The 55,920-nt window shown below is 67.4% G+C and carries 56 protein-coding genes and 1 riboswitch (1 of these 57 only partly in view); of the genes, 22 read left to right on the top strand and 34 right to left on the bottom strand.

What is annotated here, in order from left to right; translation table 11 throughout:
• Window positions 1–88: riboswitch (cobalamin riboswitch) on the top strand (it extends 130 nt beyond the left edge of the window).
• 137 nt (window positions 89–225) lie between these two features.
• Window positions 226–2,514, top strand: a complete 2,289-nt coding sequence (gene metE / locus B8W69_RS22500; RefSeq protein WP_085291976.1) for a 5-methyltetrahydropteroyltriglutamate--homocysteine S-methyltransferase — start codon at window positions 226–228, stop codon at window positions 2,512–2,514.
• A 50-nt stretch (window positions 2,515–2,564) separates the two neighbouring features.
• Here the strand turns inward: metE and B8W69_RS22495 are convergent, their stop codons facing one another.
• Window positions 2,565–4,316 (bottom strand): DUF3556 domain-containing protein, encoded by a 1,752-nt coding sequence (locus tag B8W69_RS22495; RefSeq protein WP_085291975.1) that lies wholly within the window; start codon window positions 4,314–4,316, stop codon window positions 2,565–2,567.
• A gap of 125 nt (window positions 4,317–4,441) precedes the next feature.
• Here B8W69_RS22495 and B8W69_RS22490 point away from each other — a divergent pair, with 125 nt between their 5' ends.
• The 3 genes from B8W69_RS22490 to B8W69_RS22480 all read left to right on the top strand — a co-directional run bounded on the left by B8W69_RS22490 (window position 4,442) and on the right by B8W69_RS22480 (window position 7,627).
• Entirely contained in the window at window positions 4,442–4,663 is a 222-nt protein-coding gene (locus B8W69_RS22490; protein WP_085291974.1) for a hypothetical protein, read from the top strand.
• A gap of 159 nt (window positions 4,664–4,822) precedes the next feature.
• The gene (locus B8W69_RS22485) at window positions 4,823–6,187 is read left to right on the top strand and encodes a flavin monoamine oxidase family protein (protein ID WP_085292017.1); all 1,365 of its coding nucleotides are present in this window, start codon (window positions 4,823–4,825) and stop codon (window positions 6,185–6,187) included.
• Window positions 6,188–6,265: 78 nt separating this feature from the next.
• The gene (locus B8W69_RS22480; protein WP_085291973.1) at window positions 6,266–7,627 is read left to right on the top strand and encodes an HNH endonuclease signature motif containing protein; all 1,362 of its coding nucleotides are present in this window, start codon (window positions 6,266–6,268) and stop codon (window positions 7,625–7,627) included.
• On the opposite strand, the gene B8W69_RS22475 is transcribed toward B8W69_RS22480, so the two are convergent.
• The gene (locus tag B8W69_RS22475; RefSeq protein ID WP_085291972.1) at window positions 7,628–8,149 is read right to left on the bottom strand and encodes a DoxX family protein; all 522 of its coding nucleotides are present in this window, start codon (window positions 8,147–8,149) and stop codon (window positions 7,628–7,630) included.
• A 220-nt stretch (window positions 8,150–8,369) separates the two neighbouring features.
• On the opposite strand from B8W69_RS22475, the gene B8W69_RS22470 reads away from it, so the two are divergent.
• The gene (locus tag B8W69_RS22470; RefSeq protein WP_085291971.1) at window positions 8,370–9,944 is read left to right on the top strand and encodes a pyruvate, phosphate dikinase; all 1,575 of its coding nucleotides are present in this window, start codon (window positions 8,370–8,372) and stop codon (window positions 9,942–9,944) included.
• The gene (locus B8W69_RS22465) at window positions 9,941–10,555 is read left to right on the top strand and encodes a MarR family transcriptional regulator (protein ID WP_085291970.1); all 615 of its coding nucleotides are present in this window, start codon (window positions 9,941–9,943) and stop codon (window positions 10,553–10,555) included. The genes B8W69_RS22470 and B8W69_RS22465 overlap by 4 nt, the downstream gene beginning before the upstream one ends.
• Window positions 10,556–10,569: 14 nt before the next feature.
• Here B8W69_RS22465 and B8W69_RS22460 read toward each other — a convergent pair whose 3' ends face one another.
• From B8W69_RS22460 to B8W69_RS22450, 3 genes are all read right to left on the bottom strand, one after another.
• On the bottom strand, window positions 10,570–11,811 hold the full coding sequence (locus B8W69_RS22460; RefSeq protein WP_245843340.1) for a WS/DGAT domain-containing protein: 1,242 nt from the start codon (window positions 11,809–11,811) through the stop codon (window positions 10,570–10,572).
• A 16-nt stretch (window positions 11,812–11,827) separates the two neighbouring features.
• Window positions 11,828–12,736, bottom strand: a complete 909-nt coding sequence (locus B8W69_RS22455; protein WP_085292016.1) for an alpha/beta fold hydrolase — start codon at window positions 12,734–12,736, stop codon at window positions 11,828–11,830.
• A gap of 108 nt (window positions 12,737–12,844) precedes the next feature.
• Window positions 12,845–13,321, bottom strand: a complete 477-nt coding sequence (locus B8W69_RS22450; RefSeq protein ID WP_085291968.1) for a VOC family protein — start codon at window positions 13,319–13,321, stop codon at window positions 12,845–12,847.
• Between the two features lie 122 nt (window positions 13,322–13,443).
• On the opposite strand from B8W69_RS22450, the gene B8W69_RS22445 reads away from it, so the two are divergent.
• Window positions 13,444–14,307: an alpha/beta fold hydrolase gene (locus tag B8W69_RS22445; RefSeq protein WP_085291967.1), complete on the top strand. Its 864-nt coding sequence runs from the start codon at window positions 13,444–13,446 to the stop codon at window positions 14,305–14,307.
• Window positions 14,308–14,320: 13 nt separating this feature from the next.
• Here B8W69_RS22445 and gnd read toward each other — a convergent pair whose 3' ends face one another.
• Both gnd and B8W69_RS22435 read right to left on the bottom strand, forming a co-directional pair.
• Window positions 14,321–15,343, bottom strand: a complete 1,023-nt coding sequence (gene gnd, locus B8W69_RS22440; protein WP_085291966.1) for a phosphogluconate dehydrogenase (NAD(+)-dependent, decarboxylating) — start codon at window positions 15,341–15,343, stop codon at window positions 14,321–14,323.
• Between the two features lie 14 nt (window positions 15,344–15,357).
• Window positions 15,358–16,767, bottom strand: coding sequence for a glucose-6-phosphate dehydrogenase (locus B8W69_RS22435; protein WP_085291965.1), 1,410 nt, complete (start codon window positions 16,765–16,767; stop codon window positions 15,358–15,360).
• A gap of 118 nt (window positions 16,768–16,885) precedes the next feature.
• On the opposite strand from B8W69_RS22435, the gene B8W69_RS22430 reads away from it, so the two are divergent.
• On the top strand, window positions 16,886–17,719 hold the full coding sequence (locus tag B8W69_RS22430; RefSeq protein ID WP_085291964.1) for an adenylate/guanylate cyclase domain-containing protein: 834 nt from the start codon (window positions 16,886–16,888) through the stop codon (window positions 17,717–17,719).
• Here B8W69_RS22430 and B8W69_RS22425 read toward each other — a convergent pair.
• Window positions 17,671–17,880, bottom strand: coding sequence for a hypothetical protein (locus tag B8W69_RS22425; protein ID WP_085291963.1), 210 nt, complete (start codon window positions 17,878–17,880; stop codon window positions 17,671–17,673). The two genes, B8W69_RS22430 and B8W69_RS22425, sit on opposite strands and share 49 nt — an antisense overlap.
• Before the next feature lie 155 nt (window positions 17,881–18,035).
• On the opposite strand from B8W69_RS22425, the gene B8W69_RS22420 reads away from it, so the two are divergent.
• Window positions 18,036–18,716, top strand: a complete 681-nt coding sequence (locus tag B8W69_RS22420) for a guanylate cyclase (protein WP_085292015.1) — start codon at window positions 18,036–18,038, stop codon at window positions 18,714–18,716.
• Between the two features lie 7 nt (window positions 18,717–18,723).
• Here the strand turns inward: B8W69_RS22420 and B8W69_RS22415 are convergent, their stop codons facing one another.
• The 6 genes from B8W69_RS22415 to B8W69_RS22390 all read right to left on the bottom strand — a co-directional run bounded on the left by B8W69_RS22415 (window position 18,724) and on the right by B8W69_RS22390 (window position 22,659).
• The gene (locus B8W69_RS22415) at window positions 18,724–19,047 is read right to left on the bottom strand and encodes a putative quinol monooxygenase (protein WP_085291962.1); all 324 of its coding nucleotides are present in this window, start codon (window positions 19,045–19,047) and stop codon (window positions 18,724–18,726) included.
• Window positions 19,048–19,408: 361 nt separating this feature from the next.
• On the bottom strand, window positions 19,409–19,903 hold the full coding sequence (locus B8W69_RS22410; protein ID WP_085291961.1) for a glycoside hydrolase: 495 nt from the start codon (window positions 19,901–19,903) through the stop codon (window positions 19,409–19,411).
• 331 nt (window positions 19,904–20,234) lie between these two features.
• Entirely contained in the window at window positions 20,235–20,612 is a 378-nt protein-coding gene (locus B8W69_RS31080; RefSeq protein WP_085291960.1) for an Mtp family mycobacterial-type pilin, read from the bottom strand.
• Window positions 20,613–20,675: 63 nt separating this feature from the next.
• Window positions 20,676–21,074 (bottom strand): VOC family protein, encoded by a 399-nt coding sequence (locus B8W69_RS22400; protein WP_085291959.1) that lies wholly within the window; start codon window positions 21,072–21,074, stop codon window positions 20,676–20,678.
• Window positions 21,075–21,366: 292 nt separating this feature from the next.
• Window positions 21,367–21,747, bottom strand: coding sequence for a WhiB family transcriptional regulator (locus tag B8W69_RS22395; protein WP_085291958.1), 381 nt, complete (start codon window positions 21,745–21,747; stop codon window positions 21,367–21,369).
• Between the two features lie 270 nt (window positions 21,748–22,017).
• Window positions 22,018–22,659, bottom strand: a complete 642-nt coding sequence (locus B8W69_RS22390; protein ID WP_085291957.1) for a TIGR03085 family metal-binding protein — start codon at window positions 22,657–22,659, stop codon at window positions 22,018–22,020.
• Between the two features lie 200 nt (window positions 22,660–22,859).
• On the opposite strand from B8W69_RS22390, the gene B8W69_RS22385 reads away from it, so the two are divergent.
• Entirely contained in the window at window positions 22,860–23,522 is a 663-nt protein-coding gene (locus tag B8W69_RS22385) for a class I SAM-dependent methyltransferase (RefSeq protein WP_085291956.1), read from the top strand.
• A 94-nt stretch (window positions 23,523–23,616) separates the two neighbouring features.
• Here B8W69_RS22385 and B8W69_RS22380 read toward each other — a convergent pair whose 3' ends face one another.
• Both B8W69_RS22380 and ychF read right to left on the bottom strand, forming a co-directional pair.
• Window positions 23,617–24,075: an SRPBCC domain-containing protein gene (locus tag B8W69_RS22380; protein WP_245843337.1), complete on the bottom strand. Its 459-nt coding sequence runs from the start codon at window positions 24,073–24,075 to the stop codon at window positions 23,617–23,619.
• Between the two features lie 59 nt (window positions 24,076–24,134).
• Window positions 24,135–25,235: a redox-regulated ATPase YchF gene (gene ychF, locus B8W69_RS22375; protein WP_085291954.1), complete on the bottom strand. Its 1,101-nt coding sequence runs from the start codon at window positions 25,233–25,235 to the stop codon at window positions 24,135–24,137.
• 142 nt (window positions 25,236–25,377) lie between these two features.
• Between ychF and B8W69_RS22370 the strand changes: the two genes are divergently transcribed.
• Window positions 25,378–26,589 carry a DUF6542 domain-containing protein gene (locus B8W69_RS22370; protein ID WP_181447462.1) on the top strand — a complete coding sequence of 404 codons (1,212 nt, stop codon included), beginning with the start codon at window positions 25,378–25,380 and terminating at the stop codon, window positions 26,587–26,589.
• 20 nt (window positions 26,590–26,609) lie between these two features.
• Here the strand turns inward: B8W69_RS22370 and B8W69_RS22365 are convergent, their stop codons facing one another.
• A complete protein-coding gene (locus tag B8W69_RS22365) occupies window positions 26,610–27,620 on the bottom strand; it encodes a 4-hydroxy-3-methylbut-2-enyl diphosphate reductase (protein ID WP_085291953.1) in 1,011 nt (336 codons plus the stop codon).
• A gap of 89 nt (window positions 27,621–27,709) precedes the next feature.
• Between B8W69_RS22365 and B8W69_RS22360 the strand changes: the two genes are divergently transcribed.
• From B8W69_RS22360 to B8W69_RS22345, 4 genes are all read left to right on the top strand, one after another.
• Window positions 27,710–28,309 (top strand): lipid droplet-associated protein, encoded by a 600-nt coding sequence (locus B8W69_RS22360; protein WP_085291952.1) that lies wholly within the window; start codon window positions 27,710–27,712, stop codon window positions 28,307–28,309.
• Window positions 28,306–29,550: an exodeoxyribonuclease VII large subunit gene (gene xseA, locus B8W69_RS22355; RefSeq protein WP_085291951.1), complete on the top strand. Its 1,245-nt coding sequence runs from the start codon at window positions 28,306–28,308 to the stop codon at window positions 29,548–29,550. The genes B8W69_RS22360 and xseA overlap by 4 nt, the downstream gene beginning before the upstream one ends.
• Window positions 29,540–29,809, top strand: a complete 270-nt coding sequence (locus B8W69_RS22350; RefSeq protein WP_085291950.1) for an exodeoxyribonuclease VII small subunit — start codon at window positions 29,540–29,542, stop codon at window positions 29,807–29,809. The genes xseA and B8W69_RS22350 overlap by 11 nt, the downstream gene beginning before the upstream one ends.
• Window positions 29,810–29,870: 61 nt before the next feature.
• On the top strand, window positions 29,871–30,971 hold the full coding sequence (locus B8W69_RS22345) for a 3-beta-hydroxysteroid dehydrogenase (protein WP_085291949.1): 1,101 nt from the start codon (window positions 29,871–29,873) through the stop codon (window positions 30,969–30,971).
• Here the strand turns inward: B8W69_RS22345 and B8W69_RS22340 are convergent.
• The 3 genes from B8W69_RS22340 to B8W69_RS22330 are packed head-to-tail and all read right to left on the bottom strand — an operon-like array spanning window position 30,968 to window position 34,066.
• Window positions 30,968–32,512, bottom strand: coding sequence for a carboxylesterase/lipase family protein (locus tag B8W69_RS22340; RefSeq protein ID WP_085291948.1), 1,545 nt, complete (start codon window positions 32,510–32,512; stop codon window positions 30,968–30,970). The genes B8W69_RS22345 and B8W69_RS22340 overlap by 4 nt on opposite strands.
• 25 nt (window positions 32,513–32,537) lie before the next feature.
• The gene (locus tag B8W69_RS22335; RefSeq protein WP_085291947.1) at window positions 32,538–33,335 is read right to left on the bottom strand and encodes a dienelactone hydrolase family protein; all 798 of its coding nucleotides are present in this window, start codon (window positions 33,333–33,335) and stop codon (window positions 32,538–32,540) included.
• Between the two features lie 32 nt (window positions 33,336–33,367).
• On the bottom strand, window positions 33,368–34,066 hold the full coding sequence (locus B8W69_RS22330) for a DUF4245 domain-containing protein (RefSeq protein WP_085291946.1): 699 nt from the start codon (window positions 34,064–34,066) through the stop codon (window positions 33,368–33,370).
• A 54-nt stretch (window positions 34,067–34,120) separates the two neighbouring features.
• Here B8W69_RS22330 and glpX point away from each other — a divergent pair, with 54 nt between their 5' ends.
• From glpX to B8W69_RS22315, 3 genes are read left to right on the top strand one after another with little or no spacing between them, the layout of a single operon-like run.
• Window positions 34,121–35,200 (top strand): class II fructose-bisphosphatase, encoded by a 1,080-nt coding sequence (gene glpX, locus B8W69_RS22325; protein ID WP_085291945.1) that lies wholly within the window; start codon window positions 34,121–34,123, stop codon window positions 35,198–35,200.
• Between the two features lie 30 nt (window positions 35,201–35,230).
• Window positions 35,231–36,646 (top strand): class II fumarate hydratase, encoded by a 1,416-nt coding sequence (locus B8W69_RS22320; protein WP_085291944.1) that lies wholly within the window; start codon window positions 35,231–35,233, stop codon window positions 36,644–36,646.
• Between the two features lie 53 nt (window positions 36,647–36,699).
• On the top strand, window positions 36,700–37,695 hold the full coding sequence (locus B8W69_RS22315; protein WP_085291943.1) for a flagellar basal body-associated FliL family protein: 996 nt from the start codon (window positions 36,700–36,702) through the stop codon (window positions 37,693–37,695).
• Window positions 37,696–37,711: 16 nt separating this feature from the next.
• On the opposite strand, the gene B8W69_RS22310 is transcribed toward B8W69_RS22315, so the two are convergent.
• The 5 genes from B8W69_RS22310 to glyA form a co-directional block, all read right to left on the bottom strand.
• Window positions 37,712–39,154, bottom strand: a complete 1,443-nt coding sequence (locus B8W69_RS22310) for an adenylate/guanylate cyclase domain-containing protein (RefSeq protein WP_085291942.1) — start codon at window positions 39,152–39,154, stop codon at window positions 37,712–37,714.
• Window positions 39,155–39,304: 150 nt separating this feature from the next.
• Complete coding sequence (locus tag B8W69_RS22305) at window positions 39,305–40,180, bottom strand: polysaccharide deacetylase family protein (protein WP_085291941.1); 876 nt, start codon at window positions 40,178–40,180, stop codon at window positions 39,305–39,307.
• A gap of 55 nt (window positions 40,181–40,235) precedes the next feature.
• Window positions 40,236–41,537 carry an RNA 5'-3' helicase PhoH2 gene (phoH2, locus tag B8W69_RS22300; RefSeq protein WP_007776610.1) on the bottom strand — a complete coding sequence of 434 codons (1,302 nt, stop codon included), beginning with the start codon at window positions 41,535–41,537 and terminating at the stop codon, window positions 40,236–40,238.
• A gap of 251 nt (window positions 41,538–41,788) precedes the next feature.
• Window positions 41,789–42,616, bottom strand: a complete 828-nt coding sequence (locus tag B8W69_RS22295) for an acyl-ACP desaturase (protein ID WP_085292013.1) — start codon at window positions 42,614–42,616, stop codon at window positions 41,789–41,791.
• Window positions 42,617–42,724: 108 nt separating this feature from the next.
• Window positions 42,725–44,005, bottom strand: a complete 1,281-nt coding sequence (gene glyA / locus B8W69_RS22290) for a serine hydroxymethyltransferase (protein WP_085291940.1) — start codon at window positions 44,003–44,005, stop codon at window positions 42,725–42,727.
• A gap of 116 nt (window positions 44,006–44,121) precedes the next feature.
• On the opposite strand from glyA, the gene coaA reads away from it, so the two are divergent.
• Window positions 44,122–45,060, top strand: coding sequence for a type I pantothenate kinase (gene coaA / locus B8W69_RS22285; protein WP_044487112.1), 939 nt, complete (start codon window positions 44,122–44,124; stop codon window positions 45,058–45,060).
• Between the two features lie 36 nt (window positions 45,061–45,096).
• Here coaA and B8W69_RS22280 read toward each other — a convergent pair whose 3' ends face one another.
• The 3 genes from B8W69_RS22280 to B8W69_RS22270 form a co-directional block, all read right to left on the bottom strand.
• Complete coding sequence (locus tag B8W69_RS22280; protein WP_085291939.1) at window positions 45,097–45,519, bottom strand: hypothetical protein; 423 nt, start codon at window positions 45,517–45,519, stop codon at window positions 45,097–45,099.
• Window positions 45,520–45,769: 250 nt separating this feature from the next.
• A complete protein-coding gene (locus B8W69_RS22275) occupies window positions 45,770–47,140 on the bottom strand; it encodes a hypothetical protein (protein ID WP_085291938.1) in 1,371 nt (456 codons plus the stop codon).
• Window positions 47,141–47,187: 47 nt separating this feature from the next.
• Complete coding sequence (locus B8W69_RS22270; RefSeq protein WP_064882012.1) at window positions 47,188–47,976, bottom strand: (2Z,6E)-farnesyl diphosphate synthase; 789 nt, start codon at window positions 47,974–47,976, stop codon at window positions 47,188–47,190.
• 169 nt (window positions 47,977–48,145) lie between these two features.
• Between B8W69_RS22270 and trhA the strand changes: the two genes are divergently transcribed.
• Window positions 48,146–48,919, top strand: coding sequence for a PAQR family membrane homeostasis protein TrhA (trhA, locus tag B8W69_RS22265; RefSeq protein ID WP_085291937.1), 774 nt, complete (start codon window positions 48,146–48,148; stop codon window positions 48,917–48,919).
• On the opposite strand, the gene B8W69_RS22260 is transcribed toward trhA, so the two are convergent.
• The 4 genes from B8W69_RS22260 to mca form a co-directional block, all read right to left on the bottom strand.
• On the bottom strand, window positions 48,916–49,299 hold the full coding sequence (locus B8W69_RS22260; RefSeq protein ID WP_085291936.1) for a nuclear transport factor 2 family protein: 384 nt from the start codon (window positions 49,297–49,299) through the stop codon (window positions 48,916–48,918). The two genes, trhA and B8W69_RS22260, sit on opposite strands and share 4 nt — an antisense overlap.
• 301 nt (window positions 49,300–49,600) lie before the next feature.
• Complete coding sequence (locus B8W69_RS22255; RefSeq protein ID WP_085291935.1) at window positions 49,601–51,619, bottom strand: thioredoxin domain-containing protein; 2,019 nt, start codon at window positions 51,617–51,619, stop codon at window positions 49,601–49,603.
• Entirely contained in the window at window positions 51,606–51,917 is a 312-nt protein-coding gene (locus tag B8W69_RS22250) for a hypothetical protein (protein ID WP_085291934.1), read from the bottom strand. The genes B8W69_RS22255 and B8W69_RS22250 overlap by 14 nt, the downstream gene beginning before the upstream one ends.
• The gene (mca, locus tag B8W69_RS22245; RefSeq protein ID WP_085291933.1) at window positions 51,914–52,786 is read right to left on the bottom strand and encodes a mycothiol conjugate amidase Mca; all 873 of its coding nucleotides are present in this window, start codon (window positions 52,784–52,786) and stop codon (window positions 51,914–51,916) included. Before mca ends, B8W69_RS22250 begins: the two co-directional genes overlap by 4 nt.
• A gap of 122 nt (window positions 52,787–52,908) precedes the next feature.
• Between mca and B8W69_RS22240 the strand changes: the two genes are divergently transcribed.
• On the top strand, window positions 52,909–53,343 hold the full coding sequence (locus B8W69_RS22240) for a DUF4307 domain-containing protein (protein WP_085291932.1): 435 nt from the start codon (window positions 52,909–52,911) through the stop codon (window positions 53,341–53,343).
• Between the two features lie 220 nt (window positions 53,344–53,563).
• The gene (greA, locus tag B8W69_RS22235) at window positions 53,564–54,058 is read left to right on the top strand and encodes a transcription elongation factor GreA (RefSeq protein WP_064953998.1); all 495 of its coding nucleotides are present in this window, start codon (window positions 53,564–53,566) and stop codon (window positions 54,056–54,058) included.
• Window positions 54,059–54,145: 87 nt separating this feature from the next.
• Here the strand turns inward: greA and B8W69_RS22230 are convergent, their stop codons facing one another.
• Together B8W69_RS22230 and B8W69_RS22225 are read right to left on the bottom strand one after the other, a co-directional pair.
• The gene (locus tag B8W69_RS22230) at window positions 54,146–55,324 is read right to left on the bottom strand and encodes a cystathionine gamma-synthase (protein WP_085291931.1); all 1,179 of its coding nucleotides are present in this window, start codon (window positions 55,322–55,324) and stop codon (window positions 54,146–54,148) included.
• Between the two features lie 11 nt (window positions 55,325–55,335).
• The coding region (locus B8W69_RS22225; protein ID WP_181447461.1) for an Rv1078 family RDD domain-containing protein at window positions 55,336–55,920 on the bottom strand (585 nt) is incomplete at its 5' end.

Raw genomic sequence — 55,920 nt, 5'->3', positions numbered from 1 at the left:
CACTACGACTGGGAAGCGACGGCCACTAGGAGCACCACCGAAGTGCGCGCCTGCGAGTCCGGAGACCTGCCAGCTGTGCCGGGCGCGCCGCGTCCGGCGGCTCATCGCCTCGAGGAATGGGCGCTAGGCTGCAGCCGTTGCGGTTGGTACCCGGGTACGCACCGCTAACGGATTGGCTGCACGTCCGCCGGCGGTGACCACCACGCCGATTTAAGGACGAATATCGTGACCCCTCAAGCATTCACCGCAACGGTTGTCGGCTCGCCACGCATCGGTCCCAAGCGCGAACTCAAGCGCGCTACAGAGGGCTACTGGGCCGGACGCACCAGCCGGGCCGATCTGGAAAAGGTCGCCGCCACGCTGCGAAGCGACACCTGGACGGGCCTCGTCGACGCCGGCCTGGACTCGGTGCCGGTGAACACCTTCTCCTACTACGACCAGATGCTCGACACCGCGGTCATGCTGGGCGCGCTGCCGGCCCGGGCCGCGCAGGTCCCCGACGACCTCGACCGCTACTTCGCCGCGGCGCGCGGCAACAAGGACATCGCGCCGCTGGAGATGACCAAGTGGTTCGACACCAACTACCACTACATCGTCCCCGAGATCGGACCCAAGACCACATTTTCGCTGAACCCAGAGAAGGTGCTTTCGGAGTTGAAAGAGGCACGAGGTCTTGGGATTCCGGCCCGTCCGGTGGTCATCGGACCGGTCACGTTCCTGCTGCTGAGCAAGGGCGTCGACGGTGGCGGAGCGCCGATCGAGCGGCTGCAGGAGCTGATCCCGATCTACTCGGAGCTGCTGTCGCTGCTCGCCGACCCGTCCGTTGGGGGCGCGCAGTGGGTACAGCTCGACGAGCCCGCACTGGTCACCGACATCTCCCCCGACGCGCCGGCTTTGGCCGAGGCGGTCTACAACAGGCTGGGTTCGGTGAGCAATCGGCCGGCCATCTACGTCGCCACCTACTTCGGTGACCCCGGCGCCTCCCTGGCCGGGCTGGCCCGTACGCCGGTGGAGGCGATCGGTGTCGATCTGGTCTACGGGACCGACACCGCGGTGGCTTCTCTTCTTGGGGCGCCCGGCTTAGCCGACAAGACGCTGGTCGCCGGTGTGGTGGACGGGCGCAACATCTGGCGCACCGACCTGGAGTCGGCCCTGGGCAAGCTTGCCGCCCTGCGGGGCTCGGCGGCCCACGTGGTGGTCTCGACGTCCTGCTCGACGCTGCACGTGCCTTACTCGCTGGAGCCCGAGACGGGCCTGGACGACGCGCTGCGCAGCTGGCTGGCGTTCGGGCAGGAGAAGGTCGCCGAGGTGGTTACGCTGGCCCGGGCACTCAACGAGGGCCGCGACGCGGTCGCCGACGAGATCGCCGCGTCCAACGCCGCGGTGGCGTCCCGCAAGAGCGACCCGCGCCTGCACAACGACCGCATCCGGGCGCGCATCGACTCGATCGTCGCGTCGGGTACGCACCGGGGTGACGCCGCCCAGCGTCGCACCAGCCAGGACGAGCGGCTGCACCTGCCGCCGCTGCCGACCACCACCATCGGGTCATTCCCGCAGACCGTCGAGATCCGTAAGGCGCGCGCCGCGCTGGTCGCCGGCGAGATCGACGAGGCCGAGTACCAGAGGCGGATGAAGCAGGAGATCGCCGACGTCATCAAGCTGCAGGAGAGCCTGGGGATCGACGTGCTGGTGCACGGCGAGCCGGAGCGCAACGACATGGTGCAGTACTTCGCTGAGCAGCTGGACGGCTTCTTCGCGACGAAGAACGGCTGGGTGCAGTCCTACGGCAGCCGCTGCGTGCGCCCGCCGGTGCTCTTCGGCGACGTGATCCGGCAACACCCGATGACGGTGGAGTGGGCCAAGTATGCGCAGTCGCTGACCGACAAGCCGGTCAAGGGCATGCTGACCGGCCCGGTGACGATCCTGGCGTGGTCGTTCGTCCGCGACGACCAGCCGCTGGCCGACACCGCCAACCAGGTGGCGCTGGCCATCCGTGACGAGACCGTGGATCTGCAAGCTGCGGGCATCGCGGTGATCCAGGTCGACGAGCCCGCGCTGCGGGAGCTGCTGCCGCTGCGTCGGGCCGACCAGGAGGACTACTTGCGTTGGGCCGTAGGCGCTTTCCGGTTGGCCACCTCCGGCGTCGCGGACTCCACCCAGATCCACACTCACCTGTGCTACTCGGAATTCGGTGAGGTGATCGGAGCCATCGCCGACCTGGACGCCGACGTCACGTCCATCGAGGCGGCACGCTCGCACATGGAAGTGCTGGACGACCTGAACTCGGTCGGCTTCTCCAACAGCGTGGGTCCGGGCGTCTACGACATCCACTCACCGCGGGTGCCGAGCACCGAGGAGATGGCCAAGTCGCTGCGGGCGGCGCTGAAAACTGTTCCGGCGGAACGGCTTTGGGTCAACCCCGACTGCGGGCTGAAGACCCGTAACTCCGACGAGGTGGCCGCGTCGCTGAAGAACATGGTTGCCGCCGCCCAGGAGGTCCGGGCCGGCGTCTAGCCCTCAGCCGAGGCCGGGCGTCGCGCTAGCGTGGCGCCCGGCCTTCGCCGTCACTCTGGCGTGGCAGTCGACGGTGACTCGTCCGAGAGCAGTTGCACCGGAACGTCGTCGGCCCACGGCTGGCGGACCACCATATCGGCGACCCGAACGATGCCGCGCTCGAATTCACCGGTCGCCGCATCGACCAACCGGTACTCCTGGGTCTGCTTGTGGATCGGTTGTGCGTCGAGCAGGACCACGCGGACCTCGCCCGGTTCGAAGTGGCAGCGCTCCTGCAGGGCGGCGATCAGTTGCTCATTGTGCATGTGGCCGTCGCCGAAGTTCCAACCGATTGCGGTGCTGCAGATCCGCTCGCCGTCGGTGATGACGTAGTCGTCCTCGTTCTGCCCCGCCATGGCGCGGTGCGCCAGCGTGAACAGCGCGCGTCCGTGAGTGTTGAAGCCGCGGAACGCATATCCCATGTAGATCGGGATCTGCGCCGCCTCGGGGCTGCCGTAGAAGCGCTCCAGCTGGGCCTGCGGCATGCTGGCGATCGCCACGATGCCCCTGCCGATCTTGTCGCTGGCCGAGGGCTTGATGCACCACAGGGTGGTGTCCCAGTTGCCTGCGTAGTAACGCATCCCGGGTAGGAACGAGATCTTGCGCGGAAACATGTTGCCCAACACGACGATTCCCGCGACGACGACGAACAGGACCGCCACCACCACCGGGTGCCGCAGGTCGCGCAGCCCGATGTGGGTGTGCGCGACGAACAACGACAACACACCGAAGATCATGAAGACGTTCCACTCCAGCGGCACGCCCATCGGGATCGAGACCAGGATCCCCAGGTGGAAACAGACCATCACGATGGCGGCGATCGTGACGGGCCAGCCGCCGTGACAGAAGAACAGCGGTAACGGCACCAACATCTCGATGGCGGTGCTCAAGTGCGCCATCCACCGCGACAGCCGTCCCGGCCGCAGATCATCCGGGAAGCTCTCGAAGAAGCGACGTTTCAGCCACCGGGGCCGCACCAGCGGGTTATTGGACATCATCGTGGAGATGACGAACGGAAAGTGTTTGTTGAGCTTGGATGTGGCGGCGCCCATCCAGATCACCAGGAACACCACTTTGGACCCGACGATCATGTCGGGCGCGGCGAACAGGAACGTCACCGCCATGGTCGCGTACACCTCGCCGCGGGCGGCCAGGAAGATCACCTTGTCGCGCAGGCCGACCACCGCCAGCAGCAGCAGTATCAGCACGATCTTCCATGCGGGCAGCAGCCCGATCTTGGTGCCCAATTCGGGTATCGGTCCGGTGCCGTCGGCGAACAGCGCCGCCAGCGTCACCAGAAGGAACAGCGCGTACAGCGCGACGTCGACCGGTTTGCGCTTGGTGCCCTTGGTGAGCGGGACCCGATCCGGCCACGGTGGCAGGCGGATGGTGCCGAAGCGCATCCAGTACAGGATCGAACCCATCGGCGGGAAGAACCGGTTGTTCAAAGGGCCGAAGCCGCAACCCAGCCCGACCACCTCGAAGAGCATCGTGTAGAGAACCACCTTCTCGAACACGATCGGCTCCGACCACCACGACGCGACGCGCGTGAAGCCGCCGAGGCCGTCGGTGGCCGACGCGAACACCCACGCGCCGAGGATGTAGAGCAGGATTTTGACGACATAAAACAGATGCAGCACGACCGGAGTGCCGAAGCCCACCTCGGCCCAGTGCTTGGCCATCGGCCGGATCTTTTCGCTACGGGTGCCCTTGTTCCATTCGGCCATGTCGAGCTGCGGCAGCTCGGGCTTCAGAAATCCCATGGTTTCACAGACTAGAACCTGTTCTAGGGCTGCGTACTGCGACCTTGGGCAAGAAACCTTTGCCTGCGCCTTTCGCGCCGATACCGTTGAAGGCGGGTCGACGTGCGCTTAGGGGGATTGTCATCATGAGCAGGCCTTGGTCCCTCACATCGGTAACGGTTATCGCCGTCTTCGCGATCACGTCGGCCGCCGAAGGCCGCGCCGACCCACCGATGCCCGGTGACGAGTGCACGGTGTTGCACTCGACCACTCAGGACGTCAACAACAGGCCGATGTGGTGCAACCCAACGACCACCGGACCCCATGCCCTGGTCTGGCAATACGGCGGGCCTTCGTCAGCCGATTAGCCTGTGCGCCACCATACTTCAGCCACCCGCCGGGCCTGCGTTACCACCCGCCGGGCGGCCGGGCGCGCGAACTCCCGCGGAAACCTGAGTTAACCGGCCACCGCGCGCATGCGGCCGGTGTAGTTTGCTGCTGGGGTGGACGAGGTTGAGGAGCCAGCCGTGTCTGAGGTCGATTACTGCGTGGTCGGAGCGGGATTCGCGGGCTTGACGGCCGCGTTGCGGCTCAAACGGGCCGGCCATGCGGTGGCCTTGCTGGAGGCCCGTGATCGGGTCGGTGGCCGCACCTTCACCGAGACCCGAACCGACGGGACATGGATCGACCGCGGCGGCGCATGGATCGGTCCGGGCCAGGACCGAATCTATGCGTTGATGAACGAATTCGGCGTGCCGGAGTACAAGCAGCACAACGACGGTGACGCCGTGATGATCGTGGGTGGCAAGAAACACCGCTACGGCGGCACCATCCCGTGGACCATGAGCCCGTGGGCCGTCGCCAACCTCGGGCTTGGTTTGGCCGCCATCGAGAAGATGTGCAAAGCCATTCCCCGCGAGGCCCCGTGGAAGGCGAAGAAGGCCCAGGAATGGGACCGCATCAGCATCGGGCAATGGATCGAAAAGAACTCGATGTCCAAGGACGCCGCCGAGATGCTGGACATGGCTTTCGCCGGCCTCTACACCTCGGCAGCCTCGGAGACGTCGTTGCTCTGGGGGCTGCTGCAGACGGCCTCCGCGGGCGGACTCACCTTCGCGATATCGGGCAAGGGCGGCTCGCAAGATGCCCGCCCGGTCGGTGGGATGGGGGCGCTGCACCGTCCGATGGTGGCCGAACTGGGCGACGCGCTCCATCTTTCGCAGCCGGTCCGGCAGATCAACCAGGATGGCGACAGTGTGACGATCACCGCGGCCGACCTGACGGTGCGGGCGCGCCGCGTCATTGTCGCGATCCCACTGGCGATCGCCACCTCGATCCTGTATGAGCCGATGCTCCCGGTGGACCGGGCATTTCTGCACCAGCGCATGCCGAGCGGCGCGGTCATCAAGACCTCGCTCATTTACGGCGAGCCGTTCTGGCGCGCCGACGGATTCTCCGGCCAGTCCGCAGCGCCCGGGTCGCCGGCCACCCTGACCATCGACGCCTGCACGGACACCGGGGACCCGGGAATCATGTGCGTCATCACCGAAGGGCCCGCGGCACGCCGGCTGACAAGCCTCGACGAGGCCGAGCGCAGGGCGCTGGTGATCGGCGAACTCGTCGACCGGTTCGGCAGCAAGGCCAAAGCGCCGCTGGAGGTCCACGAGCAGAACTGGACGGTGGACCGCTACTCCGGTGGCGGAATGATCGGCCACGCCCCCACCGGCGTGCTGACCGAATTCGGCTATACCTTGCGTGAACCCTGTGGCCGGATCCATTGGGCCGGCACCGAGAGCTCGGCCGTCATGTGCGGGTGGATCGATGGCGCGATCCGCTCCGGCGAGCGCGCCGCGGCCGAGGTGGCCGAGGCCGAGACCGAGGCCGTCGCGTAGCCAAATCACTTGTGACACTTTTGTTTCAGTGGTTTCGGTGGGCGGGGTTTTGTCGGTGAGCCGTCATAGTATTCGAACATGCTTTCGAGTGCGCCGGACGACATCGATGCGGTGTTCGATGCCCTCGATGCCGACATGGACCGGGCCTGCGCGTTGTCGTTCGATGCATTGACCACCCCCGAGCGGTTGCGGACATTAGAGCGCCTCGAAACGCTGACGCGTCGCCTTCAAGTGCCCAGCCACCAGCTGATCAATCAGGTGGCCGCGCAATCGGATCCGGCCGAGTTGGGTGGCAAGTTGTCCTGGGCGCTGGCCGATCAGCTGCACATCACCCGGGCGGAGGCCGGACGGCGCATCGCCGAGGCGGCCGATCTGGGGCAGCGTCGGGCGTTGACCGGAGAGCCGTTGGCGCCGGTGTTGCCCGCGACAGCGGCGGCCCAGCGGGACGGGGCGATCGGGGCCGACCATGTGGCGGTGATCCGGCGGTTTTTCCATCAGTTGCCCGAGTCCGTCGACATCGAGACCTGTGTGCACGCCGAAAAGCATCTGGCGGCCAAGGCCGCCGAGTTTCGGTCCGAGCAATTCGCGAAGCTGGCCCAGCGCCTGATGGATTGCCTCAATCCCGATGGCAGCTACACCGATGCGGACCGGGCGCGGATGCGTGGGCTCGTGCTCGGCAATCAAGAGGCCGACGGCATGTCGCGACTGAGCGGATGGTTGACGCCGGAGGCACGTGCCAGCTGGGAGGCAGTGCTGGCCAAGCTCGCCGCCCCGGGCATGGCCAATCCCGACGATGACACGCCGGTCGTGGACGGCGCCCCCTCAGAAGAAGCGATTCACCGCGACACCCGCAGTGCCGCCCAGCGCAATCACGACGGTCTCAACGCCGCCCTGCGCGCAATTTTGGCCTCGGGAAAGCTCGGCCAGCACAATGGATTACCGGCCAGCATCATCGTCACGACCACGCTCGAGGACCTCGAACGCACAACAGGCACAGGTTTGACCGGCGCCGGAACCCTGCTACCCATGTCCGACGTCATCCGCCTGGCCCGACACGCCCACCACTACTTGGCGATCTTCGACCACGGCAATCCCCTGGCGCTGTACCACACCAAACGCCTGGCATCACCGGGCCAGCGCATCGTCCTGTACGCCAAAGACCGGGGGTGCACCGCCCCGGGCTGCGACGTCGCCGGCTACTACTGCGAAGTCCACCACGTCCAAGACTGGGCACATACGCATACCACCGATATCGACCAACTCACCCTGGCCTGCGGACCCCACCACCGGCTCCTCGACAAAGGCTGGACCACCCGAAAACGCGCCAACGGCGACACCGAATGGATCCCACCCGCACACCTCGACCGCGGCCAACCCCGCGTGAACACCTTTCACCACCCGGAGAAGCTGTTGGGGGGCGAGGACGACGACGGCCCGTAACTAACCGACTTGCTTGGCCGGCGGGCGGTAGAAGATCGCCAGCTGACCGATGGCGCCGGCCAGGCCCAACCCCGCCGAGATCACCAGGCCCTGCCAGCCGTCGAACCAGTTCTTCCCGAAGACCAGGTAGTCCAGGCTGTACTTGCCCGCGCCCAGTGTGGCCACGCCCACGGCGCTGACCGCCAGCACCAGGTTGTACTCCCAGCCCTCCTTGACGATGAAGAAGCCGTTGGCGCGGTGCACCGTCCAGGCCGCGACCAGCATCAGCGAGACGAAACCCGCCGCCGGGATCGGGGTGAGAAACCCGGCGGCCAGGCCCAAGCCGGCGGCCATCTCCGTGGTCGCCGCCACGGTGGCGTGGAACTTGCCGGGCTTCATGCCGATGCTCTCGAACCAGCGCGCGGTGCCCGGGATGCGGCCACCGCCGAAGAACTTGTTGTAGCCATGCGCGGCCAGCGTCACGCCCAACACCAGCCGCAGGATCAGTACTCCGACGTCATGGAACGTGCCATATGAAGTCATAACTGCAAACCTAGATCATGAGCAGGGTGGCACCACAAGAGCCGCGAGCAGCTACCCCGCTTTATCCGCTGGTCCGTGTGGGAACATAGCGGGCGTTCCGACGTCGGCCCGATCAGTAGCCACACCACCAAGGGGGTGCACCACGGCTGGCACCGCACGAGGCAGCGGCGCCCACCGCAAAGCGTCAAGCGGCCGTGGGTCTGCGCCTACCGAGCACTCCGTGGTGTTGCTGGACGGCACATCGAGCCACCCGCGGGAGCTGCTGGGCAATAAGGGTCACGGCATCGAGGCGATGCGCCGGCACAACCTGCCGGTGCCGCCGGCGTTCTGCATCACCACCGCGGTGGGCCTGCGGTATCTCGCCGACCCCGCGGCAACCATGGACGCCGTCTGGGACGATGTGCTCGACCGGATGCGCTGGCTGGAGGCGCAGACCTCGCGCACGTTCGGCCAGGGCCCTCATCCCCTGTTGGTCAGCGTGCGCTCCGGAGCCACCCGGTCCATGCCGGGCATGATGGACACCATCCTGGACCTCGGCATCAACGAGGACGTCGAGCAGGCGCTGGCGGCGACCGGTGACCAAGCGTTCGCCCGAGACACGCGCCGGCGGTTTTCGGACATGTATCTGCGCATCGTCGGCGGCGCCGAGCACGTGCCCTCCGACCCGTACGCGCAGTTGCGCGCCGGCATCGAGGCGGTATTCGCCTCGTGGAATTCGCCCCGCGCGATCGCCTATCGCGCCCACTACGGAATCGACGATCAGCACGGCACCGCCGTGGTCGTGCAGGCGATGGTATTCGGCAACCACGGCCCCAATTCCGGTGCTGGAGCGTTCTTTTCCCGCAATCCGATCACCGGCGACAACGAACCGTTCGGCGAATGGCTGCCCGGCGGCCAGGGCGACGACGTGGTGTCGGGATCGGTCGACGTCGAACCGATCGTCGCGCTGCGTGACGAACAGCCCGCCGTCTACGACGAACTGATCGGTGCCGCCCGCACCTTGGAACGGCTGGACTCCGACATCCAGGAGATCGAATTCACCGTCGAGGACGGCAAGCTGTGGCTGTTGCAGACGCGGGCGGCGGAACGGTCGGCGCAGGCGGCCGTGCGCACGGCACTGCAGCTGCGGCACGAGGGACTCATCGATGACGCGGAGACATTGCGCCGGGTGACCCCGGCGCACGTCCAGACCCTGCTGCAACCGGCGTTGCAGCCCGAAATACGTTTGGCGGCACCGCTATTGGCCAAGGGCCTACCGGCGTGCCCGGGCGTGGCGTCGGGCAAGGCGTACACCGACGTCGACGAGGCGCTGCGCGCCGTCGATCGCGGCGAGCGGGTGATCCTGGTGCGCGATCACACCAGGCCCGAAGACGTGTCGGGCATGCTGGCCGCGCAGGGCATCGTCACCGAGGTCGGCGGCGCCTCCAGCCATGCGGCGGTGGTCAGCCGCGAACTGGGCCGGGTGGCGGTGGTGGGCTGCGGCCACGGGGTCGCGGCAGCGCTGGCCGGCAAGCACATCACCGTCGACGGCGCCGAAGGCGAAGTGCGCGAAGGCAATCTGAGCCTATCCGCGTGGTCGGAAGACGACACGCCGGAACTGCGTGAACTGGCCGACATTGCACGGCGGATCAGCCCGCTGCGCGCCCACGCCGCGGGCGACCACGTGCGACTGGACGACAGCTCCGAGGCCGCGGTGCGCGCCGCCCTGGACAGCGGGCAGGCCGACGTGGTGTCGGCGACGCCGTTGACCGTGATGCTGACCGCGCTGCGCCTGACACCGGGGTCCGCATCGTGACCGAATTGGCTGTGCTGCAGGGGGTTCGGCTCAAGGGACGGGTGAGTCGCGCCGACCTCGCCGCGACGCTGGATGCGGACCTTGCCGACATCACCCCCGTTGTCGAGCGGTTGACCGCGGCGGGCCTGCTGACCGAAGGCGCGACGTTGCGGATCACCCTCAGCGGGACAGACAGGCTTGCGGCGCTGCTCGCCGAGGAACGCAAGGGCATCGATCCAAAAGCGATGGCGGCCGCCTACGACGACTTCCGCGCCGTCAACGCCGACTTCAAGCGTCTTGTGACGGATTGGCAGCTCAAGGGCGGGCCGGACGGCGTCCCCAACGCCCACGACGACGCCGCCTACGACGCCGCGGTGCTGGCCCGCCTCGACGACGTGCACGCCCGCACGATGCCGATCATTGAGGCCGCCGCGGCACAACTGCCGCGGCTGAGCGCCTACGCGGCCAAACTGGTTGCGGCACTGAACAAGGTCAAGGCCGGAGAGACCACCTGGCTGACCCGGCCGTTAATCGACTCCTACCACACAGTGTGGTTCGAGCTACACGAAGAGCTGATCGTCGCCGCCGGCCTGACCCGCGAAGAGGCGGCCAGATCCGGCGACGCGCAATAGTTACAGCGCAATAGCTAGAGCGCCGCATCGAGCAGCGCCAGGTAGGCGTCGACGTCGGGCACGGCCGAGGCCGCCGCGTGCACGCTGATCGCGATGGTGTCGCCGATGCCGTGCACGCCGTGCGTCAGCCCCATCATCGGCGACAGCGCCGGATACCCCGACGTCAGCACCACCGGCGCGCCGCCGAAGCTAAGATCGGCGGCCCCGCGGTTGACGCTGGACACCACGGTGTTGCCGGACACCTGCGTCGCGCGCTCCTCGACATCGAATTGCCCTATGCCCCAACGCAGCAACCCGGCCGGCACCGCCGCGAACGCGCGGTCGGCGGCCCGGGTGGCCGGGTGCTCGAAGCGGCGCCGGCCGTTGGCCAGGTCGGCCGCGATCCGCTCGGCGCGCGCGTCCGGCCCGAGCCTCGGGTAGAGCCCCACGACGATGTTGCCGAAGTGGTTGTGCGCCCGTGCCGCACCGGACTTGGCCATAGGAACCTCCGCACCCAGCGAATCGCATTGCCCATCAAGCAGATTGGACAGGGCCTGCGATACCGCGCTCAGCACGCCGATGGTGATCGTGGGGCCGGGCAGCTGCGAACGGTGTCGCACCAACGTCCGCACCGCGCGGGCGCCCTCGGGACGCGCATTCGTCGGCAGCAGCGGACGCGACCCCGCGCCGGGGGCCAGCAGGCCCGCGCGGATGTCGCGCTCCAGCCGGCGATGGGCGCGTGCCGCCTGGACGGCTCGCCAGGGCAGGAAGCCCGGCCGCGGCCTGGGCACCTCCGGAACCCGGTCCGGCCGGCCGAACAGCCACGCCGCCATCGCCGCGGAGCGGGCGCCGTCGGCCAGCGCATGCGCGACCTGCAACACCGCCACGGCGCCGGATCCGGTGACGCCGGGAATGCCGCGCACCGGGGTGAAGACGTGCAGCCGCCAGGCCATTCGCCGGACGTCCAGCTGGTCCTCGGCGAGGCCGGCGACGGCCGCCAGGGCGCCGTCCCAGTTCTGCTCGGCGAGGTCGTGGTGGACCACCTGCTCGGGCGTGGCGGCCACCGGCACCCACCGCGGGTAGCGCCATCGGCCTCGGTCCCGCACCCGCATCGTCAGCGCGGGCTCGGCGTTGGCCCGCAAGCAGAGTTGGTCGACGGCACGCGCGTAGTCGGCGGGCTCACCGTCGAACGCGTAGAGCAGGAACTCGTCGCTGGGGATCTTGGCCGACATCCAGTAGAACTGCGCGTCGACGGCAGCCATCCGGTGCCCCGACACGGCCCGAGCCATGGTGTCAGCCCGGTGAGCCGATGAACCCGAGCACCAGGTCGGCGACCTTGTCGGGCTGCTCGAGTTGCAGGAAATGGCCGGCGTGTTCGACGATGCCGACCTCGCTGCCCGCGGGCAGCACCTTTTCGGCCCACCGCGCGAAAGCCGGTGTCATGCAACCGTCGTCGCGACCGTGCAGGTACAGGCACGGCAGCACGGGTTCTTCGGTCCACAACCGGTTCAAGGCGGCGTACCGCGCCGACGGCCGGGTGTTGCGAATGGTGGCGCGGTAGGGACCCAGCGCCGCGCGCCAGCTTTCCGGCGCCCCGATCGCCGCGTCGACGTGACGCAAGTCCTCGTCGGCGCGATAACCGGGCGACCATCGGCGCCACAGCAGTGGCAACACCCAGGACGCGGAACGTTCAGGCAGCCAAGGCAATTGGAAGTACATGATGTACCAGCTGCGGAAGACCTGGCGCGCCAGATGGGCCACCAGCCGGCCCCGCTCGGCCGCGCCACCGCCGCGCCGGCGGAATGCCGCCGACGGCGGCACCGACATGATCACCGCCTTGGTGAACGGACTGTCGGGCATGGCGGCCAGGCCGGTGCCGGCGATCGCGCCCCAGTCGTGGCCGATGACCACGTCGTTCTCGGTGCCGCCCGCGGCCGTGCGCACCCGCAGGGCGTCGTCCATCAGCGCGCCCACCTGATAGCTGCCGTCGACCGGGATCGACGACGGCGCGTATCCGCGCATGAAGGGCGCGATCACCCGCCACCCCGCCTCGGCCAGCCGGGGGGCGACCTTGCGCCAGCCGTAGGGGGTGTCGGGGAAGCCGTGCAGGCACAGCGCGATGGGACCGTCGTCTGGCCCCCAGGTGAGGGCCTTGAGATCCCCCGCAGGGCCGGTCACGTCGATCCAGCCTGGTTCCGCCATGTTCACTCCCTGCTCGACGTCTCCGCAGGGATCAACCTAACCTGTGCGGCCGCGCGACACACCGACCCTGGTCGACAGAGGGTCAAACCGTCGCTGTACCAGAAGTTTTCACCGTTGCAGCGCGGCGGCTCGTTCCAACTCGGCGACGATGATCTTGCGCATGCCATACATCGCGTTGGTGGCCGCCGCCGCCCGCGCGCGGTCGGGGTCGCCGATCAGTTCGTAGAGCCGATCCGGGACGATTTGCCAGCTCATCCCGAAGCGGTCTTTGAGCCAGCCGCATTGCGATTCCTCGCCGCCGTCGCTCAGCCGGTCCCAGTAGTAGTCCACCTCGTCCTGGTCCTTGCAGTGGATCGTGAACGAGACCGCCTCGGTGAACCGGAAGTGCGGACCGCCGTTGATCCCGATGAACCGGGTGCCGTCCAGCACGAAGCTGCCGGACAGGACCGTGCCCGGCTCCCCCGGTCCGGCGTCGGTGGTCTCGTTGAAGCCCTCGATGTGCGACTTGGGGAACACCGAGGTGTAGAACTTGGCGGCCTCCTCCAGGTTGTCGTCGAACCACAACGACGGGGTGATCGATGGCATGTCCGGGGCCTCCTTGACGGCTCGTTGGTCTCTGCCCTTGATAGACCCCGCCGGCGACGAAAATTCACCGCCTCGTCCACCCGCGCAACAGTGCTTAACCGGCCTATGTAACGTCAGGTCGCATGAGTACCGTCAGCAGCAGTCCCGAGACGATTGAGTTTGCCGGCGTCGACGGGATCACCCTGGTCGCCGACGAATGGAATCGCGGCTCCGACGGGGCCGGGCGACCGAGCATCCTGATGTTGCACGGTGGCGGCCAGAACCGGTTTTCCTGGAAAAACACCGGCCAGACGCTGGCCGACGAGGGACTGCACGTGGTGGCGCTGGATTCCCGCGGACACGGGGACAGCGCACGCTCCCCCGACGCCGACTACGAGATCGAGACGCTCACCGGCGACGTCTTGCGGGTGCTGGACGCGATCGGCCGGCCGGTGACGATCATCGGGGCCAGCATGGGCGGGCTGACCGGCATCCTCGCCGCTCACCGGGCCGGTCCCGCGCAGGTCACGCGGTTGGTGCTCGTCGACGTGGTGCCCCGATTCGAAAAGGGCGGCAGCGCCCGCATCCGCGACTTCATGTTCAGCGGCCTCGACGGTTTCGACTCGCTGGAGCAGGCCGCCGACGCCGTCGCCGCCTACCTGCCCTACCGGAGCAAGCCGCGCAGCCCCGAGGGGTTGAAGAAGAACCTGCGCCTGCGCGACGGCCGCTGGTATTGGCACTGGGATCCCGCCTTCATGACCAAGCCCGGCGACGATCCCGAACTGCGCACCGAAAGCTTCGAGCAGGCCGCCAAGAACCTGACGATCCCCGTCCTGCTGATCCGCGGCAAGCTGTCCGACGTGGTGAGCCCCGAGGGCGTTCGGCACTTCCTGGCCACCGTGCCGCGCGCCGAGTTCGTCGAGCTGTCCAACGCCGGGCACACCGCGGCCGGCGACGACAACGACGCGTTCAGCGACGCGGTGGTGGCGTTCGTCAACCGCCGTTGACCGGTCGGCGAGGCTAGTTCGCCGGCTTCTCCGCGTGCCCGCCGAATTGCTTGCGCATCGCCGAGAGCGCTTTGTTGGCGAAGTCGTCGAGCTGGCGCGAGGCGAACCGGGACTGCAGCGCGGTGGTCAGCACCGGCGAGGGCACGCCCTCCTCGATCGCGGCGATGGAGGTCCAGCGCCCCTCCCCGGAGTCGGAGACCCGGCCGGAGAACTCCTTGAGGTCGGGCGAGTCGTGCAGCGCGATCGCGGTCAGGTCCAGCAGCCAGGAACCGATGACGCTGCCACGCCGCCACACCTCGGCCACCTCGGGGATGTCGAAGTCGTACTGGTAGAACTCCGGGTTCGACAGCGGCGCCGTTTCGGCGTCACCCTCCTGCACGTGCTTGCCGATGTCGGCGTTGCGCAAGATGTTCAGCCCCTCGGCGAGCGAGGCCATCATGCCGTACTCGATTCCGTTGTGCACCATCTTCACGAAGTGCCCGGCACCGGCCGGCCCGCAGTGCAAGTACCCCTTCTCCGCCTGCCCGACCTCGCCGTCCCGGCCGGGTGTGCGCGGCGCGGCGTCGACGCCCGGTGCGACGCTGGCGAAGATGGGCTCGGCGTGCGAGAAGGCCTCGTCGTCGCCGCCGACCATCAGGCAGTAGCCGCGTTCCCGGCCCCACACCCCGCCGCTTGTTCCGCAGTCCAGGAAGTGAATTCCCCTCTCTGACAGTGTCTTCGCGTGGCGAATGTCGTCGCGGTAGTAGGAGTTGCCGCCGTCGATGACGATGTCTCCGGAGTCGAGTGTCTTGGCCAGTTCGTCGATCACACCCGTGGTGATCGTCCCGGCCGGGACCATGACCCAGACCAGCCGCGGGGCCGTCAGCTTCTCGGCGAGCTCCTGCAGCGAGGACACCCCGGTGATCTTGTCCTCCCCCGCCATCGCCTTGACCGCGTCGGGGTTGTGGTCGTAGACAACGCACTCGTGTCCGTCTGTGACCACGCGGCGGACGATGTTCGCGCCCATCCTGCCGAGGCCGATCATCCCAAGCTGCATCGTGGGTGTCTCCTTTACTGTTGGGTGGGCTTGCTACGCGGCAGCCACGGTTCTTGCCAGCTGTGGTGACCTCGCAGCAGCGCCTGTGCGGCCTCGGGTCCCCACGAGTCCTGGTCGTAATGGTGGATGCGGCCCGGCTTGTCCAGCACGGGCTGCACGATTCGCCATGTCTCTTCGATGGCATCTTCGCGGGCGAACAACTGGCGATCTCCGTTGAACGCGGCGTAGAGCAACCGCTCGTAGGGCCGCACGGGTTCGCCGAGATCCTCGGCGAACGACGAGTCCAGGTGAACGTCGTGCCACGAATCGCCGGCCTGGGCGGACAACTGCAGCCGCATCCCGGGATCGGGGTCGATGCGCAGCACGATCTGGTTGCACTCGGGCGGCCGGCGGTTGGGCAGGAACGAGAACCCGGGAACGTGATGCAGGAACATCCTGACCTCGGTCACCTTCTCCGGCAACGCTTTTCCGGCGCGCAGGAAGATCGGCACCCCGGCCCAGCGCCAGTTGTCGATCTCGGTGCGCAACGCGATGTAGGTTTCGGTCGTGGAATCCTCTGCCACACCGGCGACGTCGGTATAGCCACGGTACTGCCCGCGAACGCAACGCTCCGGATCAAGCGCCGGCATCGCCCGGAACACCTCGGCCTTCTTGTCGTTCAGGTCGTCGGCGCTCCCCCCGACCGGGGGTTCCATGGCGACCAGGGCGAGCACCTGCAGGAGGTGGTTTTGCACCACGTCACGCAGGGCGCCCACCGCGTCGTAGAACTTGCCGCGGTCCTCGATGCCGAAGTCCTCGGCCATGGTGATGTGAATTTCGGAGATGCTGTCGCGGTCCCACAGCTTGGCCAGGCCGTTGTTGGCGAACCGCAGGTATTGCAGTTCTTCGACCGGCTGCTTGCCCAAAAAGTGGTCCACGCGCAGGATTTGGTCTTCGTCGAGCACCGCGCGCAGCCGCTCGTTGAGATCACGCGCCGAGTCCAGGTCGTGGCCGAACGGCTTTTCCACCGCCACCCTGGCCCGCTCCAGGAGGTCGGCCTTCGCCAGGTTTTCCACGATCGGCGCGAACAGGGATGGCGGCATTTCGAGGTAGTAGAGCGGATGGGAGTCCGAGGGGATCTTCTTGGCGAGCTGCGTGTAGAGGGCGGCGTCGGTGACGTCGCCGTGCAGATAGGACAGCCGGTCCGCCAGCCGGTCGAACACGGCCTGGTCGAACGTCTCCCCCGAAGCCTTTATGGCGTCGCGCGCCCGATCCTGCAACTGCTCGATGGTGATGTCGTCACTGGCCACACCCACGATCGGGTGGTTCAGCATGTCACGACGCTCGAGCCGGTACAACGCCCGGAACGTCATCTTGCGCGCCAAATCACCAGTGATTCCGAAGATCACCAGCAGGTCAGATGGGTTAGTGTCGTCCTCGGCCAAAACCGCTCCTCCCGAAAGTCACCCGATCGGCTCCCTTGAGATCACTACCCGCGGCCGGCGGAGTCAACACTAGACACTGCAGATAGGGCCGACAACCTGAGTGGACCGCATTGAAAGGATGACCGCCATGGCTGACGCGCTGCACGTCACGGTCTACCTCCTGGCCGGGATTGCCGCGATCGAGGGTGTCGCGCTGATCGTGCTCTGGCGGTTGCTGGTGCACAGTCAGGTGGAGCTCGACGAGCTGCGCCAGCGGACCGACGCCCGCAATCAGCTGCTGTCGGGCGGTCGCGAGGCCGTCAAAAGGGTGTGGAACACCGCCAACCTGATGCGCAAAGAGGGCTTCGGGGCGGCGATGCGCAGCAGCATCGAGGACCTCGCGGACTGGGCCGAAGTCGAGCGACCCGACCTTGCCCGCGTCACCCCGGACGGCCGGGTGGTGATCTTGTTCTCCGACATCGAGGAATCAACCGCACTCAACGAGCGGATCGGCGACCGGGCGTGGGTCAAGCTGATCAGCTCGCACGACAAGCTGGTCTCGGATCTGGTGCAGCAACGGTCCGGTCATGTGGTGAAGAGCCAGGGCGACGGATTCATGATCGCGTTCGCGCGCGCCGAGCAGGCGGTCCTGTGCGGTCTCGACCTGCAGCGCGCGTTGCGCAGGGAGGCAAACCGCAAGCGGCACGAGGAAATTCGCGTCCGGATCGGCATCCACATGGGCCGTTCGGTGCGCCGCGGCGATGACCTGTTCGGCCGCAACGTCGCAATGGCGGCGCGGGTTGCCGCGCAAGCGGTCGGTGGTCAGATTCTGGTGAGTCAGCCGGTGCGAGACGCGCTTTCCGATTCTGACGGCATCCGGTTCGACGACGGACGCAATGTGGAGCTGAAGGGCTTTTCGGGCACCTACCGCCTATTCGCCGTCGAGTCTCCGTCCGACTCCGAGCCGGACTGAACGCCGTCCCCGTTGTATTCGGCCAACCGCTGATGCAGACGGTCGCGGACCTCGTCGGCTGTGTATGCGCGCCGCTTGCGTTGGTCGCGGATGACCAGTGCGCCCCCGGCGACGACACCGGCGGCACCGGCCAATCCCAGCCACTTCCACACATTGCGCATGACACCAGGCTATGCGCAGCCGGGTCGCTATGGCCCGGTTGTGATTGACTTGTGTGCCCGCAACGTTCGGCAACGCATCGCGCGTGCCGTACCGGCGGGGTCATATTGGCGACGACAGCCGCGAAAGTCGCGGCGGCGGACGGGCTTACACGAAGATGCTCACTTTGAACCAAGCGCTCGAACAGACCCGCACCGGCGACCTTTGGTTATTTCGCGGCGGTTCAGGACCCGACCGCGCCATCCAGACGCTGACAAACAGCCCGGTGAACCACGTCGGGATGACGGTGGCCATTGACGACCTGCCGCCATTGATCTGGCACGCCGAACTCGGTGACAAGCTCATCGACCTGTGGACCGGGACGAATCATCGTGGCGTGCAACTCAACGACCTTGCGCAGTCGGTGCGGCAGTGGTCGCAGCGCTACCACCAGCGGTGCTGGCTACGCCAGCTGATTCCGCCGGCCGACCGGGAGCAAGAGAACACGCTGCTGCGCGTGATCGCCCGGATGGACGGGACCGCCTTTCCCACCACCATGCGGCTGACCGGCCGGTGGCTGCGCGGCCGGCTGCCGAACGCCTACGACTGGGCGCGCGGAATCCCCCTCGTGGACAAGAAGATTCGCGAATCGACGCAGCGACGCAAGGAGCGCCAAAGGCTCGGCCTGGAGGCGGCCTACTGCGCGGAGACGGTGGCGATCACCTACGAGGAAATGGGGTTGCTCACCACCGAGAAGTACTCCAACTACTTCGATCCCGGCTCATTCTGGAGCGGTGACAGGCTTCCGCTCACACCGGGCTACGCCCTGGGCGAGGAAATCGAGATCGCGGTCGGCTAGTCGAGGACTACTCGACCGCCATCTCGCCCATCTCCGACCATCCCGTGGCATCGATGGTCTGGTTGATGATCTTGGGAGTCGACGTCAGCGCCTGCGGGGCCTCTTGGATGAAGCGCTTGAAATGGTCGCTGTTGACGTGGACTCCGCCCGCCTCATCGTCGCGGAAGGCCTCCACCAAGACGTACTCCGCGGGGTTGTCCAGACTGCGCGACCAGTCGAACCAGAGATTGCCTTCTTCGGCCCGAGTCGCCGCGGTGAACGACGCGACGAATTCGGGCCAGCGGTCGGTCCACTCGGGTCTGGTCTCGAACTTGACGACGATGAAAATCATTGCGGCCCCGCCTCGGTTCGCTGTTCCGGTTACGTCCGCCCGGTCTCCGCGGGCAGCGCCAGCCTATCCGCCCGTGGGTGGCGCTACGCCGGCGTCCGGCCCCCGAACGCCCACGTAGTTTGCTTGGGTAATGGCTAGAGCAAAGTGTGCTCACGCGTCACACATGACACATGAGCACACTGTTGCCGCAGACTGACCTTCGCCGTTAGTGGCGTAGCTCACAAATCAACCCTTAACGGCAGCATTTCACTATTGCGCGGAGCGACCGGATCGATGATGCAACACTAACCATTATGGGCGCCGATTTTGCGCTCCATTTGTTATTAATTCGCAATTCCCCGGGCACCGGATAAAAAGTAAATCAGGGACCCGGCGGAGCCGGCGCCGGTGGCGCGGGAGCGTCGATCAAAACGGCCGGCGGCGGCGGAGCGTCCGGCGCGGGAGGCGGCGGAGCGAACAGCGGCGGCGGCGCGCCACCATCGTCTGGTGGCATCGGGAGGAACATGTGGTGGGTGAATCCGGCCTGGTAGGCACCCGGACCACCGACGTGCACGCCGCCACGCTCACCGCTGGACACGGACGTTCCATCCGGCAGCGTCACCGCGGTGTGGCCACCGTTCCAGCCGATGACCAACGCGTTGGGGGCGGTTCCATATTGGAAGCCGCGCGCCAGCAATGCACCCTCTTCGTTTCCGGTGTTGAATCGATTTCCGAAAACGGGCCTATCGGTTGCCGCATTCGCGATCCACGATGCGAGTCCCGAACAATCGGTCCCGGCGGGCGAATCTCCACCCGGAATATAAGGCGTGCCGGAGACCTGACCGATCAACGACATCAATGTTGCAATAACGACCATGGGCAGGGAGGCTAGCAATAACATTTATTGCGAACCAAAATTTGTGGCGCAGGTCATTCGCTATGCGGACAATGACGTGCGCCGCAGCTACAGCAAACTTATTACACATCGGTATATTTTGCGCAGCAAAATATACGGGCTTGCGCGTTGTGGAACCCGTGGCTTCCCGACGACGCTTCCCTGCCGTCACCGACTAAGAGGTATCGCAGCCTCGTTCGCTTAGCGCCGTCTCACGGTCGATGTCGGCCTGCTCTCGCTTTGCGCTGCCCACCTGTCCATTCGACCCGCGAGGGGCCGCTCGTCCGGAGCCAACCGCTGACAATAGGTCCGATCAGATGGGCGTCCATATCCCGTTGTTCCAGATTCCCCAATTGCCGGCGCCGGTGGGGTTCCACATCATTTGCGCCCCTGGCGCCCAGGCCGGTTGAGGTGGCGGCGGCGGCGCCCAAGCCGGCGGCGGTCCCCAGGGTCCCCATCCCGCCGGGCCGGTCGGGCCTCCCGGGTGTTGCCAGTCGTGGCAGTGATTCCAATCCCAGTCCGCCACGTTGCCCCAAGCGGGGTTCCATGGATTGCCCGGGCACCAATGACCGATGGGTGCCGGGGGCGGGGCCGCCTTCGCGACGCCGCCAAAAGCCAAAGCCGACAGCGCCCACGCGCCACCCACCACGACGCTCGCAGTCCGCCGCACCGCGCACCTTACAGTCGCCATCTCCTAAGAATTTCCCTCGGCGAGGATCCGGGCAACTGGTAATCCGAATTCGTAAGTCCCGGCTCACACCCCGAACTTGGCTCGAGCCTCCTCGGTCACCGGAGTGAACAGGTTGACCAGGTTTCCGTCCGGATCCCGGAACACAAACGCGCGGTTTCCCCAGGGCATCGTCGTTGGCGTCGTGACGACTTCGGCCACCTGCTCGCGAAGCCGCTCGTAGTCGGCGTCCACGTCCTCGACGATGAACTCCAGGATTGCGCTGCGGTTGGCCGCGGGTTCGGCGGACCCGGCTCCGAACAGCGGGACGGTCTTGTCGCTGCCGATGGCCAGCGTGCCGATCGGCGTCGGGATCTCGGCGAACAGTTCGTTGCCCCAGACCGCGGGGCCGCCGGTGATCATCTCGTAGAAGTCGACGAGCCGTTTGACGTCGGCCGTGATGATTCGGGTCGAAATGAACTTCATGCGGTCCCTCCAGGTCACACGGTGCGTATCTGAGCACCGAATGCTAGATGCCGCCTCCGACAATCCCCGCGTTCGGCCCGAGGGATTTTCCTCGCCAGCCATGCGGCGCCAAGCACCGCCTTCGCCAGGTCCGGCCGACTCCTGACGAAAGCACGATCGCTCGATAGAAGGGTCAAAGTTGGCGAGGCGTAGGAAATTTCGGGACCCACGCCAACTCCCACCTTTTGTCCGACAGCTCATCCGGTATCGACAGATTTACCGGTATTGACGCCGCAGGTTGACCTGCAAAAACTTAGCCTTTTGCCTTCAGCGGCGCGCCCAGCCGCTGACCGACGGAGCCGGCGTTGCGCTTGTCGAAAAACTCCGTCCACGAGGCGACCCCGGGATTCTGCTTAAGCAGAGCTCTGCGCTGGCGCTCGGTCATGCCGCCCCATACGCCGAACTCGACCTTATTGTCGAGCGCCTCCGCGCCGCACTCTCTCATCACAGGGCAGCGACGGCAGATGACCGTAGCCTCACGTTGTTTGGCACCGCGCACAAAAAGTGCGTCCGGATCTGTTCCCCGACACAGCGCCTGTGAGACCCAGGCGCGATCGTCCTGGGCTGCGGCGCCCGGCGTGGTCTTTACGAGCGCAAGATTTGTGGGCCGCGCGGCCCGTCTCTCTCCTGACAACGAGCTATTCCTTCGTCCCGGCCGCAAAGTGTTGCGACCGCCTCACACCTGATGCTGGGATGTTTGCCACATCGGCCCGTACGTGTGACTTGACCCACTGTGCCCAAGTTATGCGAATCGGTATCGATTGCGCAAGCATTTTCTGGCACGATCGTACCTTTTTTGGGCTCCGCTACGGGTCGCCCTAGACGTTGAACCGGAATTCCACCACGTCGCCGTCGGCTTTGCCGTCGAATCCTCGCCTGGCGGTCGACACCTTCCTTACATGCCTTACATTCCGAATCGCGCGCACAGGACAGCTTTGACGGCCCCAGCCGGCCCACACAGGTCGACTCGCGCCGCATGCTGCCGACCGAAGAGATACAGCAGCAGCTCGCCCGGCAGTCCGACGAGGCGTGCCGTGGGTTCCCCGCGCCGCGCCGTTACGACATTTGCCGTCCCAGCCCACTGCAGCTCAAGGCCAGTGCCGCGCAGGCGCCGAGAGAGAAACCATGGCGCCCGACTGAGGTTGCGCCACAGAGCCGCATCCATTGCCGGTGAGTTTGCCCGAGGGTCACAACCGTTAGCTCTGCGCACGTCCTCGTGGTGCACAAAGAACTCGTTGAGGTTGGCTAACTGCCGTACCCAATTGATGCGGAAGAAGCCTGGTGGCGGCCCCGATCGAATCGTTTCAACTAGCCAGGAGAAGTCCCTGCACGCAAGTGCATTTGTTCGCCGTTCAGCGAAGCGGCCCCACGGACCGGGGATGACGAGCCCCGGTGCCGCGACGAAGTCGTGCTCTCGGAGCACGAGGTGCGAAGCCAGGTCTCGCGTCGTCCATGGGTCGAGGAGGGTCGGTGCGTCTGAACCGAGTTCATTGAGCAGATCGGCCAGTTGTCTTCGCTCGACGGCGTCGAAGGGCTCGGCGGCCATTGTCGCCGGAGCATACCGCCAGCCAGAAGGCAGGGGTCTGGTTCTGCAGCGTTCGGACGCTCAACCCTGCGGGGCCGCCCCTCGACGATCATCGGATTCCGCGACTGGGGGGGCTTACTTCTTGGAGGTAGACATTGACCCGAACCGGAACTCCACCACGTCGCCGTCGGCCTGTGTATCCAATAAGTCGTGCCGCACCAGTGTCTGTGCTCTACGGTCGTCGAATGGGGGTCCGCGACGCAGTCATGGCGGGTGTTGCCAAGCAGCTTGGTCATCCACGTGGTCTGCGCGGGCGGGTGGTTGGTGCGGCGCTCAATCGTGGCAACCGGCGCTTCATGCGCGCCGCCGCGCGGGCGCTGCAGCCTGATGAAGCGTGGGCGGTGGCCGATGTCGGTTTCGGTGGAGGGGCGGGCCTGAAATTCCTGCTTGACAGTGTCGGTCCGGCGGGCAGAGTCCATGGTGTCGAGGTGTCGGAGACGATGCTCAGCCAGGCCGCAGGGCGCTACCGACGCGACATCGCAACCGGGCGGCTGTCTTTGCATTCCGGGTCCATGACGCAGCTGCCTTTTCCCGATGGGGCATTGGACGGCGCCATCACCGTCAACACGATCTACTTCGTCGCGGAGCTCGACGGAGCATTCAGAGAACTTGCCAGGGTGCTGAACAGGCGGGGTCGGCTCGTCGTCGGGCTGGCCGACCCGGAGGTGATGGCCAAGCTGCCGTTCACCGGACACGGCTTTCGCCTCCGCCCGGTGCCGGACGTGATCGACACATTGCGTAGCACCGGCCTTACCGTCGAACACCGTCAGATCAGCGAGGACGCCGACGCACCGCACCTGTTAATCGCCCACGCCCCTGGGTAGAACAGCGCAACGAGCACGAGGCTGTGTTTCGGAAAAAAACGCCCTACTGCTTCGTCTTAGATGCTTGTCCGAACCGGACTCCACCACGTCACCGTCAGTCGGCGCCGGGCCGACTCCCTCGTTCAGCCATGTAGACCGCAAGGTTGGCGAGCGACGAGGTCATTCCCTCCTCGTGGTCCTCTGCCGAGATCCCGGGTGGCACGTTGTCGGCACGCATATCAACTCGTGTCCCACCGTCCGTCGCCGCCACCGACCACGTCATGGTCATTGTTCCTCTGAATGAAGGGTCGTCCGATCTGAAGTCGATGGCTTGAACGACGCGTTCATCGGGTGCGACGTCGATGAAGCGGCCCTCGGTCACATCAGAATTCTGATCGGATTTGCCGCCCGCTGCCGGTGCCCGGTCGTACGTCAAGACCATTCGATACGACCCGCCGGCGTGACCATCGAAATAGTCGAATCGCCCCGTCATCCCCGAAGGGGGCAGCCATCGGACAAGTGCTTCTGGATCAACAAGTGCAGCAAAGACAGCCGCAAGCGGAGCTTGAATCACCCTCGACGCCGTATCCGTCCGTCCCATGCCGCCGCCCCCATCGTCGATGCCTCGTGAGACTACCGCCCGGCCGCCTTACCACCTGACGTTGTTTGGAACCGGAACTCCACCACGTCGCCGTCGGCCATCACGTAGTCCTTGCCCTCCATGCGAACCTTGCCGGCCGCCTTGGCCGCCGCCATCGACCCAGCGCCGATCAGGTCGTCGTAGGAGACGATCTCGGCCTTGATGAAGCCCCTCTCGAAGTCGGTGTGGATCACCCCGGCGGCCTTCGGCGCGGTGTCGCCCTGGTGAATCACCCACGCGCGCGCCTCTTTTGGGCCCGCCGTCAGATAGGTCTGCAGCTTGAGGGTGTGAAAACCCGCCCGCGCCAACGCATCTAGTCCACGCTCGGTCTGCCCGATCGACTCCAGTAGCTCGGCCGCCGACTCGTCGTCCAGCTCCTGCAGCTCGGCCTCGATCTTCGCGTCGAGGAACACCGCGTCGGCGGGGGCGACCATCGCGCACAGCTCGGCCTTGCGGGCGTCGTCGGTCAGCACGGACTCGTCGGCGTTGAACACGTACAGAAACGGCTTGGTGGTCATCAGGTTAAGCTCGCGCAGCAGTGAGGTGTCGACACCGGCGGCAAACAGCGTCTTGCCCGAGTTCAGCACGGCCTCCGCGGCCACGGCAGCCTCGTGCACCGGCTTGCGGTCCTTGTTGTTGCGGGCCTCCTTCTCCAGCCGAGGGACGGCCTTCTCCAGCGTCTGCATGTCGGCGAGGATCAGCTCGGTCTCGATCACCTCGATGTCGGAGGCCGGATCGACTTTGCCGTCGACGTGCACGACGTCGTCGTCGGCAAAGACCCGCACCACCTGACAGATCGCGTCACATTCGCGGATGTTGGCCAGGAACTTGTTGCCCAGCCCGGCACCCTCGGACGCGCCCTTCACGATCCCGGCGATGTCGACGAACGTGACCGGCGCCGGCACGATCTTTTCGGAGTCGAACATCTCGGCCAGCTTGTCCAGCCGCGGATCCGGCAGTGGGACGACGCCCTCGTTGGGCTCGATCGTCGCGAACGGATAGTTGGCCGCCACCACGTTGTTCCGGGTCAACGCGTTGAACAAGGTCGACTTGCCGACGTTGGGCAAACCCACTATTCCCAGGCTCAGGCTCACGGGGAACCAAGTCTAGGGGTGTGGGCGGCGACGGGCGTCGGGGACCGTTGATCACCTCCGATACTGCACGCCGGGATGGCACGCGCAGGATCGCAACGAGGTATTTACGGGCCTTTCGGCCCATTCCCGGTACGGTCTACATGTGTCAGCACAGCGGGCAAGTTCGACGGTGGAGGGTGCTCACCGTTCGATCCACCCAAATATCCCAGGTGTCCCCTGGTACGCAGCCCTGCTTATCGCCGTCACAGCGACCGCCATCGGCTACGGAATCGACGCTGGTCACAAGGAACTGACCCACGTCTTCGCCGGCTTCTATATAGCCGGCTGCGTGGCGGCGGTGCTGGCGGTGCGCCAGGACGGCATCTTCACCACGATCATCCAGCCGCCCCTGATCCTGTTCGGCGCGGTCCCCGGCGCCTATTGGCTGTTCCACGACGCCAAGGTCGGCCGCCTCAAGGACCTGCTGATCAACTGCGGCTACCCGCTGATCGAGCGGTTCCCGCTGATGCTGGGCACCGCCGGCGGCGTGCTGGCGATCGGGCTGGCCCGCTGGTACTTCGGTAACGCCTACAAGACAAGCGCTACGGCGAACGCCTCCGAGGAGGCTGCCGGGGCCGCGAGCGTCCACGTCAAGTCCTTCTTCAACAGCATCGTCGCCAAAGCGCACTCGGTGCTGGAGTCCGGTGCCGACGCGGACGAGGCCGACGACACTACCGATTCCCGTCGCGCGCGCAGGTCGGGCTCGTCGTCGAGGACCCGCCGCACGACCCGGACCACCCGCTCCTCCACCCGGTCGGCGCGTACCCGCTCCCGGCATTCACGCGAGCCGCTGGACGACGGGTCGGAACCGGTCGAGCGGCCCGAACGCCCGAGACGCAGCAGCACGCGCCGCAGCGCAGCGTCGGCTCGCGACTATGACGCCGCCGACCCGGCCCGGCGGCCACGACGCCGGCCGCGGCCGGACGCCGATGCCGATCCGCGTGGCCAATCGCCCCGGGAAGCGCGTCGCGAACCGCGGACCCGCCGCAATCCCTACGAGCGGCCCACCCCACGGAGCAGCCGTTTCGACGGCTTCGAGTCCTACGGCGACCGGTATGACCCGCCGAGCGGCCCCACTTCCGCGAGCCGGTATGACAGCCGCGAGCCGTACGAGCCTTCGTATGAACCGAGGCGCCGGCGGCCCCCGTCGAACGGTTCCAGCGGGACGCATCACCCCATCTCGCAGGTGCGCTCCCGCGGCGCCGGTTCACAAGACCCGCCGCGCGAGCCGCACACCGAGCGCCGCAGCCGCTCGCGGACACCGGGACACTCGCACGGACGGTCGCCGGCGGAATCCTGGGAGTACGACGTCTAGCGGTCTGAGCGCTGCGCGCCTCAGCGACCTGACCGGATCTCGCGCGGCAGCGCGAACACCAGGGTCTCCTGCGCGGTCGTGACCGGCTGCACCACGTCGTAGCCGCACTCGGCCAGCCGTGCCAGGACGCCTTCCACCAGGACTTCCGGAACCGACGCCCCCGAGGTGACGCCCACCGTGGTGACGCCTTCCAGCCACGCCGGGTCGATGTCGTCGGCCCAATCGACCAGGTGCGCCGCGACCGCGCCGCCGCCCAGCGCCACCTCGACCAGCCGAACCGAATTCGACGAATTGCGGGACCCGACGACGATCACCAGCTCGCACTCCGGGGCCATCGCCTTGACCGCGACCTGCCGGTTCTGGGTCGCGTAGCAGATGTCGTCGCTTGGCGGATCCTGCAGCTTCGGAAACCGCAACCGCAGCCGCTCGACGATCTCCATGGTCTCGTCGACCGACAATGTGGTCTGCGAGAGCCACACCACCTTGTTCTCGTCGCGCACCGTCACGTTGTCCACGGCGGCGACCCCGTCGACCAGCTGCACGTGGTCGGGCGCCTCCCCGGCGGTCCCGACGACCTCCTCGTGGCCCTCGTGGCCGATGAGCAGGATGTCGTAGTCGTTGCGGGCGAATCGCCTGGCCTCGTTGTGCACCTTGGTCACCAGGGGGCAGGTGGCGTCGATGGTGCGCAGGTTACGGTCGGCGGCCGCGGCGTGCACCGTGGGCGCGACGCCGTGGGCGGAGAACACCACGATGGCGCCTTCGGGAACCTCGTCAGTCTCCTCGACGAACACCGCGCCGGCCTTTTCCAGGGTGGTGACGACGTGCCGGTTGTGCACGATCTCGTGACGCACGTAGACCGGTGGGCCGTGCTTTTCCAGCGCGCGTTCCACGGTCTCCACGGCCCTGTCCACACCCGCGCAATACCCGCGCGGTTCGGCCAGGAGCACTCGCTTACGGGCTGGGTCGCTGGCTACCGATCGCGCTGGTCCTCCCACACGGCCGGGAATCCCCATGTCGATAGTCGGCGGCATGTCGTCCAGGGTACTTACTGCCGACACGGGCTTGCCAGCTCGCGCCGGTGGGCTTGGAGTTAGCCGCCGCTTAGGGCAATCTTGGACCCATGGGCACTGCACCGTATGGCGTTCGGCTGCTGGTCGGCGCGGCGACAGTCGCTGTCGAGGAGACCATCAGGCTGCCGAAAACCATCCTGATGTACCCGATGACGCTGGCCAGCCAGGCTGCACACATCGTGATGCGCTTCCAGCAGAACCTCGCCGAGCTGGCGATCAAGGGCGACAGCACCCTCGAATCGATCTTCCCGCCCCGGGACGAGAAACCGGAGTGGGCGACCTTCGACGAGGACCTGAACGACGCGATCGACGGCGGCTTCAGCCCGGTGCAGGACGGCGGTGAGGGCGAGCGCCGGGCCGAGGGCCGGTTCGCGCTGTACTCGGTGGCCGACGCGCACGAAGATGCCAGCGCCCTGACCAAGCCCGCCCGGCAATCCAAGAAGCCGGCCGCCGACGCCTCGGTTCCGCAACCGGCGGTGGTCACCGAGCTGGACTATTCGGCGCTGACGCTGGCGCAGCTGCGGGCCCGCCTGCAATCGCTGAACGTGGACGAACTCGAAGCCCTGCTGGCCTACGAGCAGGCCACCAAGGGCCGCGCACCGTTCCAGACGCTGCTCGCCAACAGGATCACCCGCGCGAACGCGAAGTGACCCCGGCCGTTACCTCCGAACCGAATTCCGCCGAGAACCCCTTTCCGGTGCGCGCGGTGGCCATCCGGGTCGCCGGCTGGATCGACAAGCTGGGCACCGTCTGGGTCGAGGGCCAGCTCGCCCAGATCTCGATGCGACAAGACTCCAAAACCGTGTTCATGGTGCTGCGTGACCCGGCCGCCGACATGTCCCTGAGCGTGACGTGTCCGCGCGACCTGGTGCTGAACGCGCCGGTGAAGCTGGCCGAAGGCACGCAGGTGGTGGTGCGCGGCAAGCCGTCCTTTTACACGGGCCGAGGCACATTCTCGTTGCGGCTCACCGAGATTCGGGCGGTCGGGGTAGGCGAGCTGCTGGCCCGCATCGAGCGGCTGCGCCGGCTGCTGGACGCCGAGGGGCTTTTCGATCCTCGGCTCAAGCGTCCAATCCCCTTCTTGCCCAACGTGATCGGCTTGATCACCGGCCGGGCCAGCGCCGCCGAACGAGACGTGACAACCGTGGCGGCCGCACGCTGGCCCGGGGTGCGCTTCGCGGTGCGCAACACCGCGGTGCAGGGACCCAACGCGGTCGCCCAAATCGTCGAGGCGCTGGGCGAACTCGATCGCGACGCCGAGGTGGACGTCATCGTGCTGGCCCGCGGCGGCGGCAGCGTGGAGGACCTGCTGCCGTTCTCCGACGAGACGCTGTGTCGCGCCATCGCGGCCTGCCGCACCCCGGTGATCAGTGCGGTCGGCCACGAGCCCGACAATCCGCTGTGCGACCTGGTCGCCGATCTGCGTGCGGCCACTCCCACCGACGCGGCGAAGAAGGTGGTGCCCGATACCGCCGCCGAGCAGCGGCTGATCGACGACCTGCGCCGGCGCAGCGCGCAGGCGCTACGCAACTGGGTGTCCCGCGAGCAACGGGCGCTGGCCCAGATACGCAGCCGCCCGGTGCTGGCCGAGCCGCTGGCGGCGCTGACCGCGCGCGCTGAGGAGGTACACCGCGCCCGATCGGCGATTCGCCGCGACATCACCCGGCTTGCCGCCACCGAGAGCGAGCGTGTCGGCCACCTGAGCGCGCGGCTGGCGACGCTGGGGCCGGCGGCCACGCTGGCCCGCGGTTACGCCGTCGTGCAGGCCATCGGGCCGACGAACCGGGTGCTCCGCTCGGTCGATGACGCGCCGGCGGGCACCCGGCTGCGGGTGCGGGTGGCCGACGGCGCCGTCGCCGCGGTGAGCGAGGGACGGACCGATGGCGCGTAAAAACGACGGCGGAGACGACGCCGCGACCCCGGAAGAGGGCGAATCCATTACACCTATTAGTCACCTGGCCTATGAAGCGTGCCGCGACGAATTGGTCGAAGTCGTCCGCGTGCTGGAGCAAGGCGGTTTGGACCTGGATGAGTCGCTGAAATTATGGGAAAGAGGCGAACAACTGGCTAAACGCTGCGAAGAGCACTTAGCTGGCGCTCGGAAGAGGATAGAAGATGCGCTCGCGGCGGGCGATGCCGAGGACTCCTGAATTCGGGGATATTGGAGGGCTTTGGTGAAGGCTTTTTTCCAAACTGGAACACGTTTCAGTTATGCTCTCAGCCATGGGTGATGCATCACTGACGGCCGAACTCGGCCGCGTCCTGGTCACCGGGGGGTCCGGATTCGTCGGCGCCAACCTGGTGACCACCTTGCTCGACCGCGGGCATCAGGTCCGCTCCTTCGACCGTGCGCCTTCACCGCTGCCCTCACACCCGCGGCTGGAGGTGCTGCAGGGCGACATCACCGACACGGCCGTGTGCGCGCAGTCGGTCGACGGCATCGACACCGTCTTCCACACCGCGGCGATCATCGACCTGATGGGCGGCGCGTCGGTCACCGACGAGTACCGGCAGCGCAGCTTCGGGGTCAACGTCGGGGGCACCGAGAACCTGGTCCGCGCCGGACAGGCCGCCGGGGTGCGGCGCTTCGTCTACACCTCGTCCAACAGCGTCGTCATGGGTGGCCAGAACATCGCCGGCGGCGACGAGACGCTGCCCTACACCAACCGATTCAACGACCTGTACACCGAGACTAAGGTGATCGCCGAGCGATTCGTCCTGGGCCAGAACGGGGTTGACGGCCTGTTGACGTGTGCGATCCGGCCCAGCGGCATCTGGGGCCGTGGCGATCAGACGATGTTCCGCAAGCTGTTCGAAAGCGTGATCGCCGGCCACGTCAAGGTGCTCATCGGACGCAAGTCGGCCCGCCTGGATAACTCCTACGTGCACAACCTGATTCACGGTTTCATCCTGGCAGCCGAGCACCTGGCGCCGGGCGGCACCGCGCCCGGCCAGGCGTACTTCATCAACGACGCCGAGCCGATCAACATGTTCGAGTTCGCCAGGCCGGTCGTCGAGGCCTGCGGCGAGAAGTGGCCGCGGGTCCGGGTGCACGGCCCCATCGTGCGCGCGGCGATGACGGGTTGGCAGCGGCTGCATTTCCGGTTCGGGATCCCGGCGCCGCTGCTCGAGCCGCTCGCCGTCGAGCGGCTGTATCTCGACAACTTCTTTTCGATCGCCAAGGCGACCCGCGACCTCGGGTACCAGCCCCTGTTCAACACCGAGCAGGCCCTGTCGGAATGCCTGTCGTACTACGTCGAGATGTTCGACCAGATGAAGCGACAAGTCCTGGCGGGCAAGGCTTCCGCCTAGCGGAAGCTCACCATCTCGCTGCCCCAGGCCGCGCGGATGTTGGCATCGACGTCGTGCGCGAGGGCGTCGCTGCGGCCGATGATCAGGCAGGAACGGTCGTCCTGGGCATACGGCGTCCATTCCGGCTCACCGGCGGGGCCCGCGGGCGTACCGTGCGCGGCGAAGTTGATCCAGCGGGCGCGCACCCTCTTGGATACCGCCTTGGCGGTTTTGCTACCGCCGAGCTTCAGGGTGGGATCCTTGGGCGCACCGAGAGTGCCCCAGACGTAAGGCAATTCGGTGGCATGCGCGGCGTTGACCATCAGCAGCTTCAGCAACGGGGTGGCGTAATCGAACCGGTACAGATAGACCGGCGCCACCCGGCTGTGGCCCTCGGCGAGCCACACCGACGGCATCCGGAAGCCGACGTCGGTCGCAATGCTCAAACTCCTTGCCTTGCGCCGCATTCGCGAATACGCCGAGCCGATGACCTCTTCGGTGGGCAACTGCAGGTCGGGTTGTTCGGCGGCGATCTGGTTGAACATCGACGTGAGCGCGCTCGGAGTGATGGGCATCAGCGGCGAGCGCATCAACCGAAACAGCGCCGCCTCATGCTTGTTGGTGCCGATGATCAGCGGGACCGGATGTGAGCGGCCCTCCTGCGCCAGCTTGACCGGGTAGTCGGTCAGCACGTCGCCGTCGACGATCGGGACGAACGCCAGCCTTCCCGGGTTACGCACCGGCACTTCGTCGAACACCTGTTGCGACGCGGCCAGGATCGCCGCCATGGGCAGGTCGACCAGCTGTTGCGATTCCGACGGGGTGATTCCCAGCCGGTCGAGGAAGGCCTGGGCTACCAGGGCGGCCCGCTCGCGGTCGTAAACCGAAGTGGCCGGGGAACTTTGCGCGATCGCCGCGCCGAACAGACCCTCGGCCGCCGGGCTGGCCAGCAGGGTGGTGACGATACCGGCCCCGGCGGACTCGCCGAACAGCGTGACCCGCCGCGGATCGCCGCCGAAGGCAGCGATGTTGTCGCGCACCCACTCCAGCGCCGCCAACACGTCGCGCAAGCCGACGTTCGAGTCGAAATTCCTACCCGGGCGATCGAACGACGACAGGTCGAGAAAGCCGAGTACGCCAAGCCGATAGTTGACGGTCACCACGACGACGTCGCCGTGGCTGACGAGCCTGCGGCCGTCGTACAGCGTCTGGCTGCTCGACCCCAGAACGTAGGCGCCGCCGTGCAGCCAGACCATCACCGGCTTGGCGTCACCGGGCCGGGTGGCAGAAGACGCCCAGACGTTGAGCCGCAAGCAGTCGTCACCCTGTGGCGCGCCCAGATCCAATGGCATGTTGGGAAATACGGGTTGCGGGCAGGCCGGCCCGAATGCGGTGGCGTCGGCGACCGCGGTGCTGCGCGGGGGCGGCTGGGGCGCCCGGAAACGCAGCTCGCCGGTGGGGGCCGCCGCGTACCGAATGCCTTTCCACGCCTTGATGTTGTCCTCTGCGATGCCCCGGACCGGGCCGTAGTTGGTTTCGACCATCAGGTCGTCGATTGCCATGCGCGTGCGAAATCTCCTGAAGAACCTAGAACAGACGTTGCGTGAGGAACGCGACCACGCGCTTGCGGGCCTCGTAGGCGGGGTGGCCGTCGACTTCGCGGACCTCGTCGGTGAGCACCGAGTGCGCCATCTTGCCTAAGCCGTGCTGATTGTTTGGGCCCGAGTCGATGTCGATCACCTCGAAGGCGTCGCCGAGGCGCTCCTTGAGCGTCGCGAACCGCTCGGCGGGCGCCGCCTTGTCCTCGCTGAAGCGCAAGCCCATGGCGCACAGGCCGTCGTTGGCGCACCGGTCGGCCACGGTGGCCAGCTCGGATTCGCTCAGGCCGGGGTCACTTCGCCGAGCGGCGCCCAGCGGGAACGGCACCGACGGCTGCGAAAGCACCGGCGCCAGCACGCTGTCGTCGACCGCGGCGGCCAGCGCGAACCCACCGGTGAAGCACTGGCCGATCACGCCGACGCCCTTGCCCGGCGTCGATGCGTTGAGATCGCGGGCCAGCGCACGCAGGAACAGCGATACCGGCCGCTGCTTGTTCAGCGCGAGTGCCGCAAATTCCCTTGCCACGCAAGCTCGCCCGAGGGAACCGACGATGTAACGGGCCGTCTTGGCCTTGCCCGGCTCGCCGAACAGTGACGGGATCGCGACGGTGAAGCCGTTGTCCACCAAGTGATTACCCAGAGCGAGCACGCCGGGATGGATCCCGGGAATCTCGGGAATCAGCACCACCCCCGGGCCACTGCCCTTGCGGTAGACGTCATGGGTGTATCCGCCACCGCTGAACGGTGCCGCCGACCATCCGGACAGATCAGCCTCTGGTGCGGTCACGTCGACAGGGTCCCTTTGCTTGCGCGGATGAGCTAGCGGCTCGGCAAAGGCGGTTGCGATTGCGTCGCCGACGCCAGCGTACGGAACTGATCGGTGTTTCCGGCGCCGGTTATCGCAATTTGGGTGACACCGCCCGGGCCGCTGAGCCGGGTCGTCCACACCGGCTCGGCGTCTGCGCCATCCTGGCCGGAACCCTGATAGACCACCCAGCTGGTTCCGGCGACGTCGACCGCGCCGGTCGGGAAGGCCGACGGATGAATCGAGTTGACGAGCTTGTCCTCGTCGGCATCGCTCTGGGTCAGGCTCAGATACATCCCGGTCGGACTGATGTAGCCGACGGCCGAGATGGGCGCGTTCACCCGCTGACCGCTCGCCGGGTCGGTCCGCCCGCCCTGGATGCCACCGCGGTGGCCGGAGTTGGCCTGCCAGCCTGCGGGCAGCCGGGGTTCGCGGATGGGAAAGCCGAGCGCCGAAGCGTCGGCACGCAGGGCCGCATCGGCGTCATAGGACGGGACGGGGCCCTCGTGGTTGCCGAGCTGAAACGAGCACATGCCCAGCATCCCGGCCAGCACGATGCACCCGATGACCAGCGGAATCAGGGACCAGAACATGTCCCGACCGTCCTGCAACAGCCGAGGTTTCGCCGGCCTCGGCGCCGGGCCTAGCTGCGGAGACGGCGCGCCGGCTACGTTCCCATCAAGCTGGGCATTCAGCGGCGGCTCCTCCGTCATCCCCCAAGTATCCCAGTTCCAGCGGACCGATCCGCTTCTGGGACAATCCCAACCATGACAGTTGAGGGCGATCGCTCGACCGCCACCACCGGCCGGGCCCCAGCGCAGGGGCGACCGCGCGGTGAGGCTCCGGACCGGAACCTGGCATTGGAACTGGTACGCGTCACCGAGGCCGGCGCCATGGCCGCAGGTCGCTGGGTCGGCCGCGGCGACAAAGAGGGCGGCGACGGGGCGGCCGTCGACGCGATGCGTGAGCTGGTCAACACGGTGTCGATGCGCGGTGTAGTCGTCATCGGCGAGGGTGAGAAGGACCACGCGCCGATGCTCTACAACGGCGAGGAGGTCGGCAACGGCGACGGCGCGGAGTGCGACTTCGCCGTCGACCCGATCGACGGCACCACGCTGATGAGCAAGGGCATGCCCAACGCCATCTCCGTGCTGGCGGTGGCCGACCGCGGGGCGATGTTCGACCCGTCCGCGGTGTTCTACATGAACAAGATCGCCGTCGGGCCGGAGGCCGCGCACGTGCTCGACATCACCGCCCCGATCGCCGAGAACATCAAGGCCGTCGCCAAGGTCAAGGCGCTGTCGGTGCGGGACATGACCGTGTGCATCCTGGACCGGCCGAGGCACGCCAAGCTGATCGAGGACGTGCGGGCCACCGGGGCCCGGATCCGGCTGATCACCGACGGCGACGTCGCCGGCGCCATCTCGGCGTGCCGCCCGCACTCGGGCACCGACATGCTGGCCGGGATCGGCGGCACGCCGGAGGGCATCATCGCCGCCGCCGCGATCCGCTGCATGGGCGGCGCCATCCAGGCGCAGCTGGCTCCCACGGACGACGAGGAACGCCAGAAGGCCGTCGACGCCGGCTATGACCTCGACCGCGTGCTGACCACCGAGGACCTGGTCTCCGGCGAGAACGTGTTCTTCTGCGCCACCGGGGTCACCAACGGCGACCTGCTCAAGGGGGTGCAGTACTACCCCGGTGGCTGCACCACGCAGTCGATCGTGATGCGGTCGAAGTCGGGAACGGTCCGGATGATCGAGGCCTACCACCGGCTTTCGAAACTCAACGAGTACTCCGCCATCGACTTCACCGGCGATACCTCCGCCGCCTATCCCCTGCCCTGACCACCGATCGAAGAACGAGGAAGCCGCTTTATGGGCGCTGAAAACGTCGAAGACACCGAGTACCGCATCGAGCACGACACCATGGGCGAGGTGCGCGTACCCGCAAAGGCGTTGTGGCGCGCGCAGACCCAGCGCGCGGTCGAGAACTTCCCGATTTCGGGCCGCGGCCTGGAACGCACCCAGATCCGCGCGTTGGGCCTGCTGAAGGGCGCCTGCGCGCAGGTCAACAAGGACCTCGGGCTGCTGGCGCCGGAGAAGGCGGACGCGATCATCGCCGCGGCGGCCGAGATCGCCGACGGCCAGCACGACGACCAGTTCCCCATCGACGTCTTCCAGACCGGTTCGGGCACCAGCTCCAACATGAACACCAACGAGGTGATCGCCAGCATCGCGGCCGCCAACGGTGTGACGGTGCACCCCAACGACGACGTCAACATGTCGCAGTCGTCGAATGACACCTTCCCCACCGCGACGCACATCGCGGCCACCGAGGCTGCCGTGCGTCATCTCATCCCCGCCCTCGAGGTGCTGCACGCCGCCCTGGCAGGCAAGGCCCGCGAGTGGCACACCGTGGTCAAGTCGGGCCGCACCCACCTGATGGACGCCGTCCCGGTGACGCTCGGTCAGGAATTCAGCGGATACGCCCGGCAGATCGAGGCGGGCATCGAGCGGGTGCGCGCGACCCTGCCCCGGCTCGGCGAGCTGGCCATCGGCGGCACCGCGGTCGGTACCGGCCTGAACGCCCCCGACGGCTTCGGCGCCAAGGTGGTCGAGACGTTGGTCGCCTCCACCGGCCTGAGTGAATTGCGCACGGCGGCAAACTCATTCGAGGCGCAGGCGGCGCGCGACGGGCTGGTCGAGGCTTCCGGTGCGCTGCGAACCATCGCCGTGTCGTTGACCAAGATCGCCAATGACGTGCGCTGGATGGGGTCGGGCCCGCTGACCGGCCTGGCCGAGATCCAGCTACCCGACCTGCAGCCGGGTAGCTCAATCATGCCGGGCAAGGTTAATCCCGTTCTGCCCGAGGCGGTCACGCAGGTCGCCGCGCAGGTGATCGGTAACGACGCCGCGGTCGCGTGGGGCGGTGGGAACGGTGCGTTCGAGCTCAACGTCTACATCCCGATGATGGCCCGCAACATCCTCGAGTCCTTCAAGCTGCTGACCAACGTGTCCAAGCTGTTCGCCGAGCGCTGCATCACCGGGCTGGTCGCCAACGTGGAGCACCTGCGCGAGCTGGCCGAGTCGTCGCCGTCCATCGTGACGCCGCTGAACTCGGTGATCGGTTACGAGGAGGCCGCCGCGGTGGCCAAGCAAGCGCTCAAGGAGCGCAAGACGATTCGTCAGACCGTGATCGATCGCGGCCTGATCGGCGACAAGTTGTCGATCGAGGAACTCGACCGGCGGCTCGACGTGCTGGCGATGGCCAAGGTCAAGCCCGAAGACTGAGCCGGCCGTCCGGGGGTGACGGCGGTGGTCGACGAGAGTAAGGGTGGTTTTGCATGACGGCTCCTCCCGGTGGTCCCTACGGTCAGGGGCCCTACGGAAGCAATCCGTATGGCCAGGACCCGAATTGGGGCGGCCAGCCGCAGGGCGGTCCAGGCCCCTACCCGCAGGGCGGTCCAGGCCCTTACCCGCAGGGCGGTCCAGGGCCCTATCCGCAGGGCGGTCCGTACGCCTACCCGCCGCCGGGTGGGCCGTACCCATATCAGCAGTATCCCCAACCCGGACAACAGTTTCCGCCGGGTGGCCCCGGCGGGCCCTACCCTCCGGGGCCGCCGCCGGGTGGGTCCGGCTCCAAGCTGCCGTGGCTGATCGTCGCCGGTCTGGTTGTGCTGGCGGTCATCGCGCTGGTGGCGACCCTGCTGGTGATGCGGGGCGGCCACGACAACAAGGCGGCCACCGCGCCCTCGACAACGAGCACCTCGGTCGCGCAGCCGAAGAACTCCGCGCAGAACGCAACCGACTGCACCCCGAACGTGTCCGGCGGTGAGATGCCGCGGGGCGATTCGATCTCCGCGGGCAAGCTGTCGTTCCCCGCCAGTGCGGCGCCGGGGGGGTGGACGGTGTTCTCCGACGACCAGGGCCCGAACCTGATCGGCGGGCTGGGGGTCGCCCAGGACGTGCCGGGAGCCAATCAGTGGATGATGACGGCCGAGGTCGGCGTCACCAATTTCGTTTCCAGCATGGACCTTACGGCGCAAGCCACGAAGTTGATGCAATGCATCGTCGCGGGCCCCGGCTACGCCAACGCCCAGCCCACGCTCGGACCGACGAAGTCGTCGTCGATCACCGTCGACGGCACCAAGGCGGCCCGGGTCGACGCGGACGTCACGATCGCCGATCCCAGCCGCAACGTCAAGGGCGACTCCGTCACCATCATCGCCGTCGACACCAAGCCGGTCACCGTGTTCATCGGCAGCACACCCATCGGTGACGCCGCCTCGGCGGGGCTCGTCGGCAAAATCATTGCCGCGCTGAAGGTCTCGAAGTCCTGACGCGGGCTATGCGCGGCTAGCCGGCCGGGCCGGTCGGTGCCGAGACGTGGGTGGCCTCGGATCGCCCGCGCAGCACGGTGGAATAGCATTCGGCCCACTGCGCGCGCTCGGCCTCACCCGCGGCGTCGATGGCGCCCGCCGAGCAGAGGATCCGCCGATCCGAGGTTTTGGCGAGGTCGGCCAGCCGCGCTGCTTCGTTGACGGCGTCACCGATCACGGTGTATTCGTACCGGTTTTCGGCGCCGACGTTGCCGGCGAACACCCGACCCGCCGACACACCGATGCCGAAATCGACCGGCAGCCTGCGCAGTTGGGAGCCGAGCGCACGGGCGGTCGCCAACGCCGACGACGCGGGCTCGCTGATCGGCAACGGCACCCCGAAGACGGCGAGTGCGGCATCCCCGGCGAATTTGTTGATCAGCCCGTGGTGTTCGTCGACGGCGTGCACGACGATCCGGAAGAAGTCGTTGAGCACCTCCGCGACCTCTTGCGGGGGGCGGCTTTCGGCGAGCTGGGTGGACCCCACCAGGTCGATGAAAAGCACCGCCGCTTCGACCACGTCGCCCGACAGCGTGGCCCCTTCGGTGAGGGCGCGTTGTGCGACGTCGGCGCCGACATGGCGGCCGAACAGGTCACGCAGCCGGTCGCGCTCGGCCAGGCCTGCCACCATTCGGTTGAATCCCGTTTGCAGGCGCCCGATTTGGGATCGTTCGTAGGCGCCGACATACGTTTCCATGCGGCCGTGCTCGACCTCGGCCATCGCGTCGACGACCTCGCCGACCGGATCCGAGATGGACCGCGAGGTCAGGATCATCGTGGGCAGCCCCAGCACGAGCGCCGCCAGCGACACCACCAGAATCGGTACGTCCAGTGACGCCGACTTCTCGATCAGCCAGCCATACGAGCGGAGAACGACCAGCGTCGCGATGATGGCGATGGGAAAGGCGCTGCACAAGAACCACAGCAGAACCAGCCGCGCGTACACGCTCGGCACTGCCAGCCGCGGCTCGGCGCCCAGCGTGGCGGCGCGCATGATGGGCCGCAGGGTGCGTTGCGCGAGCAGCATCCCGGTGCCGGCGGCGGCCGATCCGCCGAGCAGCACGCCGAGCACGATGGGCAGCAGAAGTTGCGGTCCGCCAGTCAGATTCAGCAGGATGAAGATCCCGCCGGTCATCGCCCAAGACGTCACCAGGATCGCCGACTGGCGCCCGGCCAGCCTCATCACGGCTTCGCGTTGTTGTGGGGTGGGTTCGTCACCCGCGACGAACCAGCGCACGGTGGGCGCCAGGCTGACCGCGCCGGCTACCGCGACGCTGACGATGCCCAGCACGATGAGCAGCACCACGGGCACGGTGTTCTGCCGCGCGAAGTCCGCGTTGGCGCCGACGGAAGTGTGGCCCCGCAACGGAATCAGGATGGCCGCCGCCTCGACGACTGCCAGCACGTAGGACATGCTCATATCGAACGCGTATTGAAACAACCACCGTCGAAAGGACTTTCGTTCATCGGGCTGCCGCGCCGGGCCACGCCATGATGGCGGAAGCCGATCCCGAAGCCAGCCCACGGTGATCACCCTATAAAGGTAGCCGCGTTTGGTCCGAAATTTGCTCTACGCACCGTTGTTCGGCCCGCCCGAGTTCTGCCCTGGGATGTCGGTTATCGGGAAATTCGGCATCGGTTTCGGTGAGGGCGTGTTGGGCAGCGTGGGGATGTCGGCGGGCGGGATGTCGTGCAGGCCGTTGACGGGTGGACCGTTATCCCGACTGCCGTAACTGCTGCCGGGAGAACGCGATCCCAGCAGGTCGCTGACTGTCACCAACCGGTAGCCGTTGGCCTTGAGCACGGGGATGAACTGATACACCAGATCGACGGTGCTCGAGTAGGTGCTGTGCAGCAGGACCACCGAGCCCGGCTTGACGTAGGTCATCAGCATGTAGCGCGTCGCCGCCGTGTTCGAGTCGTTCGCCCAATCGAAAGGGATCACATCCCAGAGGATTTCGGCCAGACCGAATTGGCCGGCGGCCTGGCGCACTACCGGGTCGGACAATCCGCCCGCGGGGCGATACAGGTTGGGGGTGCGGCCGGTCGCGGCGGTGATCGCGTCGTTGGCCTTGGAGAACTGGGCGGCAATGTCCTCACGCGGGATCGTGGTCATGTTGGGGTGTTCCCAGGTGTGGCTGGCGACCTCCATTCCCGCGTCGGCGATGCGCTTGGCCCCGGCGGGGTTGGCGGCCACCTTGTTGCCGATCAGGAAGAAGGTGGCTTTGGCGTCGTTCTCCTTCAGGATTTGCAGCAGCCGCTCATCGAACGGCCCCGGCCCGTCGTCGAACGTCAAGGCGACGCACTTGACGACCGAACAGCTGAGGTCATCGGCGCGCGTCACGTGACCCGTGAGCCCGCCGATCACCAGCACCGCGACGGCCGCCGCCACACCGACAACCGTGCGCCAGTAGCGCCAGGCTTGGGTGTCGGGTCGTTTCGCCACCGTCGAAGTTTATCGAAGGGGGGCCTACCCGGGGTCGAGCGTTAGTCAGGCGCCCTCACTGCGGGCCGGCGATCTCCTCGAGCATCTCGGTGACCAGGGCGGCAATCGGGGACCGCTCACTGCGCAACAGGGTGATGTGGGCGAACAGCGGATGGCCCTTGAGCTTCTCGATCACCGCCGCGACCCCGTCGTGTCGGCCGACTCGCAGGTTGTCGCGCTGCGCGATGTCGTGCGTCAACACCACCCGCGATCCGGTGCCCAGCCTGGACAGGACCGTCAGCAGGACGTTGCGTTCCAGCGACTGCGCCTCGTCGACGATCACGAACGAATCGTGCAGCGACCGGCCCCGGATGTGGGTCAGCGGCAGTACCTCGAGCATGCCTCGGGACAGCACTTCCTCGAGCACCGCCGGGCTGGCGAGGCCCTCGAGGGTGTCGAAGACGGCTTGCGCCCACGGGCCCATCTTTTCGCTCTCGCTGCCGGGCAGGTATCCGAGCTCCTGCCCGCCGACGGCGTAGAGCGGCCGGAAGACCACCACCTTGCGCTGGGTCCGCCGCTCCAACACCGCCTCCAGGCCGGCGCACAACGCGAGCGCCGACTTGCCGGTGCCGGCCTTGCCGCCCAGCGACACGATGCCCACCGACTCGTCGAGCAGCAGGTCGAGCGCCACGCGCTGCTCGGCCGAGCGGCCGCGCAGCCCGAACACCTCGCGGTCGCCGCGCACCAGCTGCACCCGCTTGTCCGCGTTGACCCGGCCCAGCGCGTGAGAGCTTCCACCGAGCAGCCGAACCCCGGTGTGGCAGGGCAGGTCTCGCGCTTCCACCAGATCGATCTCGCCGTCGGTGAACAGCGCGTCGATGTCCTCGGTGGCGGTCTCGATTTCGCGCATCCCGGACCACCCGGAGGCCACCACGTCCTGCGCGTGGTACTCGTCGGCGGCCAGGCCCACCGCGGCAGCCTTGACACGAAGCGGAATGTCCTTGCTGACCAGCGTAACTCGCTTGCCTTCGGCGGCGAGGTTGGCGGCACAGCTCAGGATCCGGGAGTCGTTGCTGTCGCTGCGGAAACCCGCCGGCAGCACCGACGGGTCCGTGTGGTTGAGCTCGACATGCAGCGAACCGCCCTGCGTGCCAACGGGAATGGGCTGATCCAGTCGTCCGTGCAACAGCCGAAGATCGTCGAACAGCCGCAAGGACTGGCGGGCGAACCATCCCAGCTCATGGTGGTGGCGTTTGGCCTCCAGCTCGCTGATCACCACCAACGGAACAACCACCTCGTGTTCGGCGAACCGGCTGCACGCCCAAGGGTCGGACAGCAGCACGGAAGTGTCGATCACGTAGGTCCGGATTTCGGTCACGTAGCGCTCCTCGAGCGGGATGAGCCCGCGCGGACCCGCACAGGCATGTCGACGGGAACCGCAGCACCAGGACCGGGGCCGGTCCTTCCGTTGTGGTGACGGGAGGTGCCGCCCTGGCAGCAGAGCATGACGCTGACCATCGGGATCGACGCTACTCCCGTGGCCGCATGCGCGCTGTGCAGGCGCGCCGACGTGGCGAGCCGCGACCACCTTCGCGGGCGGCCGATGTTGAGGGGCGCGTGCAGGCCGGCTTAGCCGACGATCAATTGCCGCAGTGCAGGCTCGTCCGCGAGCCCCCATGCGGTGATGCGGTCGGAGATCGCCTGACGCAGCTGCTCCGGGCCGAAAATGCCTGCCTGTTCGACGTTCTGCACCTTGTCCGCGTACGAGTCGATGTCGGCGCCGGGCACCTTCAGGTCGGCCGCGCGGGCGGCGATCGCCGCGATGGTCTCGTCGCGGGTGTACTCGAGGCAGTGCGCGACGAGGTTGGAGAAGAAGACCTCGTGGCGGCGCTCGTCGCGGGCGATCCGGTCGACGAGGCCGGCCAGGATGGGCTCCTCGAGCTTGGCGGCCAGGTTTTCACAGAACACGGCATGGGTGCGTTCGACGAACGCCATGTGCACCAACGTTTCCACCTGTGAGTAGGTGTCGGCCCGGTAGCCCTTCATGACGTACTGGACGCGGGCCTCTTCGTTGGCGGTCGGGTCGACCTCGCGGGTCACCACCAGGTACTCGCGCAGCGCGATGGCGTGCAGGTGCTCCTCGGCGGTCCACCGGCCCAGCCAGCGGCCCCAGTAGTCCTCCAGGATGAAGTGCTCGACCAGCTCGCGGTGGTGGGCGGCCAGGTTGTCCTTGAGCAGCAACATGATCTCGCAGGCATCCGTCAACGGCCTGGGCAGCGTCATCGCCGACGGATCCCAGTCGCGCCCACCGAGGAAGGCGAAGTTCTCGCCCCGGTCGAACGGCACGTAATCGTGCGCGAACCAGAGTTCTTCGGTGGACAGGTGGCGGTCGATGTTTGCTTCGACGACCGGCTCGAGTTCCAGGGTCAGCGCGTTAGCGACAGGTCTTTCGGCCATGAGATAACTGTAACCCGCGTACACAGGTTCATGAAATCGACCGGGTCGTGTCGCGGCAACTGGTGACTTTGGTCCTCAAAGCCGCGTGGCCGGGCCGTCCGGCGCGGGTCAGCGGCCGACCAGCGCCCAGTCTTCCAGGCCGTCGTACAGCGGAAACTCCTGCGCCAGCCGCGTCACGCGCTGCCGCAGTCCGGCCACGTCGGCCGAGGTGCCGGCCGCCAGCGCGGTGGCGATGACGTCGGCCACCTCGCTGAACTCGGCGTCGCCGAAGCCGCGAGTGGCCAGGGCGGGGGTCCCGATCCGCAGCCCCGAGGTGACCATCGGCGGGCGCGGGTCGTTGGGCACGGCGTTGCGGTTGACGGTGATGCCGACCTCGTGCAGCAGGTCCTCGGCGGCCTGACCGTCCAGCGGGGAGTTGCGCAGGTCCACCAGCACCAGGTGCACGTCGGTGCCGCCGCTGACCACCGACACGCCCGCCTTCGCGACATCGGCGGCCAACAGGCGGTCGGCGAGGATGCGCGCGCCGGACAGCGTGCGCTGCTGCCGCTCGACGAATTCCGGGGTGCTCGCGATCTTCAGCGCGACGGCCTTGCCCGCGATGACGTGCATGAGCGGGCCACCCTGCTGGCCGGGGAACACGGCCGAGTTCACGGCCTTGGCGTACTCCTGCTTGCCCAGGATCATGCCCGAGCGGCCGCCGCCGAGCGTCTTGTGAATGGTGGTCGAGACGATGTCGGCGTGCGGCACCGGGGACGGGTGCAGCCCGGCCGCGACCAGGCCCGCGAAGTGCGCCATGTCCACCCAGAGCTTGGCGTCGACCTCGTCGGCGATCGACCGGAAGGCCGCGAAGTCGAGGATCCGCGGATAGGCCGACCAGCCGGCGATGATCACCTTCGGACGGAATTCCAGCGCCTGCGCGCGCACCGCGTCCATGTCGACCAGATGCGTCGTCGGGTCGACGCCGTAGAAGCCGTTCTCGTAGAGCTTGCCGGAGAAGTTCAGCTTCATGCCGTGCGTCAGGTGACCACCGTTGGCCAGGTCCAGACCCAGCAGCCGCTCCCCCGGCGACATCAGCGCGTGCAGCACCGCGGCGTTGGCCTGCGCGCCCGAATGCGGCTGCACGTTGGCGAAGTCGGCGCCGAAGAGCGCCTTGGCCCGGTCGCGGGCGATGTTCTCCACGACGTCGACGTACTCGCAGCCGCCGTAGTAGCGCCGCCCGGGCAACCCCTCGGCGTACTTGTTGGTCAGCACGCTGCCCTGTGCCTGCAGCACCGCGCGCGGCACGAAATTCTCCGAAGCGATCATCTCGAGGGTGTCGCGTTGCCGGCCGAGTTCTTTGCCGAGGAGCTCGGCGATATCCGGGTCGACGTCGGCCAGCGGGGCGGACATCACGGACGTCGAGGGGCGGGCGTCAGGTGCAGCAGTCACGGCCGCCAGTCTATCCAGCGTCGAGTTTTCGCCAGCCCAGCCGTCGGGCTTTTCGGCGCCCCTGCAACACTTGCACTATGCCGCGGCTTAGCGAGCCGAGCCCATATGTGGAGTTCGACCGAAAGCAATGGCGTGCGCTTCGTATGTCGACGCCGCTGGCCCTCACCGAGGAAGAACTCGTCGGGCTGCGCGGTTTGGGTGAACAAATCGACCTGCTCGAAGTCGAAGAGGTCTACTTGCCGCTGGCCCGGCTCATTCACCTGCAGGTCGCAGCGCGCCAGCGATTGTTCGCCGCCACCGCCGAATTCCTCGGCGAGCCTCAGCAGAACCCGGACCGGCCGGTGCCGTTCATCATCGGGGTGGCCGGCAGCGTGGCGGTCGGCAAGTCGACGACTGCCCGTGTGCTGCAGGCCCTGTTGGCGCGGTGGGATCACCACCCGCGCGTCGACCTGGTCACCACCGACGGCTTCCTGTACCCGAATGCCGAGCTGGACCGGCGGAACCTGATGCACCGCAAGGGGTTTCCGGAAAGCTATAACCGTCGCGCGTTGATGCGGTTCGTGACCTCGGTCAAATCCGGTTCGGACTACGCGTGCGCGCCGGTGTATTCGCACCTGAAATACGACATCATCCCCGGGGCCAAGCATGTGGTCCGTCACCCCGACATCTTGATCCTGGAGGGCCTCAACGTTCTGCAGACCGGTCCGACCCTGATGGTGTCGGACCTGTTCGACTTCGGCGTGTACGTCGACGCCCGGATCGAAGACATCGAGCAGTGGTACGTATCGCGATTCCTGGCCATGCGTAGCACCGCCTTCGCGGATCCCGAATCGCACTTCCACCACTACTCGGCCCTCAACGACACCAAGGCGGTCGCCGCCGCTCGCGAGATCTGGCGGTCGATCAACCGTCCCAACCTGGTCGAGAACATCCTTCCGACCCGGCCGCGCGCCACCCTGGTATTGCGCAAGGACGCCGATCACTCCATCAACCGGTTGCGACTGCGCAAGCTCTGACGCTTTGACGCGGCCCACACCGGCGGGGTCGGCAGATCACGCCTCGAGGCGACGCAGTCCCAGGTACTGCAGCCCCGCGAACGCCGCCGTGTACACGCCGCTGGCCAGAGTCATCGCGACGCCGGTGCCGGTCAGCGGCAGCGCTTCGGCGGCCACGATCGCGGCCAGCGTGAAGGCGACGTTGACCACCGCGACGCTGATACCGAGACGCCGCAGTTCCGGGAGCGCCCCGAGGCTGAAGACCAGCAGGCCGGCGATCACGAACACCACGCCCACGGCGTACTCCTGGAAGGACGTCAGGCCGGTCAGCGACGAGATCGGGTCGGCGAAAAAGGCGATGGCCAACCCGCTCAACCCCGTCAGGGTCGCGTCGGCACGCACGGCAAACCGCAACAGCGAGTCCGTCGAGTCGTAGAGGGGCCGGGTCGGGATGCTTGAAACACCGGTGATCGAGCTCATGTGCTTACTCCTCGCGATGGCGGGTTGGGGTCGAACAGCTTTGAGGGTGCCGCCAGTGCACTGCCATATCGACTCGTGGCGCTGCCAACTGCTGCCACGGATACAACGACGAGGTGGTTCGGCCGACTATTCCCATCGGCGGGTAAACATTTGACACGCGCCAATCGCGGGGGCTCAGCGGCCCCACGAGTCACAGGGACACGGGCACAGCACTGTGCCGCCGGCGACCGCGGTGACTGAAGTAGCCGTTCTAGTCGCTGGGAACCGGGACCCGGCCGCGAAGATCGGCGGCGATCAGGCGGGCGGCGGCGTTCTGCCAGTTGTGCAGCGAGCGCTGGGGAACCTCGGTGACGAACCACTGCCAGGCCTGCCGCGCGATCGGGTCCAGACCCGAGGCGGTGGCGTTCTGCGCGTACGCGCGCACCCCGGCGACGTAGGGGAAATACAGCGAGTTGTAGTGCCGCCACTCCTCGGTCGTTCCGAAGTCGCCGCCGTCGCGTGGCTTGAGCCGCGCTATGCCGTCGGCCAGCACGGCCTTGAGTTCGTTGGCCCGCTCGATCGGTTGGTCTGGGGCTCCTCGGGCCGCCAGCCGCGCGTCGATCACCGGCAACGCGGTCAGCGGGCTGGCGACCAGCTTGGTCAGGTCGCCGTAATGGCCCAGGGCGCGACGGGTGAGCCTGGCGAAGGTGACGTCGTCGACACCGGCCAGCGGATGCTCCTGGCGCAGCGGCAGCGCCGCCCCGGTATGGCGCAGCGCGGCCCGATCCGCCCGCAGCGCAGGCGATTTCGAGAACGCCAGCCGGTCGAGCACCCCGGCCAGCGGATCGGCGAGCACCTGCACTGTGATCGCGATCGCGAGGCTGGTGAACAGCAGCACGGTCAGGGCGGTCTGCGCGCCGGGCTCGTCGCGGGTCACCGCCAACCCGATCAGCGCCTGGCCGCCGAACAGCACCGCCACCGCCACCGAACCGGCGAACGAGCGCAGCATGTCGGCGCGCAGCGCGTGGCCCTCGTCGAAGGCGTCCCACAGGGCGACGGCGACCCCGAGCCCGAGGACGTCGCAACTCGTCGACGCCAGCGCAACCCAGCTGGGCACCAGGCCCAGCGGGATGACCAGGATCGCGTTGCTCAGCGCGAAGAACAGCGTGGCGGTGACGGCGAGTCCCACGGCCGGCCGCGGACGCCGCGGGCGGCGCAGCGCGACGACCATCGCGCCGAGCGTCGACACCGAGATCACCGCGAACATCAGCCAGTGGCCCGGCCGCAGCGGCCCGTCGACGCTGCCGGCCAGCGCCGCCCCGAACAGGGTCAGTGCGGCCATCCCGCCCACGAGTAACACCTCGCGGGTGCGTGAACGCCAGCCATCACTGGGCCGGGACAGCTCCACGAGCACCGCGAACCACGCCACGCCGGGGATGGCCGTCAGGTAGATCTCGACGCGGCTCAGCAGCTGGGCATGCCCGGGGCCGGCGGTCCGAACCGCATCCAGGCCCACCACGAGCGCGAACCCGCACAGCCCGGTCGCCGCCAGCGCGAGGACGGGTTTACGCGGATCGCGGGCGGCCAGATACAGGCCCAGCCAGGCGCTCAGCGTGAATACCACCGCCGACAGCGCAGCCATGCCCTTAGTGTGGCACGCGCGCGAGCGCGCGCTGAAGGTCTCCGCGGCTACTTGCCGTGCCGGCGATCCCGGCGGCTGTAGTCACGCAGCGCGCGCAAGAAGTCGACGCGGCGGAAGGCCGGCCAATGCGTTTCGCAGAACCACATCTCCGAATAGGCGCTCTGCCACAGCAGGAATCCGGACAGCCGTTGCTCGCCCGAGGTGCGGATCACCAGGTCTGGGTCGGGTTGCCCGGACGTGTAGAGGTTTTCGGAGATGGCGTCGACGGTCACCGCATCGACGAGCTCCTCGGCGGTGGCGCCGTTGGCGAGTTCTTTGTTGAGCAACGCACGCACCGCGCCGACGATCTCCTGCCGGCCGCCGTAGCCGACGGCCACGTTGACGTGAAACGGCGCGACGCTGGGCGTGGACTCGACCGCACCGCGCAACCGGCGGGCCGGCTCGTCGCCGAGCAGTTCCAGGTCCCCCACCGTGCGCACGCTCCAGCGGTTGGCCGGTGCGCAGATCTCCTCCACGACGTCGGTGATGATTTCGATAAGGCCGGCCAGCTCGTCGGGATCGCGTTGCAGGTTTTCGGTGGACAGCAGGTAGACCGTGGTCATTTCGACCCCGGCTTCCTGACACCAGCGCAGCATCTCGGCGATCTTGGACGCGCCCATCCGGTAGCCGTAGCTGACGTCCTCATATCCCGCGTCGCGGGCCCACCGCCGGTTCCCGTCGCACAGCACGGCGATGTGCCGTGGCAGCTGGGACTTCGAGGCGGCCAGACCCTGCCTCAGCCGCAGCTCGTAGACGCGATACAGCGGCTCTTTGAGGCGCGGCGGGATAATTTCCACGAACATCCACCCTACTGCCAGCGGTGATTTATGCACCGGTCTCATTTCGGCGCGGTCAGCTGAGAAGTCGAGACTGCGCCGTAACCATCCCTGGCTACTGTGGATCCTGAGTAGACACCCCTGACCTTCCCACCGGTATCCCAAGTCGCGAGAACAAGACACAGGACACATGAGCAGCCAGACCAGCACCGTCCCCACCCCGGATCCCGAACCCGAGTCGATCGTTCCGGGCAACACTGTCGAGCAGTTCGTCGAGGGTGCCGCCCAGTTCTTGGGCAAGCCCCGGATGCGCGGCTGGATCCACTTCGTCTCGGCGTGGCTGGCCATCATCACCGGCGCCACGCTGGTGTCGGTGTCCTGGGCGGTCTCCTCCCCGCGTGCCGGCCATTCGACGCTGGTCTACGCGGCGGCGACGGTGGCGATGTTCGCGGTCAGCGCCACCTATCACCGGGTGCAGTGGAAGTCGGACGTCGCGCGCAGCCGGATGAAGCGGCTCGACCACTCGATGATCTTCGTGTTCATCGCCGGCAGCTACACCCCGTTCGCGCGGCTGGTCATGCCGCAGAACACCGGTGTGCTGGTGCAGTGCATCGTGTGGGGCGGCGCGGCGGCCGGCATCTCGCTCAAGATGTGCTGGCCGACGGCGCCTCGCTGGGTTGGCGTGCCGCTGTACCTGCTGTTGGGTTGGGTGGCCGTCTGGTTCGCCCCGACGATCCTGCACCAGGCCGGCGTGGCCGCGATGGTGCTGCTGGCGGTGGGCGGCGTGTTCTACAGCGTCGGCGGCATCTTCTACGGCCTGCGCTGGCCCGACCCGTGGCCGAAGACGTTCGGCTACCACGAGTTCTTCCACGCCTTCACCGCGATCGCGGCGATCCTGCACTACATCGCCATGTGGTTCGCCGTCTTCTACACCAGCGACCACGCCTGGTTGCTGGGCGGCTAGGCCGGGGCGACGTCGTCCTCCGGCGACCAGTAGGCCTTCATCGAGGCGATCTTGCCTTCGGGGTCAAAGATCATGACGTCGATCGGCTCGATCACCATCCGGTGCTCGCCCGCTTTCACGGTCAGCCGGAATTGGAAGGCCGCCTCGTTGCCGGCGACGCGCAGCGTCAGCAGTTCGCATTCGCGCTGCAGGTCGTTGACCGCGGAGTAGAAGCCGTGGATGGCCTGCCGGCCGATATGCACCTCGCCGCCGACCGGATCCTCGACGGTGGCGTCGTCGGCGTACAGCTCGACCAAGTCATCGGCGCTGCCCTTGGCGACCAACTCGATGTAGCGGTTGACCGTGTTTCTGATCGCTTCGGTCTTGGCGGCATTCGGCATGGGAGGCAGGGTAACCCCGGGTCAATGGTGATCGCCAGCGCGGCACGGCCGGGCGCAGCGGGTCACCACCATCGGCTTCAGTGGTGATCGCCAGCGCGGCACGGCCGGGCGCAGCGGGTCACCACCATCGGCTTCAGTGGTGATCGCCAGCGCGGCACGGCCGGGCGCAGCGGGTCACCACCATCGGCTTCAGTGGTGATCGCCAGCGCGGCACGGCCGGGCGCAGCGGGTCACCACCATCGGCTTCAGTGGTGATCGCCAGCGCGGCACGGCCGGGCGCAGCGGGTCACCACCATCGGCTTCAGTGGTGATCGGAAACACCCAGGGCGGCGGCCAGTTCGGCCTCGGCCGTCACCGGCAGGTCGCAGACCTGGCCGCGGCACACGTAGGCGGCGTCGGCGCCGCCCACCCGCGGCCGGCCGGTCAGCAGCGCCGACGAATCCACCTGCCCGCCCACAACGATCGCCCCGCCGGGCGCCAGCCGCCGCGCGTAGGCCAGCAGCACCGAGGCCGCCGGGTCGCAGGCGACCGCGATCTGCAGCGGTCCGCGCACCGCCGCTTCGGCTACGGCCAGCCAATGCCCGGCCGAACGCGGCGCGCGGTCCAGCAGCACCGAGTGCGCGCCGAGTGATTCGGCTGCGGCCCGCAGATACCGCTCGGCGCGGTCGCCGTCGACCAGGTGCGCGGCAGTCAGCAGCGCCTCGGTGATCGACGACGCTCCCGACGGAGTCGCGCCGTCCAGCGGGTCAGCCGGCCGGAGCACCAACTGCTCTGCATCGTCGGCGGTGTCGAACCAGCGGCCGGGTTGCGCCCGATCGGCGAAGTGCGCCAGCGCGGTGTCCAGCAGGTCGGTGGCCGCGGTCAGCCAGGTCGCATCGGCGCTCAGCTGATAGAGCGCAAGCAGCCCGGTGGCCAACATTGCGTGGTCCTCGAGGATGGCAACGCTGCCGCCCACCACGCCGCCCAGGCTGGCGCGTCGCAACCGGCCGTCGACGACATGCAATTTCAGCAGCGCCCGCGCGCAACGCCTTGCGGCGTCAATCAATTCGGGCTCGTCGAGCGCCACACCGGCCTCGACCAACGCGGTGATCGCCAGCCCATTCCACGATGTGACGACCTTGTCGTCACGCCCGGGCTGGGTTCGGGTATGCCGGGCGGCCAGCAGCGCGGAGCGCACGCGGTCCAGTCGTTGCGGATCCTCGGGATCGGCGGGTAGCTGCAGCACCGAGGCGCCGTGCTCGAACGTGCCGCCCGGAGTGACCGCGAAAACACCTGCTGCCCAGGGGCCGTCGTCGGGCCCCAGCACCTCGTTCAGCTGCGCTGGTGTCCAGACATAGGTCGAACCCTCGCGGCCGTCGGCGTCGGCGTCGAGCGACGAGGTGAACATGGCGCCGTCGGCGAGATCGTCGAGCAGGAATCGGGCGGTCTGGGCGGTGACCCGGCGCGCCAGCGGATCACCGGTGCGCCTCGCCCAGTGCGCGTAGGCGCGCAGCAGCAGCGCGTTGTCGTACAGCATCTTCTCGAAATGCGGGACCACCCAAGCGTTGTCGACGCTGTAGCGGGCGAATCCGCCGCCGAGCTGGTCGTAGATGCCGCCGCGCGCCATCGCGTTGCCGGTGTGCGCGACCGCCGCGAGCGCCGCCGGCGAGCCGGTGCGCTCGAAGTGCCGCAGCAGCGCCTCGAGCAGCGCCGACGGCGGGAATTTGGGCGCGCCGCCGAACCCGCCGTGCGCCGTGTCGCGTTCCTTGAGCAGCGTGGCGACGGCGTGGTCACACAGCTCGGGCGCCACGGCCGGACCGGCACCCGGGAGAGCCGAAGCCATCTTGCGTAACTCACCGGCGATATTGTCGGAGGCCTCCTCCACCTCATCACGACGCTCCCGCCAGGTGGCGGATACGGCCGAAAGAAGTTGCAGGAAGCCTTCTTTCGGATAGTACGTGCCGCAGAAGAAGGGGCGCCCGTCCGGCGTGAGGAAACACGTCATCGGCCAGCCGCCGTGCCCGGTGAGCGCGACCGTGGCGTTCATGTACACCGCGTCGATGTCCGGGCGTTCCTCACGGTCGACCTTGACGCAGACGAACCCCGCGTTCATCGCAGCGGCTATTTCGTCGTCCTCGAACGATTCGTGGGCCATGACGTGGCACCAGTGGCAGGCCGCGTAGCCGACCGAGAGCAGGATCGGCACGTCGCGGGCGGCGGCGTCGGCCAGCGCCTCAGGGGTCCACTGCTGCCAATGCACCGGATTGTCGGCGTGCTGGCGCAGATACGGGCTGGTCGCCAGCCCAAGGGTATTCGTCGAAGCGGGGTCAGCCGGGCTCATCGCCGGGCCCCGGGGATCCGGGCGATCCGTCCGCCTGGTCGGGGGCGCCGTCCCGGTCGACCGCGTCGGTGCCCTCGTCGGCCGCCTGGTCCGGTTCGGGATGCTTGGGATCGAACGATTCCGGAACCTTCTTCAGCTGCCGGTTCATCGACCGCAGCAGAAACAGCGTGCTGATCAGGAGCAGCACGACGATCAGCAGCCCGACCGGGCTGGCCTTGCCGAAATCGGGGCCGGTGTGGTGGGGCGGGCCGTCGGCCTGCCAGCCGGCGGCGGTCACGATCAGATAGAGATGATTCACTCGTCGCTCTCGATTCCGGCGAACAGGTCGTCCTCGGGCAGCCGGACCGGGACACGCGAGCGCGCCAACTCGAATTCCTCAGTGGGCCAGAGCCGTTGCTGCCACGCGATGGGAGCGGCGAAGAAGTCGTGGTCGGGGTCGATCTGGGTGGTGTGCGCGCGCAGCGCGTCGTCGCGCTGACTGAAGTATGCCGAGCACTCGACTCGCGTGGTGACCCGCGACTCGAACGGATCGTGCTTGGCGTCCCAGTGTTCGAGCCACTTCTTGAACGGGGGTTCTTGACCGTGCTTGATGGCTTCGTCGTGCAGCAACTGCATCCGGGCGCGCAGGAATCCGTGGTTGTAGTAGAGCTTGGACACCGTCCACGGCTCACCGGCGTCCGGGAACAGCCGGTAATCGCCGGCCGCCTCAAATGCGCCGACCGAAACCTGGTGGCAGCGAATGTGATCGGGGTGGGGGTAGCCGCCGTTCTCGTCGTACGTGGTCATCACGTGCGGGCGGAACTCGCGGACCACGCGAACCAGCGCCTCGACCGACTCCTCCAGCGGCACCAGCGCGAAACAGCCCTCGGGCAACGGCGGCGGCGGATCACCCTGCGGCAGCCCGGAGTCGACGAAACCCAGCCAGGTGTGCTCCACGCCGAGTATCTCGGCGGCTTTGGCCATCTCGTCACGGCGGATTTCGGCGATGTGTCCATGCACCTCGGGCAGGTCCATCGCCGGGTTGAGAATGTCGCCGCGCTCGCCGCCAGTCAACGTCACCACCAGCACCCGGTGGCCCTCGTCGGCGTAGCGGGCCAGCGTGGCCGCGCCCTTGCTGGACTCGTCGTCGGGGTGGGCGTGCACCGCCATCAACCGAAATTCGCTCACGTACTCCCTTGTCACCTCTGGTGGTCGCCCGGTCTGACCCTATAATTCCAGTTCCGACTTCGTTGCATGCCGTCGGCTTGTGCCCGGCGGCCGACCACCAGGCATAACAGGCATAACCAGGTATGACCGAAACCCCGATTTCTCGTCCGGAGGCGCGCTACGGCCACTCCCGGCTGTCGCGTATCCCCCGGCGGTGGGTGATCGCCGCACTGGGCGCGCTGGTGATCGTGACGGGACTCGTCGTCGCCGTCATCGGTTATCACCGGTTCGGCACCAGCGACGTCAAGGGGACGATGGCCGGGTACCGGGTGATCGACGACCAGACCGCCTCGATAACGATCAGCGTGACGCGATCGGATCCGTCACGGCCGGTGGACTGCATCGTGCGGGTCCGTGCGCAGGACGGCAGCGAGACGGGCCGGCGCGAGCTGCTGGTCCCACCGTCGGACGCGGCCACCGTGCAGGTGACCACGACGGTGAAATCCTTCGAACCGCCGGTGGTGGCCGACATCTATGGTTGCGGCACCGATGTGCCCGCCTACCTGCGCCCAACGTGATCCTCCGATCCACGGCGAACTGCGAATATGGGGTCATCAACTGTTTGCGCGGTGGTAACATGGATGGATGCACGGTTCCGGTTGGGACCGTGTTGCTGCATTAGCGACCGTGAGCAAAACGGAGCGGCAGCACACGGGGAGGGACCCGCACGCTCCGGGGCGGCGGAGCTAACAGGACTTAACGCGAACTCGCGAAACAACATACGAGGAGCACGACGAGATGACGGACACTTCCGTGACCTGGCTGACCCAGGAGTCACACGATCGACTGAAGGCCGAGCTCGATCACCTGATCGCGAATCGTCCGGTCATCGCCGCGGAGATCAACGACCGCCGCGAGGAGGGCGACCTGCGCGAGAATGGCGGCTACCACGCCGCCCGCGAAGAGCAGGGTCAGCAGGAGGCCCGCATCCGTCAGCTGCAGGACCTGCTCAACAACGCCAAGGTCGGCGAGGCGCCCAAGCAGTCCGGCGTCGCGCTGCCCGGCTCGGTGGTGAAGGTCTACTACAACGGCGACAAGTCCGACACGGAGACCTTCCTGATCGCCACCCGCCAAGAGGGCGTCAACGACGGCAAGCTCGAGGTGTACTCGCCCAATTCGCCGCTGGGCGGCGCCCTGATCGACGCCAAGGAAGGCGAGACCCGCACCTACGTGGTGCCCAACGGCAACACCGTCGAGGTCACGCTGGTCAGCGCGGAGCCCTACCACTCCTGATCGGGTTCACCCCAGGCCTGATCGGGGGCTATCCCTGATGGTGGCGACCCGCCGCTTCACCCGGCTCCGCCGCGCTCGCGATCCCCATTAGCCCAGGGCCTGATCGAGATCGGCCAGCAGGTCGGCGATGTCCTCGATGCCGACCGACAGGCGCACCAGATCGTCGGGGACCTCCAATTGCGACCCGGCCGTCGAGGCGTGCGTCATCGCGCTGGGGTGCTCGATCAGCGACTCGACCCCGCCCAGCGATTCCGCCAGGATGAACACCTTGGTCTTGGCGCACAGATCACGGGCGGCGTCGCGGCCGCCGCGCATGCGGACCGAAACCATGCCGCCGAAGGCACTCATCTGCCGCGCGGCGACCTCATGGCCGGGGTGCGAGGGCAGGCCGGGATAGAGCACCGCGCTCACCGCGGGGTGGCCTTCAAGGAATTCCGCTACAGCAGAAGCGTTTTCGCTGTGCCGCTGCATGCGCAGCACCAGCGTCTTCAGGCCGCGCATGGTGAGGTAGGCGTCGAACGGGCCGGGCACCGCGCCGGCCCCGTTCTGCAGGAAGGCGAACGCCTCGTCCAGCTCCTGATCGTTGGTGATCAGTGCACCGCCCACCACGTCGGAGTGCCCACCGATGTATTTGGTGGTCGAGTGCAGCACGATGTCGGCGCCCAGCGTCAACGGCTGCTGCAGCGCTGGCGACGCAAAAGTGTTGTCCACCAACACCTTTGCCGGGTTTGTGGCATCCCGCCCGGCCGCGAGTTCGGCCAGCGCGGCGATGTCGGCGATGGACAGCAGCGGATTGGTGGGGGTTTCCGCCCAGATCAGCCGGGTTCGCGGCGTGATCGCGGCGGCGACGGCGTCCAGCTCGTGCAGCGCCACCGGCGTGTACTCGACGTTCCACTGCGTGAAGACCTTGTCGATCAGCCTGAAGGTGCCGCCGTAGGCGTCGTTCGGGATGACCACATGGTCGCCGGGGCGCAGCAGCGCGCGCAGGGCGCAGTCGGTGGCGGCCATGCCCGAACCGAAGGCCCGGCCGTAGACGCCGTCTTCGACCGCGGCCAGCGCGGCCTCCAGCGCGGCGCGGGTCGGGTTGCCGGTGCGCGCGTATTCGTACCCGCCGCGCAGGGCGCCGACACCGTCCTGGGCGAAGGTGCTGCTGGCGTAGATCGGGGCGTTCACCGCGCCGGTTGCCGGGTCCGGCCGATAGCCGGCGTGAATCGCTTTGGTGGCCGGCCCGGTGAACTCGGGGTGCCCGTTGCGGTCGTCGCTCATCGACGATCAGCCTAGGTGACGGCCGGCCTCTCGGCGCCGTCGATCGGCAAGCACACCGTCGACATGATCTTGTCCGCCAGCGTCTGACGCTTCGAATCCCACAGCGGGAAAAGGAAACCGATGAAGCAGATGATCGCGTCGACGAAGTGCGCCAGCGAGCGCACCACCGACAACCCGAACCCGATGGGTTGACCGGTGACCTCGCTGACCACCTTGAACTTCAGCACCGACTTGCCGACGCTCGACCCCGTGGTGCCCTGCCGGTAGCCGTAATTCCAGATCAAATAGAACAGCCCGATTATCGACGCCAGCCACTGCGCCACCATGCCGACGGTCGAGTTCTGGGTGGCGCAGTACTGGTTGACGGCGTACTGCGTGACGTCGGTGATGCAGGCGGTCTGCTGGGTGGCGACCAGGATCGCGGTGCCGATCCCGTGCACCACGACGTACGGGAGGATGTCGATGATGAACGCCAGCGCGCGGGTCAGCCACGGCGTGTAGGCCTGGGTCGGCAGCGTGCGGATCGCCGGCCCGGGTGGCGGCGGCGCGTATCCGCCGGCCGACGGCGGGGGCGGCGATCCGCACGCTGCCGACCC

Source organism: Mycolicibacterium vulneris (genome assembly GCF_002104765.1).
GTDB lineage: Bacteria > Actinomycetota > Actinomycetes > Mycobacteriales > Mycobacteriaceae > Mycobacterium > Mycobacterium vulneris.
The sequence above is the reverse complement of the archived record's forward strand: the minus strand, read 5'-3'. Positions and strand labels throughout refer to the sequence as shown.

What these genes read in the sequence shown, in the direction of transcription:
- B8W69_RS22350 (WP_085291950.1), top strand. Translation starts at nt 29,540, where the DNA reads ATGGCGCGTAAAAACGACGGCGGAGACGACGCCGCGACCCCGGAAGAG.
- B8W69_RS22240 (WP_085291932.1), top strand. Translation starts at nt 52,909, where the DNA reads ATGACCGAAACCCCGATTTCTCGTCCGGAGGCGCGCTACGGCCACTCC.
- B8W69_RS22310 (WP_085291942.1), bottom strand. Translation starts at nt 39,154, where the DNA reads ATGAGCATGTCCTACGTGCTGGCAGTCGTCGAGGCGGCGGCCATCCTG.
- B8W69_RS22410 (WP_085291961.1), bottom strand. Translation starts at nt 19,903, where the DNA reads ATGGTCGTTATTGCAACATTGATGTCGTTGATCGGTCAGGTCTCCGGC.
- B8W69_RS22480 (WP_085291973.1), top strand. Translation starts at nt 6,266, where the DNA reads ATGCTTTCGAGTGCGCCGGACGACATCGATGCGGTGTTCGATGCCCTC.
- B8W69_RS22420 (WP_085292015.1), top strand. Translation starts at nt 18,036, where the DNA reads ATGCTCACTTTGAACCAAGCGCTCGAACAGACCCGCACCGGCGACCTT.
- greA (WP_064953998.1), top strand. Translation starts at nt 53,564, where the DNA reads ATGACGGACACTTCCGTGACCTGGCTGACCCAGGAGTCACACGATCGA.
- B8W69_RS22345 (WP_085291949.1), top strand. Translation starts at nt 29,871, where the DNA reads ATGCTCTCAGCCATGGGTGATGCATCACTGACGGCCGAACTCGGCCGC.
- glpX (WP_085291945.1), top strand. Translation starts at nt 34,121, where the DNA reads ATGACAGTTGAGGGCGATCGCTCGACCGCCACCACCGGCCGGGCCCCA.
- coaA (WP_044487112.1), top strand. Translation starts at nt 44,122, where the DNA reads ATGCCGCGGCTTAGCGAGCCGAGCCCATATGTGGAGTTCGACCGAAAG.
- B8W69_RS22295 (WP_085292013.1), bottom strand. Translation starts at nt 42,616, where the DNA reads ATGGCCGAAAGACCTGTCGCTAACGCGCTGACCCTGGAACTCGAGCCG.
- B8W69_RS22475 (WP_085291972.1), bottom strand. Translation starts at nt 8,149, where the DNA reads ATGACTTCATATGGCACGTTCCATGACGTCGGAGTACTGATCCTGCGG.
- B8W69_RS22365 (WP_085291953.1), bottom strand. Translation starts at nt 27,620, where the DNA reads ATGCCGCCGACTATCGACATGGGGATTCCCGGCCGTGTGGGAGGACCA.
- B8W69_RS22340 (WP_085291948.1), bottom strand. Translation starts at nt 32,512, where the DNA reads ATGGCAATCGACGACCTGATGGTCGAAACCAACTACGGCCCGGTCCGG.
- B8W69_RS22415 (WP_085291962.1), bottom strand. Translation starts at nt 19,047, where the DNA reads ATGATTTTCATCGTCGTCAAGTTCGAGACCAGACCCGAGTGGACCGAC.
- B8W69_RS22320 (WP_085291944.1), top strand. Translation starts at nt 35,231, where the DNA reads ATGGGCGCTGAAAACGTCGAAGACACCGAGTACCGCATCGAGCACGAC.
- B8W69_RS22495 (WP_085291975.1), bottom strand. Translation starts at nt 4,316, where the DNA reads ATGGGATTTCTGAAGCCCGAGCTGCCGCAGCTCGACATGGCCGAATGG.
- B8W69_RS31080 (WP_085291960.1), bottom strand. Translation starts at nt 20,612, where the DNA reads ATGGCGACTGTAAGGTGCGCGGTGCGGCGGACTGCGAGCGTCGTGGTG.
- B8W69_RS22360 (WP_085291952.1), top strand. Translation starts at nt 27,710, where the DNA reads ATGGGCACTGCACCGTATGGCGTTCGGCTGCTGGTCGGCGCGGCGACA.
- B8W69_RS22275 (WP_085291938.1), bottom strand. Translation starts at nt 47,140, where the DNA reads ATGGCTGCGCTGTCGGCGGTGGTATTCACGCTGAGCGCCTGGCTGGGC.
- B8W69_RS22390 (WP_085291957.1), bottom strand. Translation starts at nt 22,659, where the DNA reads ATGGCCGCCGAGCCCTTCGACGCCGTCGAGCGAAGACAACTGGCCGAT.
- B8W69_RS22425 (WP_085291963.1), bottom strand. Translation starts at nt 17,880, where the DNA reads ATGCGCAATGTGTGGAAGTGGCTGGGATTGGCCGGTGCCGCCGGTGTC.
- gnd (WP_085291966.1), bottom strand. Translation starts at nt 15,343, where the DNA reads ATGCAGCTTGGGATGATCGGCCTCGGCAGGATGGGCGCGAACATCGTC.
- B8W69_RS22280 (WP_085291939.1), bottom strand. Translation starts at nt 45,519, where the DNA reads ATGAGCTCGATCACCGGTGTTTCAAGCATCCCGACCCGGCCCCTCTAC.
- B8W69_RS22315 (WP_085291943.1), top strand. Translation starts at nt 36,700, where the DNA reads ATGACGGCTCCTCCCGGTGGTCCCTACGGTCAGGGGCCCTACGGAAGC.
- glyA (WP_085291940.1), bottom strand. Translation starts at nt 44,005, where the DNA reads ATGTCCGCCCCGCTGGCCGACGTCGACCCGGATATCGCCGAGCTCCTC.
- B8W69_RS22230 (WP_085291931.1), bottom strand. Translation starts at nt 55,324, where the DNA reads ATGAGCGACGACCGCAACGGGCACCCCGAGTTCACCGGGCCGGCCACC.
- B8W69_RS22255 (WP_085291935.1), bottom strand. Translation starts at nt 51,619, where the DNA reads ATGAGCCCGGCTGACCCCGCTTCGACGAATACCCTTGGGCTGGCGACC.
- B8W69_RS22260 (WP_085291936.1), bottom strand. Translation starts at nt 49,299, where the DNA reads ATGCCGAATGCCGCCAAGACCGAAGCGATCAGAAACACGGTCAACCGC.
- B8W69_RS22490 (WP_085291974.1), top strand. Translation starts at nt 4,442, where the DNA reads ATGAGCAGGCCTTGGTCCCTCACATCGGTAACGGTTATCGCCGTCTTC.
- B8W69_RS22400 (WP_085291959.1), bottom strand. Translation starts at nt 21,074, where the DNA reads ATGAAGTTCATTTCGACCCGAATCATCACGGCCGACGTCAAACGGCTC.
- trhA (WP_085291937.1), top strand. Translation starts at nt 48,146, where the DNA reads ATGAGCAGCCAGACCAGCACCGTCCCCACCCCGGATCCCGAACCCGAG.
- B8W69_RS22450 (WP_085291968.1), bottom strand. Translation starts at nt 13,321, where the DNA reads ATGCCATCGATCACCCCGTCGTTGTGGTTCGACGACAACCTGGAGGAG.
- B8W69_RS22455 (WP_085292016.1), bottom strand. Translation starts at nt 12,736, where the DNA reads ATGGCGGAACCAGGCTGGATCGACGTGACCGGCCCTGCGGGGGATCTC.
- B8W69_RS22330 (WP_085291946.1), bottom strand. Translation starts at nt 34,066, where the DNA reads ATGACGGAGGAGCCGCCGCTGAATGCCCAGCTTGATGGGAACGTAGCC.
- B8W69_RS22430 (WP_085291964.1), top strand. Translation starts at nt 16,886, where the DNA reads ATGACCGCCATGGCTGACGCGCTGCACGTCACGGTCTACCTCCTGGCC.
- B8W69_RS22445 (WP_085291967.1), top strand. Translation starts at nt 13,444, where the DNA reads ATGAGTACCGTCAGCAGCAGTCCCGAGACGATTGAGTTTGCCGGCGTC.